The organism is Paraburkholderia strydomiana (genome assembly GCF_046030495.1).
GTDB classification, from domain to species: domain Bacteria; phylum Pseudomonadota; class Gammaproteobacteria; order Burkholderiales; family Burkholderiaceae; genus Paraburkholderia; species Paraburkholderia strydomiana_A.
The window spans coordinates 56,621-106,496 of the sequence record NZ_JAQQCJ010000029.1 but is presented as its reverse complement, the minus strand read 5'-3'; the positions used below and the strand labels follow the sequence as shown (position 1 = coordinate 106,496).

Below are 49,876 nucleotides of genomic sequence, written 5' to 3'. Positions count from 1 at the left end.
GGGGGGGGGTGGGTTTGGCGCGGGGGGGGCGGTGGGGGGGGTTTTTTCCCCCCCCCCCCCCCCCGCCCCCGCTCCCCACCCCGGGCCCCGCGTTCCGGTCGTGGTGCACCTGATTGCACCTGATTACACCTGATGTATCCGGCCCATCCCGTCGCGCCCGCTGCATAACGCGGACGCGTCTTACGATCGAGCACGCATGAGCCGTTCCGCTTCTTCGCGCTTGCAAGCGCCCTGGTTGCTGATTGCGCCGAGTCTGATACTGGCGCTTTTCATCATCAGCTATCCGATTTTCAACATCGTGTGGCAATCGCTGCACGAAGTTTCACGGTTCGGTGCGATTCGCGATTTCACCGGCCTGCAGAATTTCTATACGGTTTTCAACGACCCCGTGTTCATCGCGTCGACCCGGCGCACGATCGTCTGGACAGTCTGCGTGGTCGGCGGCACGGTGCTGATTTCAGTGCCGGTCGCCCTGGTGCTGAATCAGGATTTTCATGGACGCGGCGTGGCGCGCACCATCGTGATGCTGCCGTGGTCCGTCTCGCTGACGATGACCGCCGTGGTCTGGCGCTGGGCCTTCAACGACGACTACGGCATGGTCAACGTCACGTTGCAACGGCTCGGCTTGATCGGCGGGCCAATCCATTGGCTCGCGACGCCGGAGCTCGCGTTCCCAGTGGAAATCGCCGTCGGCATTCTGGTGTCGATTCCCTTCACCGTGACGATCTTGCTGGGCGGCTTGTCGTCGGTGCCCGGCGACATCTACGAAGCCGCGCGAATCGATGGCGCGAGCGCATGGCAACAGTTCCGCAAGCTGACGATGCCGCTGCTGCGCCCGTTCATCAACATGACGATCCTGCTGAACGTGATCTACGTGTTCAACTCGTTCCCGATCATCTGGGTGATGACACAAGGCGGCCCCGACAACAGCACGCACATTCTCGTCACGTACCTGTATGAACTGGGCTTCCGGCTCGGACGTCCCGGCGAAGCCGCCGCCGTCTCGCTGATCATGCTCGTCATGCTGTTCCTTTTCTCGATCGCCTATCTGCGCCTGCAGCCCGCGAAAGAAGGAGATCCGTCATGAGTTTCGACGCGAAGATGAAGCGCTCGCTGTGGTGCTGGCTGGCGCTGTCGCCGCTGGTGGTGGTCGTGCTGTTTCCGTTCGCCGTCATGTTCTTCACGGCGTTGAAGCCGGCTTCGGAGATCTTTGTCTATCCGGCGCGCTGGCTGCCTGTGCAGTGGCAGTGGCGCAATTTCATCGACATGTGGGAAGCAGCCAACTTCGGCGTGGCCCTGCGCAACAGCACGATCATCAGCTTGCTGTCGACGATGCTCGCGCTGGCGGTGAGCCTGCCTGCCGCTTATGCGCTGGCCCGCTTTCCGTTTCGCGGACGTGGCCTGTATCGGCAGTTCCTGCTCGTCACGCAGATGCTGTCGCCCATTCTGCTCGTGGTCGGTCTGTTCCGGCTCGCCGCGATGATCCCGTTCGGCGACGGCAACCTGGTCGACTCGAAGATCGGTGTGATTGTTTCGTATGCGGCCTTCAACATCGCGTTTGCGGTGTGGATGCTGTCTTCGTATTTTCAGACGGTGCCGCGCGATCTGGAAGAGTCGGCCTGGCTCGAGGGATGTGGGCGCACCAAGGCCGTGTTCAAGGTGTTCCTGCCACTGGCGGTGCCGGCGATCGTCGTGACGGCGATCTTCACGTTCATCAATGCGTGGAACGAGTTCGCAGTGGTCTATACGTTGATCCGCTCGCCGGAGAACAAGACGCTCACCGTGCAGGTGACGGACATGGTCGCCGGGAAATACGTCGTGCAGTGGCACCTGGTGATGGCTGCAACGCTCTGCGCGACACTGCCGGTTTCGATCGTGTTCGCGTGGTTGCAGAGGTATCTGGTGAAGGGGCTGGCGTTGGGGGCGGTGAAGTAAGTTGGCGTGGGTCGAATGGACGGTGACGGCCTGCTCACGCGGCGAGCCGTCAACCCCAATTCTGTATTGACGGCCCAACGCCTTACTACTGCATTTCAGTGCGATAGGGCATTGACTTGCCCACCGCATCCACTGCGTTACTCCGTGCCGCGAACAATGCGCAGATCGCGCTCGACGCCGTCGCCCAGCGCTTCGAGCGCTTTCTTGTAGGCTTCGCTTTCGTAAGCGGCGACCGCCTGCTCGTAAGTCGCAAACTCGATGACGACGGTGCGCTCCTTCAAGCCCTGCTCGCGCGCCTCTTCGGCCACACCGCGCACGATGAACTTGCCGCCGGCAGCCGCCACGGCGGGCGCGGCGAGTTGCGCGTACGCGGCCAGCTTCGACGCGTCGTTGGTCTTGCGGTAACTCGATACCCAATATCCTTTGCTCATTTGCCTCTCCTTGTTCTACGGTTCAAAAGCGCTCGCGGGCTTACATAGTAGCAAAGAGAGATCGTAACGTTGGTCGGCGAAAGCGTCCATCGGTGCGCGCGGCTCGTTGCCCTCAAATGAGCCGTGCTGCTCAAGCGTGGCGTTTCGCACTTGCCGCTACCGAAGCAGCCGGTCGCGACCGACTACTGCAAAACTGAGCGCGACCGAGCCTGCGCGCGCAACCCTTGGCGCGTCGGCGATTATCGACGCCTGACCAGATGTGTGGGCCAATGGCCCATAAAGGCTCGGGCGGCGGCGCATGAGCCACTGCCGGCCAATGCTTTGGTCGATCAGCGCTGAATCCAGATCCGCTGAAACGATTTTGCGTGAGTCGCAAGTGCCTTGGGCCAGAATGCGCCCGCGGGGGTCCAGAATCATTGCTGCCTCCGCAGGAAGCTGTGCGCTTTCGTTGTTGAAATCGATTCCCTCGCTGAACGCGACGAACATACCGTTGTCTCCGGCGCGAGCCGGTAGCCATCGACGCAAGCAGCTTGTTGGGTCACTTTGTTCACCGACCTCTGCGTTCGCGCTTGCGTTTGCGACACGCCGCCCTGATTTGCCACCGGGCCCCCGTTTCCCCGATACCGCGTGAATCCGCTCTTCGCTCTCGCGGCCCACTCCATCTCTTCGATGTGGGGCGACAAGCAGCGCCGCGCCCATCAACGCAGTCATGCGCACGTTCTCGATCAGATAGTTATCAGCGCCGATCAGGATGCCGATGCGCATGCCCCATACCGTATCGAAAACGGTGAACCGTTCTCCACATTCGATCCGCCGATGCTCGAACGCATACAGCTTGCGATGACAATAACGCTGCCCATCCGGCATGCAGATCACGTAGCTGTTGAATAGCCGCCCATCCTGCGCACGCTCGATCAAGCCGACGCCCGCGGCCACACCTGTGCGCTCGACAGCATCGGTGATCGCGCTGAGCGCAGGTCCATCGAGCGGCTCCGCCAGCGCTTCAAGTTCACGCCGATGGAGCGACGCGAGAGTCACCCCTCCGACGAGACAGGTTTCCGGAAACACCGCGAGGTCGATTTGCTCGCGAGCGGCAAGCGCGAGCCACGCCTCCACTCGTTCGACGTTCTGCGACACCTCACCCCGAAGCGATATCAGCGGGATGGTTGCAACGCGCAGCATTGAAGCGGACACAATGAATACCTCATGACAGGAATCGATGAAACACCTCCATTGGACCGCTTGTCATTCAATACGTAAAATGAATGTTTCGACGCATTCAATAGGCTGGTGGAATGGAACTTAAACTGCTCCGTGCTTTCCTGACCGTCGCCGAATTGCGTCATTTCGGTCGCGCGGCCGACAATCTCTGTGTCAGCCAGCCCGCGCTCAGCAAGCAGATCGTGGCGTTGGAGTCGAGCCTCGGCGCCCGCCTGTTCGAGCGCGGCAGACATGGCGCCGAACTCACGACATTCGGCGGGGGGTTTCTCGCCGATGCAACGATGCTAGTACGGGATGCGGATGAGATCCTCGCGCGCGCCCGCGAAGCAAGCGGCGGAAAACGCGGCTATTTGCGCATTGGTCTCGGGCTCTCCACTCTCAACTTCGCGCCGCCGTTGATCGCTGAATTCCGCAGGCGCTATCCGAACGTCAGCGTCACACTCAACGACCTGTCTTCGGCTGAACAGACTCGCCGGCTGCTCGGCGGCAAGCTCGACGTCGGCTTTCTGCGTCTGCCGGCCGACGCCGCGCTGTCCACGTTTGCCGTACTCGATGAGCAACTCGCGCTGGCGGTGCCACAACAGTCGCGCTGGAAACGCATTCCCGCCGATCTGAATGAACTGAACGAGCCGGGATTCATTGCGCTGGCACGCGGACGCGGCCCGGGGTTGGCCGCACAAATCGATCACTGGTGTGGCGCGCATGGCTTCACGCCGCGCGTGATACAGCAAACCGACGATATCCAGTCGGTCCTCGCGGCCGTCGCCGCTGGCGTCGGCGCGGCGTTTCTGCCATCGCGCGTGCAGTATCTGCTGCGCGACGCGAAGGTCATGCCGCTGCGGGATGCGGCGGCGCAGTGGCGTGTCGGTCTGGCGTGGCAGTCCACGCGCGACGATCCGGTGACGGCGCGTTTCGTTGAATTCGTGCGAAGTGCGGCGCGGTCGGCGGGTCGAGGGTCAAAGGGAAAGTGACCGGGTGGCGGGATAACACCTCTCATGCGCTCACGAATGCAGTCACGCAGCAAAGTGACTGACTCCGCGCGGCCCTGACACGGCTACAGCCCTGTCCGTTTCTGGCCCGCTTCTTTCATATTCATTACTCGCGTGTGCGCTGCAACCGTCCGCGAGGGATGCCTTGCGCGCCTCCTCATCGTCAATTGCCCGCATGTCCCCCATTTCAGCGGAATGTAAGATTCGCCGTCACACCTTCGCCTGAAAAAATTTTGGAATAAGCGGCGGCTCGACGTGTTTGCCTCTACAAGAACGGCTGCTGATGCCTGCGACGTGAATACCGAACGAAGTACGTCTGCGCGCTTCAATCGCATACGGTTCGCACACGCAGGCAGGTAGACATAGACGTATCTTTTGTCACCCACGCAGGCTTCTTCATTTATCCAGTACTTAGGCATCCGTATTAAAAAGATCTTTCGTTGATCATCCTTGCATCGGCCAGCGGCGGCACTCAAGTCTCCGACGGCAAGTTAAGAATCGCAACCATGACCTGTCAGGTCATCACATTCATCAAAAGGAATTTTCATCATGAACAAGACTCTTGCTGGCATCGCTCTCGTTATCGGCACATTGGCCGCCCCCGCACTGAGCTTCGCACAATCTAATGCTCCGTTGACTCGCGCCGAGGTGCGCGCCGATCTGGTTCGCGTCGAGCAGGCCGGCTACAGCACCTCGGCTAGCAGCGACACCACCTACCCGGCCAACATTCAGGCTGCCGAAGCGAAGGTCGCCGCACAAACCGCTTCGCAAACGACCCAATCAGCGTACGGCGGTGTGCCGCAGAACGGCAGTACTTCATCAGGCGCACACGCACACAAGTCGATGGCCTCCGACTGCGTCGGTCCGGTCAGCTTTTGCAACCTCTTTTTCGGCAGTTGAACAGTGCGCGTACGGATGCCAATCCAATCGTCCATGAAGAGCGGCATCCCGACTGTTACTGGTTGATCACCTGGATCTGTTCAAACGTAATCTCTAATCGCATATCGGAGTTTGTCATGAAGTTTCTGCCCCTCGCCGCCACGGCCCTGTCATTGTCGGCGTCGCTCTTTGCATCGACTGCCGCGATGGCGCAAGACACCCGGTCCCACAACACGCCTGTGCACAACATCGTTCTCGTTCATGGCGCATGGGTGGACGGGTCGGGTTGGCAGCCGGTTTACAACCGGCTGACCAAAGACGGCTACCACGTCACCATCGTGCAGGAACCGCTGAGCTCGCTCGACGACGACGTCGCCGCGACCAAACGCGTTCTCGACCAGCAAAGCGGTCCCACGATTCTCGTGGCACACAGTTACGGCGGCTCCGTGATTACCGAGGCCGGCGTGCATCCAAACGTCGTCGGCCTCGTGTACGTGGCCGCCCACGCGCCCGCCGTCGGCGAAGATGAAAGCGACCTCGGCAAAGGCATGCCGAGTTATACATCGAAGCAGCCCGGCGCGATCATGAAGACCGCCGATGGCTACACCTCGCTGAATCCCGTGGACTTCCCGAAAGATTTCGCGGCCGACCTGCCGCTCAAGCAGGCTCAATTCGAATCGCACGCGCAGATTCTGACGGCGGCAAAGGTCTTCTCGACGCCGCTCACGGCTGCCGCATGGACCAGCAAGCCGAGCTGGGGCATCGTCGCAGCGGACGACAAGATCATCAGTCCCGACCTCGAACGCTGGTACTACACGCGGGCACACAGTCACACGACCGTGCTTGCAGGTGCAAGCCATTCGGTCTATGAATCGCGCCCGAAAGAAGTGGTGGCTGTGATCGAAGATGCGGCGAAGCATGCCGAACAATGAACCACCGGTATCGCCCGCGAGTGCGAGCGATGCCGGCACACAACCCGGAACACGTAACACCGCGCCCCACTCTCCTGGCACGAAACGACGACTTAGCTATTAAGCGTTTTGTGCACTACGATTGCGTTTGCACGTTTCGAGCTTGACGACGTGACTACCAGGCCGATCACATAGGAGACACCGAATGAGCGAGCAATATGGGGCGTTTTGTCCGTGCTGTGGCAGCGCGGAGCATCGGGCAATGAGTCGTCGAATGTTCATGAGTCTTATCGCCGGCACGGCGGCCGGACTCGCGATGCCGGCGGCATTCGCGGACACACAAGACGTGCCGTCCGTTGCTTACGATTCGGTTGCCAATCCCGTTCATTTACCTAAAGACACCTATTTCGGCGAATGCTCCGGCGTCGCGCTCAACTCGCACGGACACATCTTCGTGCTGTCGCGCGGCAACACCAATGGCCCCGCCTATGGCGCGGCCGCCGCGCAATTGCTGGAGTTCGCCCCTGACGGGCGCTTCGTCCGCGAGATCGGCCACAACCTGTATGCGTGGTCGTTCGCGCACACGGTCAAGGTGGACCGGCAGGACAACATCTGGGTGACGGATAAAGGCTCCGACATGGTGATCAAGTTCACACCGGATGGACGGGTTGCCATGGTATTCGGCCGCAAGCAGGAAGCCGCCGACGAGGAAACCGGCCCGCTCAAGCATCCCAATCCGCCGCTGCCCTCCGAACCCGGGCGCTTTCGCCAGGTGACGGACGTCGCGTGGGACGCGGCGGGCAACACGTACATCAGCGACGGCTATATCAACTCGCGCGTGGCAAAAGTCGATCGGGACGGCAACTGGATCAAGTCGTGGGGTGACCGTGGCACGGGTCCGGGCCAGTTTCATACGCCGCACAGCATCGCCGTCGATGCGCACGACAACGTCTACGTCGCCGACCGCAGCAACCGCCGCATTCAGGTATTCGACACCGAAGGCACTTTCCTGCGGCAATTCACCATCGACGTGCCGGTGCCACCGGATGCGCGTCCGGCGATCGGCAACATGCCCGACGAAGCGACGATCGCAGCCGGCACGTTCGCGCCCGGCTCGCCGTGGGCCATCTGCATTTCGCCGGGGCCGAACCAGGTGCTTTATAGCGCCGATGCCTTTCCGGGGCGCATCTACAAGATGACGCTCGATGGGAAAGTACTCGGCGTGCTCGGCAAGGCGGGCAAACAGCCGAAGCAGTTCGGCTGGATTCATCAGATGGCGTGTCCATCGGAGAATGTGCTGTTCGTCGCGGAACTGCTGAACTGGCGCGTGCAGAAACTGATTCTGCACGCGTGAGCGACGACGGTCGCATCGCATCCAGGCGAGTGTCTGACTGACACGCGGCCAGCGTGACAGCAGACACCGCGTGCCAATCCGCTGCCATTCGCTACTCACCCTTCCCGGCGGCGTCAGGCCACATCACCGATATCATTGACGACATCGGCCACAGCCCGTTCGTCGCCGCCCACTCCACCGCGCCCATCCCTTCGATCAAGATAAAGTCTGGAGTTAGGTTTGAAATTCGACACGACAACCGTTCGGCTGGTCCTCGCCATCATCGAGGAAGGCAGCATCTCGCGCGCCGCCGACAAGCTCAATCTGGCCGTGGCCGCCGCGTCGCGGCGCGTGTCGGACTTCGAAGAGCAACTCGGCGCGAAGCTGTTCAACCGCGTGCCGCACGGCGTCGAAATCACCGAATCGGGCGCCAAGCTGCTGCAATACGTCCGGCAGATCGACAACCTGATCGACCGGCTCGAAGGCGACGCGCTGGCGCTCAATCATGGGCTCGACGGCCGCATCATCATCGGCGCGCCAAAGGCCGTCGTGATCCAGTTCCTCGCCCGCGAGATTGCCGGCATCCAGCGCAAGTACCCGGGCATCACGCTGAAGATCGTCGAAGAGAACAGCAAGATCGTGCAACAACTGCTGCGCGACAAAGTAATCGACGTGGGCATCTACGAGAAGAAGAGCGGCTTTCTCGATCTCGCCAAATCACCGTACCGCGACGACCGGCTCGTGCTCGTCTATAGCCGTGCGCACTTCCGGTTTCTTGACGAACCGGTCGGGATCGACGACATTCTCGATCTGCCTATCGTGAGCCTGGGCAAAGGCTCCGCGGTCCTCTCAGCGGTACAGCGCGCGTATCGCAGCCGCGGACGGCTGTTCGCCAACAACTTCACCGCCAGCGGCTTCGACACCATGCTCGCGATGGTGCGCCATGGGCTCGGGGTCGGCCTGATGCCGCCGGAGGTGCTGCGCAGTTTTCATCCCGAGAAAGCGCTCGCGTCGGCCGAGTTGCAAGGGGACTGGCATCAGCGCAGCTACGTGCTCTCGTGTGCCGAAGGACACGCGCAGGAACAGACGCTGCGCAACGTGGTGACCGAATTGCTCGGCCAGCCGGTGTAATCGTTCGATTCCCTCCGGTTTCGCCGCTCGCGAAACCAGACATGACGCGGTCATTCTTGCGGCGGCCTTTGCAGTCGGCGACAGTGGGGCATAACGATTAGCCGGAGACAAATCATGCCCCGAGGCCCTGACGCGACCGCCCACAGCATCGCGCGATGCACTCCCGCGAAAGGCGGTCAATGCACCGCGTCGCGGACTCCCCAAACGTCCTCATTCGCGCTTGCGAATCCCAGGCAGCGTTCGGCAGCCATCCGTCTCGGCCTCTCGCGCTGACACCGAAACCCGTCATCCCCACACGCCTCGTCACACGTTGACGCGAGCGGGCAATCCGCCCACCACTTCGAAACGACGAATCAACGCACCAAAGGAACCTCGATATGACCGAATCGAAACATCTGCCGCTGCAAGGCATCCGCGTGCTGGACGTGAGCCAGGTCATGGCGGGCCCGTTCGCCTGCATGCTGCTGGCCGACCTGGGCGCGGACGTGATCAAGGTCGAGCCGCTGGAAGGCGATCAGACTCGCGGCGCGATGGGCTTCAAGATGAAGGGCCCCGACAGCATGGGCTTCCTGAACATGAACCGCAATAAGCGTTCGCTGACGCTGGACCTCAAGAGCGACGAAGGCCGAGCGTTCTTCTACAAGCTCGCGAAGACCGCCGACGTGATCGTCGAAAACTACCGTCCCGGCGTTGTGCAGCGTCTGCATATCGACTACGAGTCGATCAAGGCAATCAATCCGAAGATCGTCTACGTGAGCATCTCCGGCTTCGGGCAAAGCGGGCCCTGGGCCTCGCGCCCGGGCTTCGATCTGATGGCGCAGGCGATGTCCGGCGTGATGAGCGTGACCGGCTACAAGGGCGGCAAGCCCGTGAAGGCGGGCGTGCCGGTGGCCGATATCGGCTGCGCGCTGTTTGCGGTGTACGGCCTGCTGTCGGCCTACATCGGCGCGCAGAAAAGCGGCGAGGGTCAGCACATCGACGCGTCACTGTTCGATTCGGTGATGGCCTTTTCGATCTGGGACATGTCGGAGTACTGGGGCACGGGTGTGCCGCCGACGCCGCTCGGCACCAGCAACAAGATGAGCGCGCCCTATCAGGCAGTGAAAGCGCGCGATGGCTACTTCGTGATGGGCGCAACCAACCAGAAGCTGTGGACGAAGCTGTGCGAATTGCTACAGCGGCCAGACCTCGTCGCTCACGCCGACTATGCAACCGTCTCGCTGCGCCTGAAGAACCGCGAAGCGATGATCGAAATACTGGAGCAGGAATTTGCGAAGCGCGACAGCGCCGAGTGGGTCGAGGCGATGCTCGCGACCGGCATTCCGGCCGGCCCGATCCTGTCCTATCCGGAAGCGTTCGAAAGCGAACATGCCACGCACCGGCGCATGTGCATGGAGATCGACCATCCGCATGAAGGCAAGGTCAGGAACATCGGCTTTCCGGTCAAAATGCTCGGCACGCCGCAAACGGTGCGCCGCCACCCGCCGCTGCTCGGCGAACACAACGACGAAATCTTCGCTGAAATCAACGGGACCGCATCATGAACGAACCCGTCACCCTCACGGTACATGCTTCGGGCGCGGCGGAGATCGTGATCGATCGCCCCGAGCGGCACAACGCCATGACGCTCGACATGTACGAGTCGTTGCTCACGCTCATCGCCCAGTGTGAACGCACGAGCGGCGTGCGCTGCATCCTGTTTCGCGGCGCGGGCGGCAAGTCCTTCATTGCCGGCACGGATATCGCGTATTTCAAGGACTTCCGTGACGGCCGCGATGGCGTGGCCTACGAGGCCTTCGTCGAACGCGTCATCGATACGGTCGAGCGCATCGCGATGCCCACCATCGCCGTGATCGACGGCTGGGCCGTGGGCGGCGGCCTCGCGCTCGCGACGGCTTGCGACTTCAGACTGTGCAGCGATGCATCGCGCTTCGGCGCGCCGATCGCGAAGACGCTGTCGAACACGCTGTCCTCGCGCAACATCGCGCGGCTTCAGGCTGCCCTCGGCGTGCCGCGCGTCAAGAAGATGCTGATGCTCGCCGACTACCTCGGTGCCGCCGACATGCTGGAATGCGGCTACGTCCATGAAGTTTGCTCGCCCGGCGCGTTGCAAGAAGCGGCGCATGCACTCGCGCAACGGCTCATGGCGTTGTCGCCGGTCACGCAGAAAGCAGTGAAGGAGAGCTTGCGCCGCATCGTCGTTGAACAGCGGCTCGACGACGAAGACCTGATCGACGAGGTGTACGGCAGCGCCCGCTTCAGGGACGCCGTGATCGCCTTCACCTCGGGTGCGTCGAAATAACAATAAATGAACAACGTGGAGTGAGACATGAAACGATTACAACTCAGGGCGACCACCACCGTCCTGCTGATGTTGTGCCTGATGTACTTCATCACCTACGTCGACCGCGTCAACATCAGCACCGCCGCCGGGCAATTCAAGTCCGAACTCGGACTGAGCAACACGCAGCTCGGCTTCATCTTCTCGGCGTTCGCGTATCCGTACGTGGTGTTCCAGTTCATCGGCGGCTGGGTGAGCGACCGCTTCGGCGCGAAGCGCACGCTCATCGCCTGCGCGTTCATCTGGGCGGTGGCGACCACGCTGACGGGACTCGCGGGCGGCTTCGCGACGCTCGTCGCGGCGCGCCTGCTGCTGGGTCTCGGTGAAGGCGCGACGTTCCCCGCCTCCACCAGCGCGATGGCGTCGTGGGTGAAGAAGGACCGGCGCGGTTTCGCACAAGGCATCACGCATTCGTCGGCGCGGCTTGGCAACGCCATCGCGCCGATACTCGTGCTGGCGCTGATGACCGCGTTCGACTGGCGCTTTGCGTTCTATCTGCTCGGCGCGCTGAGTTTCGGCTGGCTCGTGCTGTGGTACATCACGTACACCGAGAAGCCCGCGGATCACCCGCGCATCACCGCCGAAGAAATTCACAGCCTGCCGCCGCCGAGAGTTCGTCCGGTGGAAGCGCCCGGCACCTGGGCGCGGCTTTATCGGCGCCTGTTGCCGGTCTCCGCCGTGTACTTCTGCTACAACTGGATTCTCTGGCTGATGCTGGACTGGATGCCGCTCTACTTCATGCACAGCTTCCATCTGAACATCAAGAAGGCGGTCATCTTCACATCGGGTGTGTTCATTGCGGGCGTGTTCGGTGATCTGGTCGGCGGTCTGATCAGCGATCGGCTGTTGCGCCGCACCGGCAATCTGAAACTCGCGCGCAGCGCCCTCGTCGCATTCTGCATGACGATGACCGGTCTCTCGCTGATCCCCGTCGTGCTGATTCACGACCCGATGTACTCGCTGGTCTTCCTCGCCGCCGCGATGTTCTTCAATGAAATGAATATCGGCCCGATGTGGGCCATTCCGATGGACATCGCCTATGACCGCTCGGGCACGGCGAGCGGCATCATGAGCGGCACGGGCTTCACGGCGGCGATCGTGAGTCCGGTGGTGGCCGGTTATCTGATCGATCGTCTGGGCAACTGGAACGTCACCTTTATGTTGTCGATCTGCGTGATGGCTTGCGGGGTGCTGCTGACTTTCGTCATGAAGCCGGATGCGCCGTTTATCGACAGTCTGAAGCCTGCGACGCCTTCGCCGCGTACGGCTCGCGACACTGCGTTTCCACTCGCGGACAAGTAGCAAAAGCGCCTTATCGGATCTTCGCTTCGCGAGCACGGCCGAATCGACGCCGCGCTCGCGAAGTCACGCTATCCAGCGCTGTAGTCAATTCCCGGGCGAGCGGCCGAGCACCTTATCGAAATCGACATCCAGCTTCGCCAGCGATCCGTCGATATGCGCCCGGTTCTCCTTGATCCACTGATCCTGCTGCGCCACGCGCGCGTTCGCTTCCTTCAGCATGCGCGCCATTTCAGCCGGTTGCGGACCGCCCGTCGTCGCGCGATTGTTCACGATCGACACCGGATTGAGCGTCGCACGGAACTCGGCTTCGCTCATGGGCAGATCGCCGGCGTACGGCGTGCCCGCCACCGTCTCCCGGTAGATGCGCTGCGCGTCGGCGTACGGAAAGTCGAGCGGCTTGATGTCCTTCTGCCGCGCATACTCCACGACGTTCGACGCAAAGTGATGGCCGACCCGGAACGGCAATTTGTATTTGCGCATCAAGACGTCGGCGACTTCCTGCGACGCGGTCCAGTCGCTATTCAGTTCTTCGAGCGCGCGTTCGGGGTTGATCACGAGCGCGTTCATGACCGTCTGCCAGCCTTTGAGCGCGGCTATGCCGGTGTCGATCATCTCCGTGTTCGCCTTCACGTCCTTAGGATCGCTCATGCCGGGCGGCAGATTGTGCGCCTCCAGCACGACACCCTCGGCTTGCGCCAATGCGGTGGACGCGTCCGTGCGCGTGCGGATCAGCAGGCCGGGGTTGCGCTTTTGGGGCATCGCGCTCGACACGTAAGTGTTGACGCCGCCTTCCTGCAACAGAATCCACGGCCGCGACTCGGCGTATTGCGTCATCACGTCCTGAATGAAACTGCCGGTGTGCAGCGCCACGCTCGTGACGATCGCGCTGGCTTCGACTGGTTCATCGACGGAAGAGATTTGCGACGCGTCATACGCGTTGTCCACGATCGCATTGAAGCCGAGGTAATGCGCCATCCGTTCGCGATTCAACGGCCAGCTCGTGCCGTTGAGCACCGTCGTGCCCATCGACGACCGATCGACACGCTTGTACGCTTCACGAATGCGCTGCGCGTCGCGATCCAGTCCCGCGGCAAAGCCCAGCAAGTAGTGGCCGTAGCTGTTCGGCTGCGCCGCCACGCCATTCGTGTAGTTGGGCACGATGGTCGCCGAGTATTGGCCGGCGAGACGCACCAGCGTCGCGGTCGTGCGGTTCAGTTGATCGGCGAGATTCAGCAGATCGCCGCGCAGAATCGCCGAGCGATACGTGGCGTGCATGTCCTGGCTGGAGCGCCCTGCGTGCAATAGCGTCACGTCTTCGCCGGCCGCTTTGATCAGCAGCGGCTCGAACGTGATTACCGTGGCCGGACGTTTCGCGCCGGGCTGATTGCCGTCGGCAATGACCTTCGCCACACCCGCGGCGAGACGCGGGGCCATCGCCTTGTCGAGCAACCCTTCGTCGGTGTTGATGACGACCGTGGCCTTGTTGATTTCGCCGAGCCAGAAGAATTCGTCGCGCGGCGGCGTCGATTGGGCGAAGGCGGGAGAAGCGGTAAGAAGAACGACAGCGGGGAAAGTCCAGGCGAGGAGTCTCATGTCGGGCGCGCGTGAGTTCAAATGCGCCTGATTATATGATCGCCGCGGGTTCGGTATGAATCGGAAGACCAGGTTCCGATTCACGCATCCTGATGACTGCGAGGTCGTGCTCGCGCCTGAGTGAATTCAAGCGCGAGCGTCACGCGTTCAGTCGTAGTGGCGATGCTTGTGATGACGCTTGCCCGAATGGTAGCCGCGCGAATAGTCGTCGGCGTACGAGTTGGAACGCGAGACGTTGCCGCCGAGCGCCGAGCCCGCGCCACCGCCCACCGCCGCGCCGATGAGGCCGCCCGAGCGGCCGCCCATCGCATTGCCGGCTGCCGTGCCCGCACCGCCGCCCAGCGCGCCGCCGATGATCGCACCCGTGCGCTCGCGGCGATTCGACGTCACCGCGCCGCCGGCGCCGCCGCCCACCGCACCGCCGATCACCGCGCCCGTGCTGCCGCCCACTGCGCCACCGAGCGCCGCGCCGGCCACACCGCCGAGCGCGCCGCCCAGCATGTTGTTCATATCGCCGGCCACTGCCGACAAAGACGCCGCAGCGGTCAACGCAGCAACGACAACCATCTGGATGATTTTCTTCGACATAACTGGTGTTTTGTTTTCTTGAGACGGCGCCGAGTATAACCGGCCTTACGAAAGGCTTTTGTAACCGCTCAGACCAGCCTCGTAAGACGTGTAACAAAATGACCGGGCGGTTGAGAGATTGGCCTATGCCGTCGTGGAGGGATCGAAGCTGATGGGCTGCAACGTCCATGGAAATAGGCCGCATTGAGTACGACCTGCTCAAGAACAGCGCAGGGAAGAGGCGAAGACTGGCGTGCGGACGTTATCCGAACTGCACCGAGCCGTCTTGTATTTCAAGCCGGTCGCGGGTCGACGAATCACCCTGCTCCGATGTCTCGCCGACCCGCCGATCATGCTCGTTCAGCGCTCAACCACGGCGCTTCTTCTTCAACTCGATCGTCTCGAACAACTCGTAGTTCGGCGTCGGCGTCTGATCCGCACCGGGCGCGTGATAGTAGTTCATCGTGATCGTCGTTTCGCCGCCGCGATGCCCCGGATCGTGATCGAACACGGCAATACCGTAGCCCGTGCCGGTGTCGCGTTGCGCCGACCAGATCGCGTCCTCGACGGCGTCCGCGCTAGCGCGCGCGAACGTCCCCGCCGTCGTCCCCGCAACCGGGCGATTGGGCCGCGTGAAAATCCGCGCTTGCGGCAGCCCCGTGCCGATATCCACACCGTACACATCGAGCGGCGCGCTCGTGCCGCCACCACCGAGAATCAGGTGAATCGTGCCGTGGCTCGTGTCGAACGTCGACGCGCCCGACGATACCGCCGACATGACCGGCTTCGGCTGCAACGTATCGACCGGCCGGCCGGTCGCGATGTCGGTGCCCTTGTGGTGATTGCAGCCGCGCACGGGATAGCTGCGCTCGTAGTCGTGATCGTGGCCGCACAACACCAGGTCGACACCGTAGCGGTCGAACAACGGCAGCCAGGCCTCGCGGATGCCCTTATCCGAACCGTTGCCGGTCTGCGACGAACTCAGCGCGTCCTGATGCATCTGGACGATGATCCAGTCCACTTCGTCATCCTGCGCCGCGTGGTGCAGGACTTTTTCGAGCCAGCGGGTCTGCTCGCCATCGCTATATCCACGCACGTATAACGAGGTGCCCGGTTGAATCGGCGGATTGCCGGTGCTCGCGACCGGCACCAGCGGCGCCGGACCCGCCACGAACGCGGCGGCATCCTGATAGACGACGTCGTCCGCATCGAGCGAGATGAAGAGCACCGAACTCACGCGGAAGCTGTACCAGCGGCCCTGGAAGCGCGAATGATTATCCGGCAGCGTATAGCGCGCGAGATACGACGCCAGCCCCTGCTCGCCGTTGTTGAATTCGAGTTCGTGATTGCCGGGACAGGGCATCCAGGGCCGGTTCGACGCCGACGTCTGCGCGTTGTTGCCGAAGTCGCGCCACACCGCCGGCTGTTGCAGGGGATTCAGGTTGGCATAGCAAAGGTCGCCGTTGAGCAGATGGAACAGCGGCTGGAAGCGCTCGACCGCCTGCACCGCAAAGCGGCTCTGCGGCGACGACAACACCCAGCCGGTATTCGGCGTCGCGAGGTCGCCATAGCTCGTCCAGCGAAACGGCGCGCGGCCGCGCGGCGCCGTGCGAAAGCTCGCGGAAAACGGCTGGGCCGCGTTGCCGTCGTTCTCGGCCGTTACCTCGTACTGGTAATTCGTATCGGCCTTCAGATCGCGCAGGCGCGCGTGATAGGCGAACACGACCTCGCCGTTGATGCCGTCGGTGTATGTGCTTTGCACCGCGTGCACGGTGTGCCGCTTCGAGTCCGCGCCGCTGAAACGCACCTGCGGATTCACCGCCGGCGCAAGCGACGCCCACGACACCGTGACCTCGCTCGTCGGATCGTTGCCCCAGGTCAGGTGGACCTGTTCCGGCGTACCGTCCGGCGGATTGCCGTTGGCGGCCCGCGCCGCCGATGCCAGTGTGCCCGCCGCCGTGGCGAGGCTGGAGGCGCCGGCAAACTTCAGAAACCCACGACGCGAGACGATGGAAGCGCCCTGATCATCGGGCGGTGAGGCCTTGACGATTTTTTTGTTCGACATGTCCGGTGGTGTTGTATGGGGGATGGAAGAACGCCGGCGCCGATGCCCGGGCGCGCGTGGCTACCCGCGCTCAAGTGCGCGCTGCCGGCGCAGTGCGTGACGGATGCGAGCATCGATCCTAGCCGTGAAGCTGTGACAACCGGATGAAAGGATGGGCTGTGCTCGGACGGCGTCGCGGTCGTTGCGCGTGGCACGAAGAAGACAACGTGGAGAACGGCGCGCGGCAGAAAGGCCTGCCATGTGCGGACTGACTGCAGCGGGTTGACTTTCTCTGCCGCGTCAGCGGCGACTAAGCGCAACCGCTAGCGTGCGGGCGGCTGCGGATTATTCGCCGGATTCGTATCGAATCTTGAAACGCGGCTAATGCCATTGGCATCGACCAGTTTCAATAATTCGGTTTCCATTGCATCCGCGACGTCCTTGCCATAGACCTCGTCGCCGTTCACATAGATCGTGAAAGACCGCAGATACTTCGCTTTCTTCTCCGGGTTCTCGATGGTGTCCCGCGTCCATTGATAGAGCGGATAGTTTTCCGTCCCCAGTCTTTCCGCTTCGTTGACGTAATCGGCGAATGCATCGAACTGGCACTTCAACGTCGCGTCGTGCCTGCGCAGAATGTCACGAAGCGTGGCATGCGCGGCGCTCGTCCGGTCGCTGCGCAATGCGTCCGCGAGTTCAGGCGAGACGGTAATCCGCAGCTGGAATTGCAGTGTAACGTCCATATTCACCTCGTTGCCGGTCTTCAGGAACGCGCGCTCGCGGTCAGTTGCCCATCGATCTGCTCGATCTCACTGCCGCGCAGCGGCTTACCCAACAGAAAGCCCTGGGCGTGCGTGCAGCCGCACACGCGCACGAAATCCAGCTGCTCCTGCGTTTCGATACCTTCCGCCGTGGTCGGCATGCCGATTTCGCGGGCCAGCGCGACGATCCCGCGCACCACCGCCGCGGATTCGCGTCCGTGCACGGACTCCTTGACGAACGAACTGTCGATCTTCAGCTTGTCGAACGAAAAACGCACGAGCGTCGACATGGTGGAGAAGCCGGTGCCGAAATCGTCGAGCGCCATTCCGATGCCTAGCGCACGCAGCCTCGCGACGTTGCGCTGTGTGACGGCATCGTCGTTCAGCAACACCGTTTCCGTGACTTCGAGATTCAGCCGTGTGGGCGGCAGCCTCGTTTTCCGAAGAATCGCCGCAACCGTCGATGCAAACGACTCCTCGCGCAACTGCACCGGCGAGACATTGACGGCGACGGCGACCTTGTCCCGCCACGTCACCGCTTCCGTGCACGACTGCAGCAATGCCCATTCACCCAGCGCGAGAATCAGGCCGGTGCGTTCGGCAGTCGGGATGAATGCGGACGGCGAAAGCTCGCCGCGGCTCGGATGGGTCCAGCGAATCAGCGCCTCGCGGCCGGAAATTGTGCCGTCGCTGAGATCGATGATCGGCTGATACTCCATGCGCAGGCCGTTGAACGACTTCAGCGCGCCTTCGAGGTCGCTGCGCAGCAGGCTCAGGCTTTCGTCGGAAACATGCTTGTCGGTATCGAAGATCACGAACGCGCTTTTACCGCTGCGTTTGACCGCATATAACGCCCGGTCAGCGCAGATCAGCAATTGCGGCCCCGTGTTCGCGTGCTCCGGATAAAGCGAAACCCCCACGCTCGCGCCGATATGCACGAGCGCCTCGCTCAACACGAACGGGCGCGCGAGCGTCTTGACGATGCGATCGGCCAGCACGCGAATGTCGCGGATCTCGGCTACACCGTCGGAAATCGCGACGAATTCGTCACCCGCGAGGCGGCCGACCTGATCACCGCCCGGCAGGATTTCACGCAAGCGGGTCGCCGCTTCCTGAAGAATCTGATCGCCCGCGGCATGGCCAAGGCTGTCGTTGATCGCCTTGAAACCGTCCAGATCGATCAGTAGAACAGCGAACGACTGACTCTCACGCGACGCGCCCTGCCCGGTTCGCTCCAGCAGCAATTCGCTGATACGCGCGCGATTGGGCAGGCCGGTGAGGCTGTCCTGACGCGCGAGACGGTGGGCGGTTTCACGCGTCAGCAACAGGGCGACGGTGTCGCGATTGCTGCGCAGCGCGACGGTGAAGAAACCGGCGGCACAGAAAGGCGCCTGAAACAACAGCACGAGCTTGCCGTTACCAGGCGACATCGCCGCGCCGAGACCCAACAGGCTCAGGATGAAGGAGATCTGCAGCATCGCGAGCCTGGGCGTGCCGGCATTGCGGCCGGCCAATCCACCGATCACACCGACCGCGCAAACGTTGCCGAGCAGGAATAGCGTCGGATCCCCACTGATATTGCACAACAACGTGCCGAAACCGAACAGTACGCTCCACAGCAGACTCGCCAGCAAAAACGCGGAGGTCGGCGTCGGCCGATTTTGCGCGCTGCGCTTGCGGCACAGCCAGATCAGCGCGAGACGCGCGAACAGGAGCGCGACGACGGCGCTGCCCCACGCGGCATATAGGGGGATCGGATAAAGATAGAAAGCGGTGGCGCAAACGCTGATTTCGCAGATCGACGCGAATATGATCGACGACGTTCGCGTGAATAGATGAGCGAGCAGGATTTGGCGATTTTCCGGGCTCAGTTCCTGAGCGGAAGACACGACCCACTTGAAAAATGGAGACCTTGGTTCGCTGAAAGCCATGACCTGCACATTTGACGGTTAGTGGAATTCAAACGGGGGCGTGCGCAGCAATTATTACGTAAACTTCAATTACTTAACCTCGAAATCTCAGCTTATTCTGGAAAAAAGCGCTATGCACGACGATTCCGCCCGCTGTCTGCATGAGCAAATAACCAATATGGATTTGTGCGGCCAGGATGTCCAGCGTACGATGGCGCTTTTTTTGCCGGTCGTCTTTGCATGTCAACTACCTTTGCGCCCACTCCGTCCGCTGTGTCCACAACCGGGCCCGCAAAGCCTGTCATCCGTTCGGCTTCTGATGTTTCCGACCTCGTCAACCGCGGCGCGGCGGCCGGAAGCGATGCCCGCATCGTCGTGGCGATCGCGCTCGGCGGCGTGTTTCTCGATGCCTATGATCTCGGCGCGCTCGCGTTCGGCCTCAAGGACGTCTCGCGCGAATTTTCGCTAACGCCTGCGGGCACCGGGCTCGTCGCGTCGGCGATTACGTTCGGCGCGATTTTCGGCGCTTTTTTCGGGGGCTTTCTCACCGACAAGATCGGCCGTTATCGCGTCTTCATGGCCGACATGTTTTTCTTCGTGGTCGCGGCGCTGGCGTGTGCATTTGCGCCCAACGCCTGGGTGCTCGGAGGCGCGCGCTTCGTCATGGGGCTCGGCGTGGGTATCGATCTGCCTGTTGCGATGGCTTTTCTGGCCGAGTTCTCGCGCCTGTCGGGACGCGGCAACAAGGCCGCGCGCATCGCCACGTGGTGCCCCGTCTGGTACGCGGCGATCAGCATCTCGTACCTGCTCGTGCTGGGCTTCTATTCGACACTGCCGGCCAGCCACTCGGGCCTGCTATGGCGTCTGATTCTCGGTTTCGGCGCGGTGCCGGCAATCATCATCATTGCCGTTCGCAGCCGATACATCAGCGAATCGCCCGTTTGGGCGGCGAACCAGGGCGACCTGGAAGGTGCAGCGCGCATTCTGAAGCGCTCGTACGGTATCGATGCGGAGGTCGCGCCGGAAGTTGGTACCGGGACCGATCGCGCGCCCGTGCGCACAGGTTCGTGGCGCAATTACGGCGCGCTGCTGCGCGGCGTCTATCTGCGGCGAACGGTTCTCGCGACCGTCACCGGCATTGCTTCGGCTTTCGCCTATAACGCCGTCGCGTTCGGATTGCCCGTCATCATTTCGAGCTTCCTTGCACAGTCGATGCTCACGACGATTCTCGCCTCGCTCACGCTGAATCTCTGCTTTGCTTTCGTCGGCGGGCTGATTGCGGTGCGCATCGTGCCTGCGGTCGGCGCGTGGAAATTGACTGTGTTCGGCTACGCACTCCAGTTGATCGCGCTGCTGGGTCTTGCCGTCGTGGGCCGTCCGTCGTCGGTGCCCGAGGTGGTCGCGGCCGTTGCATTGCTCGCCTTGTTCCTGCTGGGCCAGGGCATCGGACCCGGATCGCACACCATGACCTTCGCGTCGTTGAGCTACCCGACGTCGCTGCGCGGGGTCGGCGTGGGCTTCAATCAGACGCTGATGCGCGCCAGTTCTGCCGCGTCGCTCTTTCTCTTTCCGGTGCTAGCTGCCGCGCTGAGCACGCGTGTTTTCTGGGTCATCGCGTTTGCACCGTTGTGCGGATTGCTGGCGTTGCTCGCCATCCGCTGGGAACCGTCGGGGTATGACGTCGATGCGGAGGATTTCCGCAGCGGGGTGTGAATCCGGGGACGGGTGCTGAGTAGTTCAACGCCCCGTCCCATCCTCCTCCTCCACGGCATCGACCTGAACAGCGGGCAGCCCGGAAGGCACGGCGGTCTCTCCCACCCGGCCCGTCACATGCACGAGCCGGCCCTGCAAGCGAAGCGCCGTCGCGCGTTCCACGCCCACGAGTTGCCACACCGTCCTGCCGTCGGAAACGACGGGATACGTAAACGGCTCATTGCCGCGAAGCACCAACGTACCGCGCAGATCGACCGGATCGCCGGGACGCGCTACGCCTGCGCACGCAACACCGGCACAAAGAACGAATGCAGACAGTAGAAGTGTTCGAAGCATGGCGGCAGCAGAGTCAAACCGTACGTGTGCAGTGGTTATCAACTTCAATCAGCCAGCAGCATGCGCGAAAAAAGCCGTCCCGGAAAGGGGACGGCTTCGCGAATCAACCCGACGCGATGCCGCCGCGCGACCAGGTTACTGCACGATGACCGACAGCGTCACGCCAGGAGGCAGCGTCACCGTTTCCTGGTAAGTACTCGCGACGTTCGAACGCGCCACCGGAAAACTCGCGTAGCCCAATAGAATGCCCGGCGAGGCCGACGGCAGCAAACGGACCATGGTCGAAGGATCGATGGACGGCAGCGTGAAGCCACCTTCCGCCCGCGACGGGAAGCTGTACTGCGCCATGTTCGCCGTGAGCGGCACCTGAGCGCTCGCGGCAGCAGTGAAGTGGCGCAGCTCCTGAGCGACGCTCGAATCCGGACGAACCTGCTTGATGGCGTCGTTCAGAATAGCCATCGACGTCGTCGCATTCTTGTCGTTCAACAGGGCCTTGTAAAACGCGAGGCCGAGTTGCCGGTTCAGGAAGCCGCCAAACGAGCCGTTGGTCGTGTAGCTGTCGCACGTCGTGTCGCCCACGTCCCACGTCGTCAGACCGCAGCTATAGCTGCCGTGGTTGTTGTACGTGAGATAGCTGATGAAGCGGTTGTCGCGGATGGCGTTGTAGGTGGAGTCGATATTGAAACTGACCCAATCCTCCATCATCATCGCGGTCGTTTCTTCGAGCCACGTGTCGTACGCGTACTGCGTCCCCATCAGCATGTCGCGTCGGTAGAAGTTCTGCATGTGGGTGCTTTCGTGCGCCATCACCGTCTGCATCGACTTCATGCCGGCCGCGCCGGCCAGATACAGCGTCTCCGAATCCAGATACAGCGACAGGTCCGCATTGCTGTAAGCCGTCTGGCCGCTGCCCTGGTTGACGAAGTTGTTCAGCGCCCAGAAGTAGCCCACCATGCCGTACGGCTGCGCATTGTGATCGAAGTTCGCGACGACGAGGTCGACCGGTTGCGATGCGCCAATCATGCCGGCCGTGCCGACCGTGCCCCAGAAGGGACCGCCTACGCCCGTGACCATGTCGTATATGCCGCCCGTGCCCGCGTAGTTCTGCAAAAGACTGCTGACGATTGCCGGCGTGATCTTGCCCGTGCCGTATTCGGAGGTCTCGACCCAGATATTGACCTTCGTGCCATCTGTGGTCGTGCCCACAGCCTGAAGCGTCATGTGGCGCTGCGTGTAGTCCGCCAGCCAGAAGTCGCGCGTATCGCCGATGTTGTAGGTCACCACCGAGCGCTGCACGCGGCCGACGACGTCAGCGGACAAACCCGAAGCAGCCGACGAGGCCGCGCTCTGCTGCACGAGCGTCTTCCAGCCGGTCGAGTTGAATTCGTGAATCCTTTGCACGAGCGGGTCTTCTCCGCCCGTCGATGCCGCCGAGGCCTGCGCCTTCATGGCGACGACGTCGGCCGTCGGCGCCGTCACGCTTGCGTTGAAGGCCACCGGCGTTGCCAGCTCATTGGTAAAAACGAGCGTGACGTTGCGGCCCGTCGTGCCTTTGAGCGACACATTGACGGTGTCGGACTGCGCGCCCGTGTTGAGCGCTTGCCACAGGCCCACGCCGCTGCCCGTATAGGTCGAGTCATCGGCCGCGCCGCAGTTCGAGCAGGCCGCGTGCAATTGGCCGTCGTCAGTCGGTGTCTGGGTGATGATCGGCGTGTTGCCGGCGGTGTTCGTGCCGGTGTTGGTGTTGGTGCCGCTGTTCGTGTTCGTGTTGTTGTTGGCCGTGCTGTTAGAGCCGCCATCGCCGCCGCCGCCACCGCCACATGCAGCCAGACTCGCGGCCAGAGAGAGCGCAACGATTACCCCGAATGCCGATTTCCGGCGCTTGATTCGCATATTCTTTTTCTCCACTACCGGTTCAGTGCCGTGAAAAACTCCTTGGCCGTGTTGCGCGCCGGATCCAGACGACCTCCGGGCCAGCGCAAAAAACACACTGCTTGTTGTCGGCAAAAAGACTTGGAAATTTAGGGTAATGAATTCGACTCGATTCGAATTGCATATTTCTTCGGCGATAGCCGGCTGGCGCAACCAGATAGCGTTCGGTCGCCGCCTCGCTGGAGATAAGTTGCATCGCTTCTGTCCGCGCTTAGCGACGCTTTTATTATGGACAACGGCTTACTGAACAGATCTCCTGGCGTGTGGAATTACGCTTACGAATGGATGCAAAGGTTCATGGTTTTGCCCACACGAAACACGAAAGGTTGTGATTAATCCAGCTTCGAAAAAACTCCCCTCTCGTGTCGAGATACTCCTATCGCGCGTCGACATATATGCCAATTAGACTGAATAGTCCCGAGCGGGCATTACACCTCTCGTAGCCGTACACGACGGCTCCGGCACCGCCTGTGCGGCGTGCCATAACAAAGCGCCCGATGTGCGGTTCCATGCAAATTTACTTGACACCTAAACTATCAAGACCTAAATTACCCCCAAGGCAGAGTCCACATTTGGGGAGCAAGCATGCGCATTGTCTGTATCGGCGGCGGGCCGGCCGGGTTGTACTTCGGCTTGTTGATGAAAAGCCGCAACCCGGATTACGAAGTCACGGTCGTCGAGCGCAACCGTCCCTATGACACTTTCGGCTGGGGCGTCGTGTTCTCCGACCAGACGCTCGGCAACCTGCGCGCCGCCGACGCCCCGAGCGCCGACGCGATCCTCGACGCGTTCAACCACTGGGACGACATCGAGATCAATTTCCGCGGCCGGCAAATCCGCTCGTCGGGTCATGGCTTCTGCGGCATCGGCCGTAAGCGCCTGCTGAACATCCTGCAAGCCCGCTGCGAAGAACTCGGCGTCAAGCTGGTGTTCGAAACCCAGGTGACGGACGACAACGTCTACGAAGCCGACCTGATCATCGCCTGCGACGGCCTGAACAGCGCGATCCGGCAAAAATACGCAGCCACGTATCAGCCGGACATCGACACGCGCGACTGCCGCTTCGTCTGGCTCGGTACAAAGAAACTCTTCGACGCATTCACCTTCGCGTTCGAAGAAACCGAATTTGGCTGGTTCCAGGCGCACGCTTACCGTTTCGACGATCAGACTTCCACCTTCATCGTCGAGACGCCCGAGCGCGTGTGGCGCGCCGCCGGTCTCGACGAGATGAGCAAGGAAGACAGCATCGCCTTCTGCGAAAAGCTGTTCGCGAAGTACCTCGACGGCCACGCGCTGATGTCGAACGCCGCGCATTTGCGCGGCTCGTCGCAATGGATTCGTTTTCCGCGCGTGGTCAACGGTGAATGGGTGCATTGGCGCGGCAACGCCGACGGTTCGCAAACGCCAATCGTGCTGATGGGCGACGCCGCGCATACCGCGCACTTCTCGATCGGCTCGGGCACCAAGCTCGCGCTCGAAGACGCGATCGAACTCGCCAACAGCATCGGCGCCCATCCCGGCGATCTGCCCGCCGCGCTGCAGCATTACACGGAAGTGCGCAGCATCGGCGTGCTGCGCATCCAGAACGCCGCGCGCAATTCGACGGAATGGTTCGAGCACGTCGATCGCTACACGTCGTTCGAGCCGGAACAGTTCGCGTATTCGCTGCTCACGCGCTCGCAGCGCATTTCGCACGAAAATCTGCGCGAGCGCGACGCGCGCTATCTGTCGGGTTTCGAAGACTGGCTCGCGCAGCGCTCGGGTGTCGAGCGCGCGCCGGACCAACACTCGGTCCCGCCGATGTTCACGCCGTTTACGCTGCGCGGCGTCACGCTGAAAAACCGCGTAGTGGTCTCCCCGATGGCGCAATACTCGGCGGTGGACGGCATCGCCGGCGACTATCACCTGATGCACCTCGGCGCGCGCGCCATGGGCGGCGCCGGGCTCGTGATGACCGAGATGACCTGCGTGTCGCCGCAAGCGCGCATCACGCCCGCGTGTCCCGGCATGTATGCGCCTGAGCATCTGAGCGCGTGGAAGCGGATCGTCGATCTCGTGCATCGTCAGTCGGACGCGAAAATCGGCATTCAGCTCGGCCATTCGGGCGCCAAAGGTTCGACGCGCGTCGCGTGGGAAGGCATCGACCAGCCGCTCGCCGAAGGCAACTGGCCGCTCGTCTCGGCCTCGCCGCAACAATATCTGCGCGGCGTCAGCCAGCATTCGCGCGAAGCCACGCATGAAGAATTGCGCGAGATCGAAGCGCAATTCGTCAACGCGACGCGCATGTCGGCGCAAGCCGGCTTCGACTGGCTCGAACTGCACTGCGCGCACGGCTATTTCCTGTCGAGCTTCCTGTCGCCGCTGACCAATCAGCGCACCGACGAATACGGCGGCTCGCTCAAAAACCGTTTGCGCTATCCGCTGCAGGTTTTCAAGGCGATCCGCGCGGTATGGCCGCAAGACAAGCCGATTTCCGTGCGTATCTCCGCGAACGATTGGGTCGAAGGCGGCACCACGCCGGACGACGCCGTGCAGATCGCCCGCGCCTTCAAGGCGGCCGGCGCGGACATGATCGACGTATCGTCGGGTCAGGTCAGCAAGGAAGAGAAGCCCGTGTACGGCCGCATGTTCCAGACGCCGTTCGCGGACCGCGTGCGCAACGAAGCCGGCATCGCGACGATCGCGGTCGGCGCGATATCGGAAGCGGATCACGTGAACAGCATCATCGCCGCGGGCCGTGCGGATCTGTGCGCGATTGCGCGCCCGCACCTGGCGAATCCGTCGTGGACGCTGAACGAAGCGGCGAAGATCGGCTATTTCGATGTCGCGTGGCCGAAGCCCTACACCGCCGCGAAGTCGCAACTCGAACGCAATCTGGAACGCGAGCGCGCTCAGGCCATCGCGAACGCGGGTCTGTCGCCGCAAGAACGCGCGCAACGCGCAGAAGGAACCACGTGAGCCACGTGAATATGCCCCCCTCCCCGCTCGCAGGCCAGCACGCCGTCGTCACCGGTGGCGGCAGCGGCATCGGCGCGGCCGTCGCGGAAGCACTGTTGCGCGCTGGCGCACGCGTTACCTTGATGGGCCGCAACGTGCAGCGGCTCGCGATGCAGCAGGAAAAATGCAACGCGCTGGGCGACGTGACGTATCTCGGCGTGGACGTGACGCAGGAAGCGTCGGTCGCGAACGCATTCAGCCAGGCGGGTACGATCGATATCCTCGTCAATAACGCGGGTCAGGCGCAAGCCGCGCCGTTCATGCACACCGACATGGCGCTGTGGCAGCGCATGCTCGACGTGAACCTGACCGGCGTCTTTCTCGGCACGCGCGCGGTATTGCCCGGCATGCTCGAACGCGGACATGGACGCATCGTCAACGTCGCGAGCACGGCGGGGCAAATCGGTTACGCGTACGTCGCCGCGTATTGCGCCGCCAAACACGGCGTGATCGGTCTTACGCGTTCGCTCGCGCTTGAAGTCGCGACGAAGGGCATCACGGTCAACGCCGTGTGCCCCGGCTACACGGAAACCGAACTGCTGCACGCATCGCTCGAACAGATCACCAGCAAGACCTCGCGCACCGAACAGCAGGCGCGCGAAACCTTGCTGCGCTCGAATCCGCAACATCGTTTCGTGAGTCCCGAGCAAGTCGCCAACAGCGTTCTGTGGCTGTGCCAACCCGGCTCGGATGCCATCACGGGGCAATCCATTTCCATCTCCGGTGGAGAAGTGATGTGACCAGGTCATCGAACACGAAAAAGCCCGCTGCGACGGGTGAAACGAAGCCGACACGCAAAGGCGTGGCCAAACCCGCGGAGAACGTCGTGGACCTCGAAATGAGCACTGGCGCGGACAGTCACATGGGCTTGCGCCTGTGGTTGCGCATGCTGACCACGACGAACCTCGTGCAAGCCGAGTTGCGCAAGCGTCTGCGAAACGAATTCGACACGACGTTGCCGCGTTTCGATCTGATGGCGCAGCTCGAACGTCATCCCGAAGGGCTGAAGATGACGGAACTGTCGCGGCGCTTGATGGTGACGGGCGGCAACGTCACCGGCATTACCGATCAGCTCGAAAAAGAAGGGCTGGTATCGCGCGACACGGACCCGAACGATCGCCGTTCGATCAGCGTGTGTTTGACGCCTGTCGGCCGCAAGGCGTTCGACAAGATGGCGGCCGCGCACGAGCAATGGGTCGTCGAACTGTTCGGCGGGCTGAGCCTCGAGGAAAAGTCGCGCACACATCAACGGCTTGGGAAACTCAAGCAACATTTGCTCGACAGTCTGAAAGATTGAGACTGTCTGAGAGATTGAAACGTACCGAACCGCAGGAGACACCATGACACGATCCAACGCCGACGCACTGCTGGCCGGCAATCGCCTGACACTCGCCGGTTATGAGGCGCGCCACTTCGGCTGGTCGGTGACCAGCAAGGTCGCAACCATCACGCTGAACCGCCCCGAGCGCAAGAACCCGCTCACCTTCGAATCGTACGCAGAGCTGCGCGACCTGTTCCGGCAACTCGCCTATGCGACCGATGTGAAAGCGGTCGTGATCCACGGCGCGGGCGACAACTTCTGTTCCGGCGGCGACGTGCACGACATCATCGCGCCGCTCATCGACCTGCCGATGCCCGAACTGCTGCTCTTCACGCGCATGACCGGCGATCTCGTCAAGGCCATGCGCCATTGCCCGCAACCCATCATCGCAGCCGTCGACGGCGTCTGCGCCGGCGCGGGCGCAATTCTCGCGATGTCCTCGGACATGCGCCTCGGCACCGTGCGCAGCAAGCTCGCCTTCCTGTTCTCCCGCGTGGGTCTCGCGGGCTGCGATATGGGCGCTTGCGCGATCCTGCCGCGCATCATCGGCCAGGGCCGCGCCGCCGAACTGCTCTTCACGGGCCGTTCGGCAAGCGGCGATGAAGGCCACGCGTGGGGCTTCTACAACCGCCTGTGCGAACCGGCCGCCCTCGTCGAAGAAGCGCAGAAGCTCGCCGCCGATCTCGTCGCCGGTCCGACGTTCGCGCACGGCATCACGAAGACGATGCTGCACCAGGAGTGGAGCATGAGCATCGACGAAGCGATCGAATCGGAAGCGCAGGCGCAGGCGATCTGCATGAGCACGCGCGATTTCGAGCGTGCATACAGCGCGTTCGCCGGGAAGTCGCGTCCGGTGTTCGAAGGAGACTGAGTTGAGCGTCGATAACACACTGGATTGGCATAGCGCGCTCGCGTGGCCGTTCTTCGAGCCGCGTCATCGCGAACTGGCCGCCGGCATCGAAGCATGGTGCAGCGCGAATCTCGGACACGAAGATCACGCAGACACCGACGCAACCTGCCGGCGCCTCGTGCGTGAACTCGGCGCCGCGGGCTGGTTGAAATACGGCGTAGGCGGCGTTGCCTACGGCGGCCACGGCGACACGATCGATACGCGCGCCGTGTGCCTGCTGCGCGAAACGCTCGCCAGGCACTCGGGCCTCGCCGATTTCGCGCTGGCGATGCAAGGCCTCGGCTCGGGCGCGATCTCGCTCGGCGGCACGCATGAACAGAAGACCCGCTATCTGCCGCGCGTTGCAAACGGCACGGCGCTTGCCGCGTTCGCGCTATCGGAACCGGAAGCGGGCTCGGACGTCGCCGCGATGGCACTGTCCGCCCGGGAAGATGGCGACGCCTACGTGCTCGACGGCGACAAGACGTGGATCTCCAATGGCGGCATCGCCGACTTCTACGTCGTGTTCGCGAGAACCGGCGAAGCGCCGGGCGCGCGCGGCATCAGCGCATTCATCGTCGATGCCGATACGCCCGGGCTCGACATCGCCGAACGCATCGACGTAATCGCGCCGCACCCGCTCGCGCGGCTGCACTTTGCAGACGCTCGCGTGCCGCGCAGCCAGATGCTCGGCGCACCCGGTGAAGGCTTCAAGCTCGCCATGCGCACGCTGGATATTTTCCGCACGTCCGTCGCGGCCGCGTCGCTGGGATTCGCGCGTCACGCGATGGCCGAAGGTCTCGCGCGCGCCGCGTCACGCAAGATGTTCGGGCAGACGCTCGGGGACTTCCAGCTCACGCAGGCCAAGCTCGCGCAAATGGCGTTGACCATCGACAGCAGCGCGTTGCTCGTCTATCGGGCCGCATGGCTTCGCGATCAGGGCGAAAGCGTCACACGTGAAGCGGCGATGGCGAAGTGGCACGCCAGCGAAGGCGCGCAGCAGGTGATCGACGCCGCCGTGCAGCTCTTCGGCGGCATGGGCGTGCAAAGCGGCACCGCCGTCGAGATGCTGTATCGCGAGATTCGTGCGCTGCGCATTTACGAAGGCGCGACAGAAGTGCAGCAGTTGATCATCGGCCGCGATCTGCTGAAGGCGCATGCCGCCGCCGCGGAGCAACGCTGATGAGCGCGACCTTCGAAAGGCCCGTGCGCATCCGCTTCTCGCACTGCGACCCGGCGGGCATCGTGTTCTTTCCGCAATATCTGGTGATGACCAACGCCCTGGTCGAAGACTGGTTCAACGAAGGCCTGCACGTCGACTACGCGCATATGATCGCGCAGCGCCGGGTCGGCTTGCCGATCGTCAAACTCGACTGCGAATTCTCGCGGCCGAGCCAGATGGGCGAAACGATCGCGCTGACGCTGAGCGTGAGCGCGATCGGCCGGCGCTCGATCAGCATCGACATCGTCGGCCATTGCGGCGGCGAAACCCGCTTTCGCGCGAAGCAGGTGCTCGTGACCACGTCGTTCGACAGCGGCAAATCCATCGACATTCCCGCCGACATCGCGAGCGCGCTCGCGAAGTTCGCACCCCAAACCGAATCCATCGAGGCGAATCGCTCATGAAACAGGCTCTCCTTCCCGCTGGCTGGATCAAACCGCGCGGCTACGCGAACGGCGTCGCGGCCCACGGCACGCAGGTCTTCATTGCCGGCCAGATCGGCTGGGACGAACAGGCGACATTCCAGACCGCCGACTTCGCCGCGCAAGCCATTCAGGCGCTCAAGAACGTGGTGGCCGTGCTGCTCGAAGCAGGCGGCCAACCCGAGCACCTCGTGCGAATGACGTGGTATGTCACCGACAAACGCGAGTATCTCGCGGCGCTGAAAGATATCGGCCGCGCGTTTCGCGAGCTGATCGGCGACTACGACATCGCGATGAGCGCGGTGCAGGTCGTCGCGCTGATCGAGGACGAAGCGAAAGTCGAGATCGAAGCGACCGCGGTGATTCCGCAGTAAGCATCGAACGAACGCAGCCCACGCCACGACTCACGCCAACCGAAGCGCATTTAGCCGGCTCAACGCCCGGGAGACCCAGATGGAACCGTCAGCACACGTCGATACTTTCGCGCGCGACAATCTTCCGCCGCAGGACCAATGGCCCGTCTTCCTGCTCGACAACCCGGACGTGGCCTACCCGGCGCGCCTGAACTGCGCGACCGAGCTGCTCGAGCGCACCATCGAAGCGGGCCATCGCGACCGTCCGGCGATCTGGTCCGATGTGGACGGCGCGCCGCGCGCCACCACCTATGGCGAACTGCTTGCGCTGGTCAACCGCAGCGCGCACGTGCTGGTCGATGAAATGGGTTTGCAACCAGGCAACCGCGTACTGCTGCGCGGGCCCAATACGCTGCAGATGGCCGTCGCCGCGCTCGCCGCGCTGAAGGCCGGACTGGTCGTGGTGCCGACCATGCCCTTGCTGCGTGCGAAGGAACTGAAGCAGATCATCGACAAGGCACAGATCAGCGCGGCATTGTGCGACGCGCGCCTGACCGAAGAGCTGGCACGCTGCGCGAATTCGCAGGACGAGTTCTACTGCGCGAGCCTGAAGCAAACGCGCCTCTTTCACGACGACGCCGCCGATTCGCTCGACACCCTCGCGATCAACAAGCCCGAGCACTTCACCGCGTGCGACACCGCCGCCGACGACGTCTGCCTGATCGCCTTCACCAGCGGCACGACCGGTGAGCCGAAGGGCTGCATGCACTTTCACCGCGACGTGCTGGCGATGTGCGATCTGTTCCCGCGTCACGTGCTCAAGCCGTCGTCGAGCGATGTGTTCTGCGGCACGCCGCCGCTCGCGTTCACGTTCGGCCTCGGCGGCCTGCTGTGCTTTCCGCTGCGGGTGGGAGCATCCACGGTGCTGATCGAGAAGCTCACGCCCGAGACCTTGCTGCAAACGGTCGAACGATTTCACGCGACCATCATGTTCACCGCGCCGACCTTCTATCGGCAAATGGCGCCGCTCGTCGCGCGTCATGACCTGTCGAGCCTGAAGAAGACCGTGTCGGCAGGCGAAGCGCTGCCCGATTCCACGCGGCGTCTGTGGCGCGACGCGAGCGGCATCGACATGATCGACGGCATCGGCGGCACCGAGCTGATCCATATTTTCATTGCCGCGCAGGGCGAGGAGATTCGTCCGCACGCAATCGGCCGAGCGGTGCCGGGCTACGTCGTGCAGGCCGTGGATGACGCAATGCAACCGGTGCCGCCCGGCACGATCGGCAAACTCGCGGTGCGCGGCCCGACCGGCTGCCGCTATCTCGCCGACGAGCGGCAAGCGAAGTTCGTGCGCGATGGCTGGAATCTGCCGGGCGATTCGGTGTATCTCGACGCGGACGGCTACGTGTTCTACCAGGCACGCGCCGACGACATGATCGTCTCGGCCGGCTACAACATCTCCGGTCCCGAAGTGGAAAGCGTGCTGCTGCAACACGACGCGGTGGCCGAATGCGGCGTTATCGGTCTGCCGGACGAGACGCGCGGACAGATCGTCAAGGCGTTCGTCGTGCTCAACCCGGGCTATGCCCCGGATGACAAACTGGTCGCGCAATTGCAGGATTTCGTGAAAAATAGCGTGGCGCCGTATAAATACCCACGCGTCATCACATTCGTCGATGCGTTGCCGCGTACTGAAACCGGCAAGCTCAAACGCTTCGAGTTGCGCACGATGGCGTAACCCACACTACAAGATTGGAGGCATACCGCATGGCTGGCTCTTTCATCGAAGTCGTCGCCCAGGATGGCGGCCGTTTCAACGCCTACGTCGCGCGTCCGGCGCAAGGGTCGGGCCCGGGGCTCGTCCTGTTGCAGGAGATCTTCGGCGTCAACGACTCGATGAAGGCCACCGCCGAGCGCTACGCTGAGGAAGGTTATGTGGTGCTGGTGCCCGATCTGTTCTGGCGCATCAAACCGGGCATCGAGCTCGGTTACGGTGAAGCCGATATGCAGCAAGCGCTCGGCTATCTCGGGCAGTTCAACGTCGACCTCGCTGTGGACGACATCGCCGCGACCATGGCCACATTGCGCACGCTGCCCGAACAGGCCGGCAAGGTCGGCACGGTGGGCTACTGCCTCGGCGGCAAGCTCGCGTTCCTGAGCGCGGCGCGCACCGATGTCGACTGCGCGGTCAGCTACTACGGCGTAGGCCTCGACGCGCATCTGGACGAAGTGTCCGCCGTGCGCTGCCCGATGGTGTTCCATTTCCCGGAGAATGACGCGCACTGCCCGCCGCAAACGCGCGAGCAGATCAGCGCCGCCCTGCGCACGCGTGCGCAAATCGAGCAATACGTGTACCCCGGTTGCGATCACGCGTTCGCGGCGCCCGCACGTGCGCAGTACGACAAACCCGCCGCGATGATGGCGTATTCGCGCACACTCGCGCTGCTGCGCAAAGTGCTGGGCCCGGTCTACGATCTGAACGCGTTGTGGGAAGCGCACTGCTACCACGAGTTCGCCACGCGCGACGTGGACGCGGTCATGCCAACCATGGTCGCCGAGCCCTACGTCAACCACGTGCCGACGATGACCGGCGGCGTCGGCCATGACCGGCTCAAACGCTTCTACACGCATCACTTCGTCAACTCGAATCCGCCCGACACGAAGCTGATCCCGATTTCACGCACGATCGGCGCGGACCGCATCGTCGACGAGTTCGTTTTCAGTTGCACGCATAGCTGCGAAATCGACTGGCTGTTGCCGGGCGTCGCGCCGACCGGCAAGTATTTCGAAGTGCCGATGCTGGCGGTGGTGTGCTTCCGTGGCGACAAGCTCTATAACGAGCACATCTATTGGGATCAGGCCTCGGTGCTGGTGCAGGTGGGCCTGCTGAATCCCGAGGGACTGCCGGTGGCCGGGATCGAAAGCGCGCGCAAGCTGCTCGATGAAACCTTGCCGTCGAATCAACTGATGGGCAGCAAGGCGCAGGTCTGATTCGTGCCGGTGGGCAGGGGCCACGAGGTGCGACTAGAGTCACACCTCGGCACAACATCCCTATGATCTGATGCTCCACTGTCCAACGCCCATCGACCCATGCTCACCGTCCATCATCTGAACAACTCCCGCTCGCAACGCGTGTTATGGCTGCTCGAAGAACTCGGCGTGCCATATGAGATCAAGCGTTACGAGCGCGATCCGAAAACGATGCTGGCGCCGCCCGAATTGCGCGCGGTGCATCCGCTCGGCAAGTCGCCGGTGATAACCGATGACGGCCTCACCATCGCCGAGTCGGGTGCGATCGTCGAGTATCTGATCGGCAAGTACGGTGAGGGGCGTTTCGCTCCGGCGCCCGGCACGCCCGAATGGCTGCGATACACGTACTGGCTGCACTATGCGGAAGGCTCGGCCATGCCGCCGCTGCTGCTGAAGCTGGTGGCGCTGCGCATTGCCAGCGCGCCGATGCCGTTCTTCGCGAGGCCCATCGCGCGCAAGATCGCGGCGACGCTGCAAGCGAGCTTCGTCGATCCGCAACTGAAATTGCACCTTGGCTATATCGACAAGGAACTGAGCGCAACCGGCTGGTTCGTCGGCAACGACTTCACCGCCGCGGACGTGCAGATGAGCTTCCCGCTCGAAGCCGCGACGGCGCGCGGCGGGTTGAACGGCCAGATTCCCGCGATAGCGGGCTTCCTGCAACGCATTCACGCGCGGCCGGCCTATCAGCGCGCGCTCGACCGCGGCGGCAAGTACGACATACTCGGCGGCGACTGACGCGGCTCGCGGTTTGCAGACCCGGGGTTTCGTAGTGTGCCGCGAAACGCGCGAGTGCTAGACTCAAAAGCTCATTGGCTTCGACGAATTCGCGCCGCCGGTGTCCACCCCGGCGGCGGCACATCCGGCAACGGCTCACATCCTCGAATCCGCTGGATTCCGCCCCGAACCGAGCCCGCTCGATCGCGGCACAGGAGCGCCCGCATGACCCATCATTCCATTCACGGCAAGCAACGCTGGCTGGCGCTCATCGTGCTGTGCCTGGGCGTCTTGATGATCGTGCTCGACACCACCATCGTCAACGTCGCGCTGCCGTCCATCGCGGCGGACCTCGGCTTTACCGAAACTTCGCTGGTCTGGGTCGTCAACGCCTACATGCTCACGTTCGGCGGCTGTCTGCTGCTCGGCGGACGGCTCGGCGATCTGTTTGGACACCGCAAGCTGTTCCTCGGCGGCATTACGCTCTTCACGCTGGCGTCGCTCGCGTGCGGCATGGCGAACTCGCAAATCCTGCTCGTCGCCGCACGCGCCGTGCAGGGTTTGGGCGGCGCCATCGTTTCGGCCGTGTCGTTGTCGCTGATCATGAATCTGTTCACCGAACCCAGCGAGCGCGCAAAAGCCATGGGCGTGTACGGCTTCGTCTGCGCGGGCGGCGGCAGCATCGGCGTGCTGCTCGGCGGCCTGCTCACCAACCTGCTGAGCTGGCATTGGATCTTTCTCGTCAACCTGCCTATCGGCATCGCCGTGTACGCACTGTGTGTCGCGCTACTGCCGTCCGCGCGCGGGCATGCTCACGGCGAGCGGCTCGACGTGGCCGGCGCGGTCACGGTCACCGCGTCGCTGATGCTCGCCGTCTACGCGGTGGTCAACGGCAACGAAGCAGGCTGGACCTCGGCGCAAACGCTCGGCTTGCTGTTCGTCGCGCTCGCGTTGATGGCCGCGTTCCTGACGATCGAAGCGCGGGTCCAACATCCGCTGATGCCGCTCGGCCTGTTCCGGCTGCGCAATGTCGCGACCGCGAATGTAGTTGGCGTGCTGTGGGCCGCCGCGATGTTCGCCTGGTTCTTTATCTCCGCGCTGTACCTGCAGCGGGTGCTCGGCTACCGGCCGTTGCAGGTCGGGCTCGCGTTCCTGCCCGCCAATCTGATCATGGGATTCTTTTCGCTCGGCCTGTCGGCGCGCGTGGTGATGCGCTTCGGTTTGCGTCGTCCGTTAGCTGTCGGTCTGCTGGTCGCCGCGTGCGGTCTCGCGTGGTTCGCACGCGCGCCGGTCGACGGCAGCTTCGTGCCCGACGTGCTGCCCGGCATGATCCTGCTCGGCTTCGGCGCGGGCATCGCGTTCAATCCGATGCTGCTCGCCGCGATGAGCGACGTCGATCCCGCCGATTCGGGCCTCGCGTCCGGCATCGTCAACACGTCCTTCATGATGGGCGGCGCGCTCGGCCTCGCGGTGCTCGCGAGTCTCGCCGCCGCGCGCAGCGACGCGCTGCAAGCCTCGGCCGGCGCGATAGCGGCGCTCAACAGCGGCTATCACGTGGCGTTTCTGTTCGGGGCGATTTTCGCGGCGGCGGCCGGCGTGCTCGGCGGCTTGCTGCTGCGGCCAGGCCAAGCCGGCGGTGCGGGCGCTCATGGCGCGCCGGCATCGTCGGACCCCTCGGCACCCCCGCGCGCCGCGGGCAACGAGGCGGCGACAGAAAACTACTGAGCCGCGCGCTGCAACGCGCAATCGAGCGGGACAGGGTGCAAAACCGCAAGCGCGATCAAACGACGCGGTTCACCGCAGGCTATGCTGGCTTCATGCTCACGTGAGAGCCGATATGAACCCGGTTGGAAAAGCGCTCTGGTTTATCGAAAGCCATTTTGCCGACGAGTTGACGCTCGACGAGATCGCCCGCTCTGGATGCGTGTCGCGCTTTCACATGGCACGCGCGTTCGAAGCGGCCACCGGGCGCCCGGTCATGCGCTACGTTCGCGCGCGCCGTCTGAGCGAAGCCGCGCGACGTCTCGCCGATGGCGCGCCCGACATCCTCGCGGTCGCGATCGACGCCGGTTACGGCTCTCACGAAGCATTCACGCGCGCGTTTCGCGAGCAATTCGGGCTCACGCCGGAAGCGCTGCGCGCGCGTGGCCAACTCGACCACCTCGCCATCGTGGAGCCGATCAAAATGGACGAAACCCTTCTCACGCATCTGGAGCCACCGCGCTTCGAAGACGGCAAGCCGTTTCTCGTCGCGGGTTTGAGCGAGCGATATTCGTGCGACACCAGCAAGGCAATTCCATCGCAATGGCAGCGCTTTGGCGCGTACTTCGGCAAGGTGCCGGGGCAAGTGGGCGGCGTGGCTTACGGCGTGTGCTACAACGCCGACGACGCCGGCAATTTCGACTATCTGTGCGGCGTCGAAGTCAGCGATTTTTCGGCGTTGCCGGAACAACTGAGCCGTGTGCGGATTGCCGCGCAAAGGTACGCGGTGTTCAGCCATCGCGAGCATATTTCGACGATTCGCCGTACGTTGAATACGATCTGGAATCAGTGGCTGCCGGCGTCGGGGCATGTGCCCGCGGATGCGCCGAACTTCGAGCGCTACGACGAGAAGTTCGATCCGGTCAGCGGCATGGGCGGGCTGGAGATCTGGTTGCCGTTGAAGAGTTGATTCGGCGCGGGCCGTTGCTGCCTGCGGTTCATTGCTAACGTCACGGCACTTTTCATCGACGGGCTCTCCGTGCGAAGCACGACTGCAAGAGCGGCGTTACGCTGACTCGGGCCAGGAGCGGCCCGATCATGAGACGAGCCCACAGGTCAGCCGATCACACGCCGCCCTTCGACAGGGTAGTTCGGGTCCGTATAGCCGGGCGTCGACGCATGGCCCGGGGGAACCAGGCTATCGACGAACTTTTCGTCGTCCGGTCCAAGTTGCAGTGTCAGCGCTTCGAGATAGCTGTCCCAGTGCGCTTCCGTACGCGGGCCCGCGATGGCGGAACTCACGAGCCTGTTCTTCAGCACCCAGGCAATCGCGAACGCAATCGACGTCGTACCGCGTTCAGCAGCATGCGCCGCAATTTTCTGCGCGATGGCCAGCGACTCGGGCCGCCACTCGGTCTGCTGGATACGTTTGTCGCCGCGCCCAGCCCGGGAGTCGGCGGGCGGCGCGCCGTCGAGCGCATATTTACCCGTGAGCACCCCACGCGCGAGCGGACTGTAGGGCACCACACCGATGCCATAGTGTCCGGCCGCGGGCATCAACTCGACTTCAGCCGTGCGATCGACCATGTTGTAGACCGGCTCGATCGCCACAGGGCGATCTATTCCAAGCTGATCGGCAAGGCGCACAATCTCCGCAATGCGCCAGGCGCGGAAGTTGGACAGGCCGAAATAGCGCACCTTGCCCTCGCGGATCAGATCGCCGATAGCACGCACGCCTTCCTCGAGCGGCGCATCGACGAGCGACCGATGGAAGTAAAGGACATCGATGTAGTCGGTGCCAAGCCGCTTCAGGCTCGCATCGACCGTCTGGAAAATCCACTTGCGCGATTGGCCCTGCTGGTTCGGACGCGCGTCAGCCGAAGCGGGATAGCCGAACTTCGTCGCGACGACCCAGTCGTCACGTCGTTGCGCAATCGCGCGGCCGACGATTTCTTCGGAGCGCCCGGCGTGATAAACGTCGGCGGTATCCAGGAAGTTCACGCCCTGATCGTACGCCTTGTCGATAATCCGGCGGGACGTGGCCTCATCCGTTTCGCCGCCGAACATCATCGCGCCCAGACACAGAGGCGAAACCTTGAGGGCGCTGCGGCCGAGATATCGATAGTCCATCATCTTCTCCATGCAGGCCGGGCCTGCGGTTGCTATTGGAGAGATGATAGGCAAACGGCATCTAGCGATACAGTCCCTAAAACCGCAAAGCTTTATGAATGGCGATCATCAATGAAACAGGCCTTACCGTTTGGTGTCCTCGGGGCGGTAACGCAATGCGTCGATGACAACGGTCATCGCTCGCGAAAACTCCCGGCGATTCGCGTAGTACGCATGCAGACCGGGGAAAGTCGGACACCAGTCCTCCAGCACCCGGATGAGGCGCCCCGCCGCGACATGAGCCTGCACCAGATCAGCCGGCACATACGCGAGACCGCATCCCGACAAGGCCGCATCCAGCATCTGATAGGTTCCATTGAAAGCAAACTGACCTTCCACCCGTGCCTGAACCGCACGAGTGCCCTTTTTCAGTTCCCACGGATAAAAGCCGCCAAGGGTCGGCAAGCGGAGATTGATGCAGTTATGCGCGGTCAGGTCCTGCGGCTTTCGCGGCAATTCCCGCTCTGCCAGATACCCAGGCGAGCCGACGATCGCCATGCGCATATCCGGCGCAATGCGGACCGCGATCATGTCCCTGGCGACCTGATCGCCGTTGCGAACGCCGATGTCGTAACGATCGGCCACGATATCGGACAGGCCGTAGTCCGTCATGATCTCGACCTTGATCTCCGGATACTTGCGCAGGACTTTCGACAAGCGCGGCCACAGGACGGTTTTGGTCGCGTAGTCGGTGGCGGTGATGCGAATGGTGCCCGCGGGTTTGTCACGAAACTCGGTCACGGCCGCCAGTTCGGATTCGATCTCTTCGAAACGCGGCGCGACGGTCAGCAGGAGACGCTCGCCCGCCTCGGTCGGCGCGACGCTGCGCGTGGTGCGGGTCAGCAGGCGCAGTCCGAGCCGGGATTCGAGTGAGCGAATCGTGTGGCTCAAAGCGGATTGCGACACGCCCAGTTGCGCCGAGGCCCGCGTAAAACTGCGCTCGCGCGCGACGGCGATGAAGGCGAGCAGGTCGTTATAGTTTTCGCGGCGCATTAATGAACTCGTTTCATAGGTGTTTGCCGATTTTAGCGTCTAGTCGCGAGAGGCCGCGAAAGTTAGATTGGTCAATGTCGCGAAACCTCGCTCGCGCCAACGTCGCACGGAAGCGGCTCATGGCGCGGCGGAGCATCGCAGGCTTGTCAGAAGAGACATTCGGGCAAGAAGGTCGTTTAACGCCGCCCGCGCGCCGCTGAGGGAAATGATCCATGAAAACTGTCGCTCTGGCGATGCTGGTGCTTTCTCTCGGTTTCGCGGGCTGCTCGCCAATCGAAAGGAAACCAGCTATGCAATCCGATTCCCATTCTCCCGCCAACGTGCTCGACGGCATGCGTGCGGTATCACCGGCCCTTGAACGCTATACGACCGAAGTCGTGCTGGGCGATCTGTGGAAGCGTCCCCAACTGTCCGCGCGAGACCGCAGTATCGTCACGCTTTCGGTCCTGATTGCACGCGATCAGAGCGCGGAGATGCCGTATTACCTCGACCTCGCGCTCGACAGCGGCCTCAAACCCAGCGAGATTTCCGAAATCATCACGCATCTGGCGTTCTACTCCGGTTGGGCGAATGCGACGTCGGCGGTGAAGGTGACGAATGCCGTCTTCGAGCGGCGCGGCATCACGGCGGCGCAACTCCCGCCCGCCTCCGGCGAGCTTCTCCCGCTCGACGAAGCCGCCGAAGCGCAGCGCGATAGAACGGTCGCGCAGAACTTCGGCTCAGTGGCGCCGGGCGTCGTCCAATTCACGCGAGACGCGCTGTTTCTCGACCTGTGGCTGAGGCCCGGACTCGCGCCGCGAGATCGCAGTCTCGTGACCGTCAGCGCGCTGGTTGCCGCGGGTCAGGTCGCGCAACTGACGTATCACCTGAACCGGGCCATGGATAACGGACTGACCCAGGCACAGGCTTCGGAAGTCATGACGCAACTGGCGTTCTATACAGGTTGGCCCAACGTGTTTACCGCGCTGCCCGTCGTCAAGGAGGTCCTGGAGAAGCGGCCCGGTTGACGGGTCGACCGGTAGTTGAAAGATGAATTGGATGCGATCGTCATTAACGAAGACCTGCCCGTTACACCGTTTTGCGAAGTCGAGGGGGTGGCGACCGACTGTCTGACGTTCAACTTTTGGAAAGGATCATTTCCTCGCGTCGGCGTCTTTTGTCGCGACCTTACCTGTCGCTCGAGCGCGTCAGGACGATGGTAGTCGGCTGGGCCCAGTAACAACCCAGCCGACCACTGCACGACTACGAATCGAAGTATCCCGTTGAGTTCAACGGCGTTTCATCTTGATCACACGCGAAATCTGCGCGAGCGTAAAGCTGGTGTTCTGCACGTATCTCGCATACTCCATCGGAGCAGTCAGCGATTCATCGGTGATGTATTCACCCACGTAACGGAATCGATCCGTCGCGGTTCGGATAAAAACAGGAATGGGGTCGGTCTGTCGCGCGAGCGTTCGACCGGCCGCTCGCGCAGCCGCGCTGCCATCGCACACGATGACTTCCGGTGCGTGCGGATTGAGATCCTGACGCAATCGTGCGGCAACGACCTTTCCGCCTTTCACCGCCAGGAATGCCTGTTTGCATCCTCCCGTCACCCGATGAATTTCTTCCCTCGAATACTCTTTGCCAGTTTCAAACATGATGTTGCTCCTAATAGTGACGCGTGGCTGTCAGGCAGCAGCGTCAAGCGGAGCGATGATATCGACCCTCAGCTAAATGCCTCGTAAAAAGCTCTGGATTCTTAATAAAAGCGGCATGCGAATGTCAAACCGGCGCACGGGCCGAGCTTCTGCAAAGGCGTGATCGTCGTCGCCCATAAAAGCATCGTTACCGGGCTCGCAACTCCACCGGCACACACTACACTTGGAAACGGATCGACCCTATTGATCGTCGGCGCGCCGCGTCGAGTCGAGCTTATTCACCCGTCACGGAGGAAGAATATGTGCCCGGTATTCGTCGATGTAGCGGAGCAAAAGCGCCTGAACGACTCGCGAGAGTCGCACGTACCGTGGAAGAAATGGGGGCCCTACCTCAGCGAGCGGCAATGGGGAACGGTGCGCGAAGACTACAGCGACAACGGCGATGCCTGGAACTACTTCACCCATGACCATTCGCGCTCCCGCGCCTACAAGTGGGGCGAAGACGGGCTCGGCGGACTGTGCGACGACCAGCAGCGGCTGTGCTTCGCGCTCGCGTTATGGAACGAGCGCGACCCGATACTGAAGGAGCGGCTCTTCGGCCTCACCAACAGCGAAGGCAATCATGGCGAGGACGTGAAGGAGTATTACTTCTACGTCGACAGTACGCCGACGCATTCGTACATGAAGTACCTCTATAAATATCCGCAGCGGGAATATCCATACCGGGATCTGGTCGAGACCAACCGGACGCGATCGCGCGAGGAGATGGAATACGAACTGCTCGACACCGGCATCTTCGACGACGACCGCTATTTCGACGTGTTCGTGGAATACGCGAAGGCCGCCCCGGAAGACGTCCTCGTGCGGATTACCGTGCACAACCGCGGACCACAGGCGGCGCGGCTGCAGGTTTTGCCGACGCTCTGGTTCCGCAACACATGGGCGTGGGGCGAGGACGATCGCAAGCCGTCGCTGCACGACGCGGGCGCCGGCGTCATTCGGGCCACCCATCATGATCTGGGCGAATACTGGCTCCATTGCGAAGGCGCGCCACAGACGCTCTTCACCGACAACGAAAGCAATGCGCACCGCCTGTGGAATCAGCCCAACACTTCGCCCTTCGTGAAGGACGCATTCCACGATTACGTGATCTCGGGACAGCGCGACGCCGTCAATCCCGCCGGTACGGGCACCAAGGCAGCGGCGCATTACACCTGCGACGTACCCGGCGGCGGCAGCGCGATCATCCGCTTGCGCCTCGCGCCATCCCGGCTCGATGGCGCCTTCGGCGACTTCGACCAGATCTTCGATAGCCGCCTCGCCGATGCGAACGAGTTCTACGAGCGCATTACGCCCAGATCGCTGACCGAAGATCAGCGCCGCGTGCATCGACAGGCGTTGGCGGGCATGCTGTGGGGCAAGCAGTACTACTACTTCGATCTCGAACTCTGGCTGCGCGAACACGGCAGTCACCCGTTGCTCGACTCCGCGCGGCGCGATGTGCGCAACACGGAGTGGTTCCACATGTTGAATGCCGACGTGATCTCCATGCCGGACAAGTGGGAGTATCCGTGGTACGCGGCCTGGGACCTGGCCTTCCACACGATCGCGCTCGCGCAGGTCGATTTCGATTTCGCCAAAGAGCAGTTGCTGCTGATGCTGCGCACCCTGTACGTGCATCCGAGCGGCCAGATTCCCGCCTACGAGTGGAACTTCAGCGATGTGAATCCGCCGGTCCATGCCGCCGCTACCCTTTGGCTGTACAAGTACGAGAAAGAACTGGGACGAGCCGACCCGCGTTTCCTCGAGCGCTCGTTCCAGGGGCTGATGCTCAACTTCAACTGGTGGGTGAATCGCAAGGACCCGACGGGCCGCAACGTGTTCGCCGGCGGCTTTCTGGGTCTCGACAACATCGGCGTGTTCGACCGCAGCGCGCAGCTTCCCACCGGTGGTTCGCTCGAGCAGGCGGACGGGACGGCGTGGATGGCGTTCTATTGCCAGACCATGCTGGAGATGGCCATCAATCTGACCGACTACGACCCGATCTACGAGGAAGTCGCGTTCAAGTTCGTGCAGCATTTCATGTGGATCACCTACGCGATGGACCGGCGCGGTGAACACGAGGACGAGATGTGGGACGAGCAGGACGGCTTTTTCTATGACCTGCTGCGTCTTCCCGACGGAAAGACCCAACGCCTGAAGATCAGGTCGCTGGTGGGGCTGCTGCCGCTGTGCGCGTCGACGGTATTCGAAGCGCATTCCCTGACGCGCTATCCGAAGCTGGTGGAGCTGATCGCGCAGTTTCGCAAACGCTACCCCGAGCTGATCGCCCAGGTTGCCCCGACCGACGCGGGTTTCGTCGGCTACAACGAACGCAGGCTTCTGTCGATCCTGAACAAACGCAAACTCGAACGGGTGCTCGCGTACATGCTCGACGAGAAGGAGTTCCTCGGGCCGCACGGCATCCGTTCGCTCTCGCTGTATCACCTGGAACATCCGTACGTGATTCACCTCGGCGGGCAGGACTACACGGTGCAGTACCTGCCGGCCGAATCGAATACGGGCATGTTCGGCGGCAACTCCAACTGGCGCGGACCGGTGTGGATGCCAGTCAATCTGTTGATCGTCCGCGCGCTGGTGAACCTGTACGCCTTTTTCGGCGACGACTTCAAGGTCGAATGCCCGACCGGCTCGGGCCAGCACATGACGCTCTTCGAAGTGGCGCAGGAACTCGTGCGCCGCCTGACCAGCACGTTCCTGCGCGGTGCCGACGGCAAACGGCCGGTCTATGGCGGCACGGAGAAATTCCAGAACGATCCGCACTGGCGCGATCTGATCCTGTTCTACGAGTACTTCCACGGCGATAACGGCGCGGGACTCGGCGCCAGTCATCAGACGGGCTGGACGGGTCTTGTCGCACCGATGCTCGACCTGTTCGGGCGCGTCGACGCAAAAACCGCGCTGGAAACCGATCGCGGCCGCGTGATGTCCCGAGTCGTCAGGGAACAGGTGGGCGGAGAAGACAGCGGCCAGAAATGAGGAATGCAAATGTCCGACGTACGCTACCCGTCGCTGTACCAGATCAACACGCGCGTCTGGTTGACCGAGTTGTCTCGCGCGCTCGGCAGGCGCGCGACGCTCGACGATATTCCGGATACCGAACTGGATCGCCTTGCCCAGCTGGGCTTCGACTGGGTCTGGCTGCTGAGCGTCTGGCAAACCGGTCAGGCGGCCCAGGCGATCTCGCGGACGCATGCCGGATGGCGCCGCGAATTCGCCGATACGCTGCCGGATCTCGCGGACGACGACATCGCCGGCTCCGGGTTCGCAATCCAGGCCTACACGGTTCATCGTGATCTGGGCGGCGCCGAGGCGCTCGCCCGCTTGCGGCAGCGTATGCAGCAACGCGGCCTGAGGTTGATGCTCGACTTCGTGCCGAATCACATGGCGCCGGATCACGACTGGATCGACACGCATCCGGACTATTTCGTCCCCGGCAGCGAGGAGGATCTGGCCCGCGCACCGCACAACTATTGCCGGGTGGGGACGAGGAACGGGCCGCTGATACTCGCGCACGGCAGGGACCCCTACTTCGACGGATGGCCCGACACGCTGCAGCTCAACTACGGCAATCCGGCGTTGCAGCAGGCGATGATCGACGAGCTGAAAAGCATCGCCAGCCAATGCGACGGCGTGCGCTGCGACATGGCGATGCTGGTTCTACCCGAAGTGTTCGAGCGGACCTGGCGCATCCGCACCGAGCCCTTCTGGCCGAAGGCGACCGAAGCCGTGCGACGCGAGCATCCGCACTTCCTGTTCATGGCGGAGGTGTATTGGGATCTCGAATGGACGATGCAGCAGCTGGGTTTCGATTATGCCTACGACAAGCAGCTGTACGACCGCCTGCGCGAAACGCATGCACGACCGGTGCGCGAGCACTTGCACGCCGGGCTCGACTACCAGGACAAACTGGCCCGTTTCCTCGAAAACCACGACGAGCCCCGCACCGCAGCGACCTTCGATCCCGCCATGCATGAGGCAGGCGCCATCATCACGTTTCTTTCGCCCGGTTTGCGCTTCTTTCACCAGGGGCAGTTCGAGGGCCGCAAGACGCGGATTTCGCCGCATCTGGTGCGCGCGCCGCAGGAACCCTTCGACGCAAGCCTGCAGGGGTTCTACGAGAAGCTGCTGACGGTACTGCGGCAGCCGGTCTTCCGGGACGGCACGTGGAGCCTGATCGAACTCGTGCCGGCGTGGGACGGCAATTGGACTTCGGATTGCTTCATTGCATGGTGCTGGCAGCGGGACGACGGCGAACGGCGGCTCGTCGTGGTCAACTACGCCGGCAACCAGAGCCAGTGCTATATCCGAATTCCGTTTGTCGACTTGATCGGCCGCAAGGTGCGGCTAAGGGACTTGATGGGATCGGCGAGTTTTGATCGCGATGGCAACGAAGTCGCCTCGCGTGGCCTCTATCTGGATCTGCCGCCTTGGGGATATCACGTCTTCGAGCTGACTGCCGCATGAAGCGCTCGGCGCCTGAACAGGAAACAGACGTCCGCCATCAGGGATTCCGCCTAAAGATAGTTGCGCCGATAACGCAAATGCTATCGGCCCATACAGTTTCGGCATTGGAGTCGAAACGCTTCCGTCCGTACACTTGCCATTCAGCACTTACGTAAGCGGGCGTCGCGCAACGTGAGGCAGGCAACCCTAACGATGAATGGCCGCCCAAGGCCATCTGGACGGAGACACGCGTTGGACAAACCCACCCTTTCCGTATCGGCCACCGCGACGCAACCCGCTCGCATCGGCTACCGCTGGCATGTCCTGTTCTGGCTGCTCGTCGGCGGGATCATCAACTATCTCGATCGTGCAAGCCTGTCGATCGCCGCACCCGGCATGATTCAGGAACTTGGCCTGACGCGCACCCAGATCGGACTGCTGGGGAGCGTGTTCGCGTGGACCTATGCATTGATGCAACTGCCCGCAGGATGGTTGATCGATCGATTCGGCGCGAAGCGTGCGTACGCGCTCGGCATGATCTGGTGGAGTGTCGCCACCTGGTTGACCGGTGTGGTGGGTTCGATCTCCGCATTGCTGGTGATGCGCGCGTTGCTTGCCGTCGGCGAGGCGCCTTGCTGGCCGACCGCGGCAAAGATCACCGCGGCGTGGTTCCCGGCCAAAGAGCGCGGTTTCGCGACGGGCATCTGGGACTCGTCCTCGAAGTGGGGACCCGCGCTCGCGCCCGCCGTGCTCGTCGCGCTGATGATCGCGTTCGGCTGGCGCTCGCTATTTCATGTGACGGGTGCATTCGGGATCGCGTTTGCGCTGCTATTTCTCGTGCTGTATCGCAATCCACGCGACAGCAAACGTTTATCGAAAGGGGAACTCGCGTATATCGAGGCGGGCGGCGGCGGTCACGAGCGCTCGCTGGCGAGTTCTTCACTCAAGTGGCGCTGGCTATTCGTGCGCCGCAGCGTGTGGGGCATGATTCTCGGCTATTTCTGCGTGATCTGGCTTTGGAACATCTTCCTCGTGTTCCTGCCTCTGTATCTTCTCGATCGCTTTCATATCTCGTTCGCGCAACTCGGCGTCGTCGCGGGCATTCCCTGGGTGGGTGGTGCGCTGGGCGAGATCGCGGTCGGCTATCTGGCGAAGAAGCTCGTCGATCGCCAGCTTGCGTCGCCGATCGGCGCGAAGCGGGCATTGATCGTGTGCTGCGCGGTGGGTGCCGGCGTGTGCGCGATGGCGCTGCCCTTTTCCCATTCGCTGAATGTGACGCTCGTGCTGTTCACCGTAGGCCTCGCATTCCTTGCCGCGATGATCGGCTCGGCATGGGCGCTCGCGGCAGATATCGCGCCGTCGTCGATGGTTGCGTCGGTGAGCGCGATCCAGAACTTCGGCGGCTATTTCGGCGGCGCGTTTTCGCCTCTCGTCGCGGGCTTTATCGTCGACACGACGGGCTCTTATGCGCTCGCCTTCATCTCGGGCGGCATCATCGTCGCATGTGCGGCGCCGTTCTACTGGTTCATGGCTCGCAAGCCGATCGTTGAAGATATCACTGTGCCGGAAGGCTGACACTTCAGCATGGCGCCATCGGATTTTGTGCATAGCGGCGGCGCTCACTAGGGCAATCATGGGGCGGCGCTCCATCGGCGCATAACGTGTGCTTCGCGCGCGCAGCAATCGCGGCGAAGCACACGGCCTCATACTTTCGATGCCACTGCCGGCGGCAATGCAGCCAGCCTCAAATACTCGACACCGTCCGCGAACGCCAACGTCGACTGACGTCCATCGCGCAGCCGAACACTGATCGTCCGATCACGCTCATCGCGCGAGCCCAGCACGACGAGGATCGGCACCTGCTTCTCGCGCGCGTCGACGATCTTTTTTTCCAGACGCTCCGGGCGGCTGTCGAGCAGCACTCTGATACCTGCGTCGTCGAGCGCTTGCATGACTTCTTCGGCGTAGGCGAGGTTTGCATCGCTAATCGTCGCGATCGCCACCTGTTCAGGCGCAAGCCATACCGGCAGCCAGCCTTCGTGATGTTCGAGCAGCATCGCGATGAACCGCTCCATGCTGCCGAGCACCGCGTGATGGATCATCACGGGCCGCTCGCGTTCATTGCGCTCGTTGACGAATTCCGCGTCGAGCCGCTCGGGCAGCACGAAGTCGAGCTGGATCGTGCCGCATTGCCAGCTTCTCGCGCGGCTGTCCGTCAGATGAAACTCCAGTTTCGGCCCGTAAAAAGCGCCCTCTCCTGCGCGCACGTCGAACTCCAGACCGGCCGCGCGCGCCGCCTTAGCCAGCGCTTCTTCCGCGCGATCCCACGTTGCATCGCTGCCCGCTCGCAATGACGGCCGCGTCGCAAGCGCAACCTTGAAAGCCGGAAAACCGAGATCCGCGTAAACGGCTCGCAACAGCGAACAAAAACGCCCCACTTCGGCTTCGATATGCGAATGCGCGCAGAACACATGCGCATCGTCCTGAACGAAGGCGCGCGTACGCTTCAAGCCTTCGAGCGATCCGGAAGGTTCGTCGCGATGGCAGGCGCCGAACTCGCTATAGCGAACCGGCAACTCGCGGTACGAGCGCACGCGCTGATTGAACACCTGCACATGGCAAGGACAGCTCATCGGTTTCAGACAGAGCGCGCGAGCTTCCTGCGCATCGTCGAGCGAATACATCGCCGCACCGAACTTCTCCCAATGCCCGCTCTTTTCCCACAGCGAACGCGCGAGCAATTGCGGCGTGCGAATCTCGCGAAAGCCGGCGCGCCGCATGCGCACGCGCACATACTCTTCCAGCACGCGATACAGCGCCCAGCCGCGCGGATGCCAGAAAACCATGCCGGCGCCCTCTTCCTGCTGATGGAAAAGGTCGAGTTTGTTGCCTAGTACACGATGATCGATGTCGTTCACAGTCCTGCTCCGTTTTCTCGAATACCGTCGATGAATGCCGCAAACGGAGGCTCAGAAATGCAAAGGCCCCGTCCGTTTCCGGCGGGGCCTTTGGTGGTTTGCCACTGCTCTTCTACTGCTAGCGCGTGCAACCTCCAGACGACCCGCCTGTGAAGGTGGTCGTCGTGGTGGGGACGGCAGCGAGGAAAATCGGGTGGAAGTCCATGGGCTCACAGTAAACCATCCTGCGACGGCGCGTCAATCGCCATCGCGGCACGCGCTGGCCACAACCATGCGATAGACGCTACGATATGCGTTTGATCCGCCATCCCACTCACTTCATCGAGCGTTGCCTTGACTATCCACATCCGCCCCGCGACCGCAGCCGACGCTGCCCTGATTCTTCGCTTCATCACCGAACTCGCGGTGTACGAGAAGGCCGAACACGAAGTCGTCGCCAACGTCAAAGATATCGAAGCGAGTCTGTTCTGCGCCGACGCGCCGGCGAAGTCGCTCATTTGCGAAATGAACGGCGAGCCAGTCGGCTTTTGCGTCTACTTCCTGTCGTACTCCACGTGGCTCGGCAAGCAGGGGCTTTATCTGGAAGACCTGTACGTATCGCCGGCATCACGCGGCAGCGGCGCGGGCAAACAGATGCTGCGCCACCTCGCGCAGATCGCGTGCGACACCGGCTGCGGCCGCTTTGAATGGAGTGTGCTCGACTGGAACGAGCCGGCCATCGGCTTCTATGAATCGATCGGCGCGAGCGCGCAAAGCGAATGGGTGCGCTACCGCCTGGCCGGCGATGCGTTGAAGGCGTTCGCCGAAGGCAACGCGTAGCACAAGACGGGAACGTTTCTTCGATGCAAACAGGCGGCGAGTCAGCGCCGCCTGTCGGCCATCATTGCGCCGACCCGCTCGCCGGCGTCACTTCGAACGCGTCGCCAGTGGCGAAGAACGTTCCGCCGGCCACGTAATGGCAGGTGCGCAGATCGGGGTCGTCGCCGAAATGCCAGCGGTTGTTCGAATACACGCGGCTGTCCGCATACGCGGCGACCACTTCGCCGATGATCAGATCGTGCCGTTGGCTATCGTCCGGAATCACCTTGCATTCCATCCACGTGATGCAGCCGGCCAGCATCGGCACGTCGATCTTTTGCGCGGGGAAGGTGTCGAGATCGAACGCGGAAAACTTGTCGAGCTCGGCGCCCGCATTGCTGCCCACCGCCAGCGTCTGCGCGGCGAATCCGCGGCTCGGCAATTGCAGCCCGAACACGCCGCTCGCTTCGATCAATTGCCGCGTGAGCGTGCGGCTGTCGACCACCACCACTACCTTGGGCGGGTTGAAGTCGAGCGGCATCGCCCACGACGCCGCCATCACGTTGGAGCGGCCGCCGTGCGCGCTGGTGATGATCGTGACCGGTCCATGATTGAGCAACTGCGTGGCCCGCGACAACGCCACGGGTTCTCGGGTGACTTTCATACGTCCTTGTTTGGGTCGACTGGGATGAGGGGAATTGTAGCGGGGTCATGGAGGGCGGGTGTGGCGCGCTAGATCGTCTGCCGAGCCGGCTTCAAGTTTCCAGGCTGCCCGGTTCCAGGCGAGAATGTGCCACCATCGAAAACCAGGGAGAAGCCGTGCGCATCGCCTGCCTGCATACCGCCGACAGCCATATCGCCCTGTTCG

At 62.7% G+C, this 49,876-nt stretch carries 42 protein-coding genes (1 of these 42 only partly in view); 29 read left to right on the top strand and 13 right to left on the bottom strand.

Annotation, left to right across the window (positions count from 1 at the left end):
- Positions 1 to 196 precede the first annotated feature (196 nt).
- Both PQQ53_RS29525 and PQQ53_RS29520 read left to right on the top strand, forming a co-directional pair.
- Positions 197 to 1,087, top strand: coding sequence for a carbohydrate ABC transporter permease (locus tag PQQ53_RS29525; protein ID WP_408149568.1), 891 nt, complete (start codon positions 197 to 199; stop codon positions 1,085 to 1,087).
- Positions 1,084 to 1,935 carry a carbohydrate ABC transporter permease gene (locus PQQ53_RS29520; protein WP_121323698.1) on the top strand — a complete coding sequence of 284 codons (852 nt, stop codon included), beginning with the start codon at positions 1,084 to 1,086 and terminating at the stop codon, positions 1,933 to 1,935. The genes PQQ53_RS29525 and PQQ53_RS29520 overlap by 4 nt, the downstream gene beginning before the upstream one ends.
- Before the next feature lie 137 nt (positions 1,936 to 2,072).
- Here the strand turns inward: PQQ53_RS29520 and PQQ53_RS29515 are convergent, their stop codons facing one another.
- On the bottom strand, positions 2,073 to 2,366 hold the full coding sequence (locus PQQ53_RS29515) for a DUF1330 domain-containing protein (protein ID WP_408154291.1): 294 nt from the start codon (positions 2,364 to 2,366) through the stop codon (positions 2,073 to 2,075).
- A gap of 156 nt (positions 2,367 to 2,522) precedes the next feature.
- Positions 2,523 to 3,548: a nitrilase-related carbon-nitrogen hydrolase gene (locus PQQ53_RS29510; RefSeq protein WP_408328116.1), complete on the bottom strand. Its 1,026-nt coding sequence runs from the start codon at positions 3,546 to 3,548 to the stop codon at positions 2,523 to 2,525.
- Between the two features lie 113 nt (positions 3,549 to 3,661).
- On the opposite strand from PQQ53_RS29510, the gene PQQ53_RS29505 reads away from it, so the two are divergent.
- The 8 genes from PQQ53_RS29505 (at position 3,662) to PQQ53_RS29470 (ending at position 12,473) form a co-directional block, all read left to right on the top strand.
- Positions 3,662 to 4,558 (top strand): LysR family transcriptional regulator, encoded by an 897-nt coding sequence (locus PQQ53_RS29505; RefSeq protein ID WP_408328113.1) that lies wholly within the window; start codon positions 3,662 to 3,664, stop codon positions 4,556 to 4,558.
- A gap of 567 nt (positions 4,559 to 5,125) precedes the next feature.
- Complete coding sequence (locus PQQ53_RS29500) at positions 5,126 to 5,476, top strand: DUF4148 domain-containing protein (RefSeq protein WP_408154287.1); 351 nt, start codon at positions 5,126 to 5,128, stop codon at positions 5,474 to 5,476.
- 116 nt (positions 5,477 to 5,592) lie between these two features.
- Positions 5,593 to 6,387 carry an alpha/beta hydrolase gene (locus PQQ53_RS29495; protein WP_408328111.1) on the top strand — a complete coding sequence of 265 codons (795 nt, stop codon included), beginning with the start codon at positions 5,593 to 5,595 and terminating at the stop codon, positions 6,385 to 6,387.
- Between the two features lie 184 nt (positions 6,388 to 6,571).
- Entirely contained in the window at positions 6,572 to 7,720 is a 1,149-nt protein-coding gene (locus tag PQQ53_RS29490) for a peptidyl-alpha-hydroxyglycine alpha-amidating lyase family protein (RefSeq protein ID WP_408328108.1), read from the top strand.
- A gap of 219 nt (positions 7,721 to 7,939) precedes the next feature.
- Positions 7,940 to 8,830, top strand: a complete 891-nt coding sequence (locus PQQ53_RS29485) for a LysR family transcriptional regulator (protein WP_408154285.1) — start codon at positions 7,940 to 7,942, stop codon at positions 8,828 to 8,830.
- A gap of 377 nt (positions 8,831 to 9,207) precedes the next feature.
- Positions 9,208 to 10,374, top strand: a complete 1,167-nt coding sequence (locus PQQ53_RS29480) for a CaiB/BaiF CoA transferase family protein (protein WP_408149584.1) — start codon at positions 9,208 to 9,210, stop codon at positions 10,372 to 10,374.
- On the top strand, positions 10,371 to 11,132 hold the full coding sequence (locus tag PQQ53_RS29475; RefSeq protein WP_408149586.1) for an enoyl-CoA hydratase: 762 nt from the start codon (positions 10,371 to 10,373) through the stop codon (positions 11,130 to 11,132). The genes PQQ53_RS29480 and PQQ53_RS29475 overlap by 4 nt, the downstream gene beginning before the upstream one ends.
- Positions 11,133 to 11,159: 27 nt before the next feature.
- Complete coding sequence (locus PQQ53_RS29470) at positions 11,160 to 12,473, top strand: MFS transporter (protein WP_408154281.1); 1,314 nt, start codon at positions 11,160 to 11,162, stop codon at positions 12,471 to 12,473.
- Positions 12,474 to 12,557: 84 nt separating this feature from the next.
- On the opposite strand, the gene PQQ53_RS29465 is transcribed toward PQQ53_RS29470, so the two are convergent.
- The 5 genes from PQQ53_RS29465 to PQQ53_RS29445 form a co-directional block, all read right to left on the bottom strand.
- On the bottom strand, positions 12,558 to 14,066 hold the full coding sequence (locus PQQ53_RS29465; RefSeq protein WP_408328105.1) for an argininosuccinate lyase: 1,509 nt from the start codon (positions 14,064 to 14,066) through the stop codon (positions 12,558 to 12,560).
- 147 nt (positions 14,067 to 14,213) lie between these two features.
- Positions 14,214 to 14,654 (bottom strand): hypothetical protein, encoded by a 441-nt coding sequence (locus PQQ53_RS29460; RefSeq protein WP_408328103.1) that lies wholly within the window; start codon positions 14,652 to 14,654, stop codon positions 14,214 to 14,216.
- A 346-nt stretch (positions 14,655 to 15,000) separates the two neighbouring features.
- Positions 15,001 to 16,698, bottom strand: a complete 1,698-nt coding sequence (locus PQQ53_RS29455; protein WP_408149594.1) for a purple acid phosphatase family protein — start codon at positions 16,696 to 16,698, stop codon at positions 15,001 to 15,003.
- Between the two features lie 302 nt (positions 16,699 to 17,000).
- On the bottom strand, positions 17,001 to 17,420 hold the full coding sequence (locus PQQ53_RS29450) for a hypothetical protein (RefSeq protein WP_408149595.1): 420 nt from the start codon (positions 17,418 to 17,420) through the stop codon (positions 17,001 to 17,003).
- Positions 17,421 to 17,440: 20 nt separating this feature from the next.
- A complete protein-coding gene (locus tag PQQ53_RS29445; protein WP_408149597.1) occupies positions 17,441 to 19,369 on the bottom strand; it encodes a putative bifunctional diguanylate cyclase/phosphodiesterase in 1,929 nt (642 codons plus the stop codon).
- Positions 19,370 to 19,588: 219 nt separating this feature from the next.
- On the opposite strand from PQQ53_RS29445, the gene PQQ53_RS29440 reads away from it, so the two are divergent.
- On the top strand, positions 19,589 to 21,061 hold the full coding sequence (locus tag PQQ53_RS29440) for an MFS transporter (RefSeq protein WP_408149599.1): 1,473 nt from the start codon (positions 19,589 to 19,591) through the stop codon (positions 21,059 to 21,061).
- Positions 21,062 to 21,532: 471 nt separating this feature from the next.
- Here the strand turns inward: PQQ53_RS29440 and PQQ53_RS29435 are convergent, their stop codons facing one another.
- Complete coding sequence (locus tag PQQ53_RS29435; RefSeq protein WP_408328100.1) at positions 21,533 to 23,290, bottom strand: M30 family zinc metallopeptidase; 1,758 nt, start codon at positions 23,288 to 23,290, stop codon at positions 21,533 to 21,535.
- A 624-nt stretch (positions 23,291 to 23,914) separates the two neighbouring features.
- On the opposite strand from PQQ53_RS29435, the gene PQQ53_RS29430 reads away from it, so the two are divergent.
- The 12 genes from PQQ53_RS29430 to PQQ53_RS29375 all read left to right on the top strand — a co-directional run bounded on the left by PQQ53_RS29430 (position 23,915) and on the right by PQQ53_RS29375 (position 36,954).
- Positions 23,915 to 26,287, top strand: a complete 2,373-nt coding sequence (locus PQQ53_RS29430) for a bifunctional salicylyl-CoA 5-hydroxylase/oxidoreductase (RefSeq protein ID WP_408328097.1) — start codon at positions 23,915 to 23,917, stop codon at positions 26,285 to 26,287.
- 11 nt (positions 26,288 to 26,298) lie between these two features.
- Complete coding sequence (locus tag PQQ53_RS29425) at positions 26,299 to 27,066, top strand: SDR family NAD(P)-dependent oxidoreductase (RefSeq protein ID WP_408328127.1); 768 nt, start codon at positions 26,299 to 26,301, stop codon at positions 27,064 to 27,066.
- Positions 27,063 to 27,623 carry a MarR family winged helix-turn-helix transcriptional regulator gene (locus PQQ53_RS29420; protein ID WP_408149606.1) on the top strand — a complete coding sequence of 187 codons (561 nt, stop codon included), beginning with the start codon at positions 27,063 to 27,065 and terminating at the stop codon, positions 27,621 to 27,623. The genes PQQ53_RS29425 and PQQ53_RS29420 overlap by 4 nt, the downstream gene beginning before the upstream one ends.
- Before the next feature lie 43 nt (positions 27,624 to 27,666).
- Entirely contained in the window at positions 27,667 to 28,518 is an 852-nt protein-coding gene (locus PQQ53_RS29415) for an enoyl-CoA hydratase family protein (protein WP_408328094.1), read from the top strand.
- A gap of 1 nt (position 28,519) precedes the next feature.
- Entirely contained in the window at positions 28,520 to 29,719 is a 1,200-nt protein-coding gene (locus PQQ53_RS29410) for an acyl-CoA dehydrogenase family protein (RefSeq protein ID WP_408328091.1), read from the top strand.
- A complete protein-coding gene (locus PQQ53_RS29405; protein WP_408328088.1) occupies positions 29,719 to 30,162 on the top strand; it encodes an acyl-CoA thioesterase in 444 nt (147 codons plus the stop codon). Before PQQ53_RS29410 ends, PQQ53_RS29405 begins: the two co-directional genes overlap by 1 nt.
- Positions 30,159 to 30,554, top strand: a complete 396-nt coding sequence (locus tag PQQ53_RS29400; protein WP_408154265.1) for a RidA family protein — start codon at positions 30,159 to 30,161, stop codon at positions 30,552 to 30,554. Before PQQ53_RS29405 ends, PQQ53_RS29400 begins: the two co-directional genes overlap by 4 nt.
- 79 nt (positions 30,555 to 30,633) lie before the next feature.
- Positions 30,634 to 32,274, top strand: coding sequence for an AMP-binding protein (locus PQQ53_RS29395; protein ID WP_408328085.1), 1,641 nt, complete (start codon positions 30,634 to 30,636; stop codon positions 32,272 to 32,274).
- A gap of 29 nt (positions 32,275 to 32,303) precedes the next feature.
- Positions 32,304 to 33,527: a dienelactone hydrolase family protein gene (locus PQQ53_RS29390; protein ID WP_408149617.1), complete on the top strand. Its 1,224-nt coding sequence runs from the start codon at positions 32,304 to 32,306 to the stop codon at positions 33,525 to 33,527.
- Between the two features lie 99 nt (positions 33,528 to 33,626).
- Entirely contained in the window at positions 33,627 to 34,304 is a 678-nt protein-coding gene (locus tag PQQ53_RS29385) for a glutathione S-transferase (RefSeq protein WP_408328082.1), read from the top strand.
- Between the two features lie 204 nt (positions 34,305 to 34,508).
- Entirely contained in the window at positions 34,509 to 36,008 is a 1,500-nt protein-coding gene (locus PQQ53_RS29380) for a DHA2 family efflux MFS transporter permease subunit (protein ID WP_408328079.1), read from the top strand.
- Between the two features lie 112 nt (positions 36,009 to 36,120).
- Positions 36,121 to 36,954, top strand: a complete 834-nt coding sequence (locus PQQ53_RS29375) for an AraC family transcriptional regulator (protein ID WP_408328076.1) — start codon at positions 36,121 to 36,123, stop codon at positions 36,952 to 36,954.
- A 146-nt stretch (positions 36,955 to 37,100) separates the two neighbouring features.
- Here PQQ53_RS29375 and PQQ53_RS29370 read toward each other — a convergent pair whose 3' ends face one another.
- Together PQQ53_RS29370 and PQQ53_RS29365 are read right to left on the bottom strand one after the other, a co-directional pair.
- Entirely contained in the window at positions 37,101 to 38,114 is a 1,014-nt protein-coding gene (locus PQQ53_RS29370; protein WP_408328124.1) for an aldo/keto reductase, read from the bottom strand.
- Positions 38,115 to 38,237: 123 nt separating this feature from the next.
- Complete coding sequence (locus PQQ53_RS29365; RefSeq protein WP_408154257.1) at positions 38,238 to 39,146, bottom strand: LysR family transcriptional regulator; 909 nt, start codon at positions 39,144 to 39,146, stop codon at positions 38,238 to 38,240.
- 290 nt (positions 39,147 to 39,436) lie between these two features.
- Here PQQ53_RS29365 and PQQ53_RS29360 point away from each other — a divergent pair, with 290 nt between their 5' ends.
- Positions 39,437 to 40,153, top strand: coding sequence for a carboxymuconolactone decarboxylase family protein (locus PQQ53_RS29360; RefSeq protein ID WP_408149628.1), 717 nt, complete (start codon positions 39,437 to 39,439; stop codon positions 40,151 to 40,153).
- 261 nt (positions 40,154 to 40,414) lie between these two features.
- Here the strand turns inward: PQQ53_RS29360 and PQQ53_RS29355 are convergent, their stop codons facing one another.
- Entirely contained in the window at positions 40,415 to 40,786 is a 372-nt protein-coding gene (locus PQQ53_RS29355) for a DUF6697 family protein (protein ID WP_408328073.1), read from the bottom strand.
- 300 nt (positions 40,787 to 41,086) lie between these two features.
- On the opposite strand from PQQ53_RS29355, the gene PQQ53_RS29350 reads away from it, so the two are divergent.
- The 3 genes from PQQ53_RS29350 to PQQ53_RS29340 all read left to right on the top strand — a co-directional run bounded on the left by PQQ53_RS29350 (position 41,087) and on the right by PQQ53_RS29340 (position 46,867).
- Positions 41,087 to 43,825, top strand: a complete 2,739-nt coding sequence (locus PQQ53_RS29350; RefSeq protein ID WP_408328070.1) for an MGH1-like glycoside hydrolase domain-containing protein — start codon at positions 41,087 to 41,089, stop codon at positions 43,823 to 43,825.
- A 9-nt stretch (positions 43,826 to 43,834) separates the two neighbouring features.
- Positions 43,835 to 45,313: an alpha-amylase family glycosyl hydrolase gene (locus PQQ53_RS29345; protein WP_408328067.1), complete on the top strand. Its 1,479-nt coding sequence runs from the start codon at positions 43,835 to 43,837 to the stop codon at positions 45,311 to 45,313.
- A 231-nt stretch (positions 45,314 to 45,544) separates the two neighbouring features.
- Positions 45,545 to 46,867 carry an MFS transporter gene (locus PQQ53_RS29340; RefSeq protein ID WP_408149636.1) on the top strand — a complete coding sequence of 441 codons (1,323 nt, stop codon included), beginning with the start codon at positions 45,545 to 45,547 and terminating at the stop codon, positions 46,865 to 46,867.
- 128 nt (positions 46,868 to 46,995) lie between these two features.
- Here PQQ53_RS29340 and thrS read toward each other — a convergent pair whose 3' ends face one another.
- Positions 46,996 to 48,246, bottom strand: a complete 1,251-nt coding sequence (thrS, locus tag PQQ53_RS29335) for a threonine--tRNA ligase (RefSeq protein ID WP_408328121.1) — start codon at positions 48,244 to 48,246, stop codon at positions 46,996 to 46,998.
- 297 nt (positions 48,247 to 48,543) lie between these two features.
- Between thrS and PQQ53_RS29330 the strand changes: the two genes are divergently transcribed.
- A complete protein-coding gene (locus PQQ53_RS29330; RefSeq protein WP_408149637.1) occupies positions 48,544 to 49,029 on the top strand; it encodes a GNAT family N-acetyltransferase in 486 nt (161 codons plus the stop codon).
- 61 nt (positions 49,030 to 49,090) lie between these two features.
- Here the strand turns inward: PQQ53_RS29330 and PQQ53_RS29325 are convergent, their stop codons facing one another.
- Positions 49,091 to 49,672, bottom strand: a complete 582-nt coding sequence (locus PQQ53_RS29325; RefSeq protein WP_408328064.1) for a flavin reductase family protein — start codon at positions 49,670 to 49,672, stop codon at positions 49,091 to 49,093.
- A 155-nt stretch (positions 49,673 to 49,827) separates the two neighbouring features.
- Between PQQ53_RS29325 and PQQ53_RS29320 the strand changes: the two genes are divergently transcribed.
- On the top strand, positions 49,828 to 49,876 hold the beginning of the coding sequence (locus PQQ53_RS29320; RefSeq protein ID WP_408328061.1) for an aspartate/glutamate racemase family protein. It continues 623 nt past the right edge of the window; 49 of the gene's 672 nt are visible here — the first part of the coding sequence; its start codon is at positions 49,828 to 49,830; the stop codon falls past the right edge of the window.

What these genes read in the sequence shown, in the direction of transcription:
- PQQ53_RS29525 (WP_408149568.1), top strand. Translation starts at nt 197, where the DNA reads ATGAGCCGTTCCGCTTCTTCGCGCTTGCAAGCGCCCTGGTTGCTGATT.
- PQQ53_RS29520 (WP_121323698.1), top strand. Translation starts at nt 1,084, where the DNA reads ATGAGTTTCGACGCGAAGATGAAGCGCTCGCTGTGGTGCTGGCTGGCG.
- PQQ53_RS29515 (WP_408154291.1), bottom strand. Translation starts at nt 2,366, where the DNA reads ATGAGCAAAGGATATTGGGTATCGAGTTACCGCAAGACCAACGACGCG.
- PQQ53_RS29510 (WP_408328116.1), bottom strand. Translation starts at nt 3,548, where the DNA reads ATGCTGCGCGTTGCAACCATCCCGCTGATATCGCTTCGGGGTGAGGTG.
- PQQ53_RS29505 (WP_408328113.1), top strand. Translation starts at nt 3,662, where the DNA reads ATGGAACTTAAACTGCTCCGTGCTTTCCTGACCGTCGCCGAATTGCGT.
- PQQ53_RS29500 (WP_408154287.1), top strand. Translation starts at nt 5,126, where the DNA reads ATGAACAAGACTCTTGCTGGCATCGCTCTCGTTATCGGCACATTGGCC.
- PQQ53_RS29495 (WP_408328111.1), top strand. Translation starts at nt 5,593, where the DNA reads ATGAAGTTTCTGCCCCTCGCCGCCACGGCCCTGTCATTGTCGGCGTCG.
- PQQ53_RS29490 (WP_408328108.1), top strand. Translation starts at nt 6,572, where the DNA reads ATGAGCGAGCAATATGGGGCGTTTTGTCCGTGCTGTGGCAGCGCGGAG.
- PQQ53_RS29480 (WP_408149584.1), top strand. Translation starts at nt 9,208, where the DNA reads ATGACCGAATCGAAACATCTGCCGCTGCAAGGCATCCGCGTGCTGGAC.
- PQQ53_RS29475 (WP_408149586.1), top strand. Translation starts at nt 10,371, where the DNA reads ATGAACGAACCCGTCACCCTCACGGTACATGCTTCGGGCGCGGCGGAG.
- PQQ53_RS29470 (WP_408154281.1), top strand. Translation starts at nt 11,160, where the DNA reads ATGAAACGATTACAACTCAGGGCGACCACCACCGTCCTGCTGATGTTG.
- PQQ53_RS29465 (WP_408328105.1), bottom strand. Translation starts at nt 14,066, where the DNA reads ATGAGACTCCTCGCCTGGACTTTCCCCGCTGTCGTTCTTCTTACCGCT.
- PQQ53_RS29460 (WP_408328103.1), bottom strand. Translation starts at nt 14,654, where the DNA reads ATGTCGAAGAAAATCATCCAGATGGTTGTCGTTGCTGCGTTGACCGCT.
- PQQ53_RS29455 (WP_408149594.1), bottom strand. Translation starts at nt 16,698, where the DNA reads ATGTCGAACAAAAAAATCGTCAAGGCCTCACCGCCCGATGATCAGGGC.
- PQQ53_RS29450 (WP_408149595.1), bottom strand. Translation starts at nt 17,420, where the DNA reads ATGGACGTTACACTGCAATTCCAGCTGCGGATTACCGTCTCGCCTGAA.
- PQQ53_RS29445 (WP_408149597.1), bottom strand. Translation starts at nt 19,369, where the DNA reads ATGGCTTTCAGCGAACCAAGGTCTCCATTTTTCAAGTGGGTCGTGTCT.
- PQQ53_RS29440 (WP_408149599.1), top strand. Translation starts at nt 19,589, where the DNA reads ATGTCAACTACCTTTGCGCCCACTCCGTCCGCTGTGTCCACAACCGGG.
- PQQ53_RS29435 (WP_408328100.1), bottom strand. Translation starts at nt 23,290, where the DNA reads ATGCGAATCAAGCGCCGGAAATCGGCATTCGGGGTAATCGTTGCGCTC.
- PQQ53_RS29430 (WP_408328097.1), top strand. Translation starts at nt 23,915, where the DNA reads ATGCGCATTGTCTGTATCGGCGGCGGGCCGGCCGGGTTGTACTTCGGC.
- PQQ53_RS29425 (WP_408328127.1), top strand. Translation starts at nt 26,299, where the DNA reads ATGCCCCCCTCCCCGCTCGCAGGCCAGCACGCCGTCGTCACCGGTGGC.
- PQQ53_RS29415 (WP_408328094.1), top strand. Translation starts at nt 27,667, where the DNA reads ATGACACGATCCAACGCCGACGCACTGCTGGCCGGCAATCGCCTGACA.
- PQQ53_RS29405 (WP_408328088.1), top strand. Translation starts at nt 29,719, where the DNA reads ATGAGCGCGACCTTCGAAAGGCCCGTGCGCATCCGCTTCTCGCACTGC.
- PQQ53_RS29400 (WP_408154265.1), top strand. Translation starts at nt 30,159, where the DNA reads ATGAAACAGGCTCTCCTTCCCGCTGGCTGGATCAAACCGCGCGGCTAC.
- PQQ53_RS29395 (WP_408328085.1), top strand. Translation starts at nt 30,634, where the DNA reads ATGGAACCGTCAGCACACGTCGATACTTTCGCGCGCGACAATCTTCCG.
- PQQ53_RS29390 (WP_408149617.1), top strand. Translation starts at nt 32,304, where the DNA reads ATGGCTGGCTCTTTCATCGAAGTCGTCGCCCAGGATGGCGGCCGTTTC.
- PQQ53_RS29385 (WP_408328082.1), top strand. Translation starts at nt 33,627, where the DNA reads ATGCTCACCGTCCATCATCTGAACAACTCCCGCTCGCAACGCGTGTTA.
- PQQ53_RS29380 (WP_408328079.1), top strand. Translation starts at nt 34,509, where the DNA reads ATGACCCATCATTCCATTCACGGCAAGCAACGCTGGCTGGCGCTCATC.
- PQQ53_RS29375 (WP_408328076.1), top strand. Translation starts at nt 36,121, where the DNA reads ATGAACCCGGTTGGAAAAGCGCTCTGGTTTATCGAAAGCCATTTTGCC.
- PQQ53_RS29370 (WP_408328124.1), bottom strand. Translation starts at nt 38,114, where the DNA reads ATGGACTATCGATATCTCGGCCGCAGCGCCCTCAAGGTTTCGCCTCTG.
- PQQ53_RS29365 (WP_408154257.1), bottom strand. Translation starts at nt 39,146, where the DNA reads ATGCGCCGCGAAAACTATAACGACCTGCTCGCCTTCATCGCCGTCGCG.
- PQQ53_RS29360 (WP_408149628.1), top strand. Translation starts at nt 39,437, where the DNA reads ATGCAATCCGATTCCCATTCTCCCGCCAACGTGCTCGACGGCATGCGT.
- PQQ53_RS29355 (WP_408328073.1), bottom strand. Translation starts at nt 40,786, where the DNA reads ATGTTTGAAACTGGCAAAGAGTATTCGAGGGAAGAAATTCATCGGGTG.
- PQQ53_RS29350 (WP_408328070.1), top strand. Translation starts at nt 41,087, where the DNA reads ATGTGCCCGGTATTCGTCGATGTAGCGGAGCAAAAGCGCCTGAACGAC.
- PQQ53_RS29345 (WP_408328067.1), top strand. Translation starts at nt 43,835, where the DNA reads ATGTCCGACGTACGCTACCCGTCGCTGTACCAGATCAACACGCGCGTC.
- PQQ53_RS29325 (WP_408328064.1), bottom strand. Translation starts at nt 49,672, where the DNA reads ATGAAAGTCACCCGAGAACCCGTGGCGTTGTCGCGGGCCACGCAGTTG.